We start from the raw sequence: 57,671 nt of genomic DNA on the forward strand, positions 1-57,671 counted from the left end.
CCTTGTGGGTGATCGCCGAGAACGCGTCCACCTTGTCGCCGTGCAGCAGGATGTCGACCTTGACGAGGCTGCTCGACTGCTCGCCCGTGGGCTCGTAGTCCAGCGAGGCGTACCCGCGCGTCTTGGACTTCAGCTGGTCGAAGAAGTCGAAGACGATCTCCGCGAGCGGGAGCGTGTAGCGGATCTCGACCCGGTCCTCGGAGAGGTAGTCCATGCCAAGCAGCGTGCCGCGCCTGGTCTGGCACAGCTCCATGATCGCACCGATGAACTCGGTGGGCGCCAGGATCGTCGCCCGCACGACCGGCTCGTACACCTCGGCGATCTTCCCCTCGGGGAACTCGCTCGGGTTGGTGACGGTGGCCTCGGTGCCGTCCTCCATGATCACGCGGTAGACCACGTTGGGGGCGGTGGCGATCAGGTCGAGGCCGAACTCCCGCTCCAGCCGCTCCCGGATCACGTCCAGGTGCAGCAGGCCGAGGAAGCCGACGCGGAAACCGAAGCCGAGGGCGGCGGAGGTCTCCGGCTCGTAGACCAGCGCCGCGTCGTTGAGCTGGAGCTTGTCCAGCGCCTCGCGCAGCTCCGGGTAGTCGGAGCCGTCCAGCGGATACAGACCCGAGAAGACCATCGGCTTCGGGTCCTTGTAACCGCCGAGCGCCTCCGTCGCACCCTTGTGCTGGCTGGTGACGGTGTCACCGACCTTGGACTGCCGGACGTCCTTCACGCCGGTGATGAGGTAACCCACCTCACCCACGCCCAGGCCGTCCGCCGGCAGCATCTCCGGCGAGTTGACGCCGATCTCCAGCAGCTCGTGCGTGGCGCCGGTCGACATCATCCTGATGCGCTCGCGCTTGTTGAGCTGGCCGTCGATGACACGGACGTACGTCACGACACCCCGGTAGGAGTCGTAGACCGAGTCGAAGATCATCGCGCGGGCGGGCGCGTCGGCGACCCCGACCGGCGCCGGGATCTCCTTGACGACCTTGTTCAGCAGCGCGTCCACGCCGAGCCCGGTCTTCGCGGAGACCTTGAGCACGTCCTCCGGGTCACAGCCGACCAGGTTCGCCAGCTCCTCGGCGAACTTCTCCGGCTGGGCGGCCGGCAGGTCGATCTTGTTCAGCACCGGGATGATCGTGAGGTCGTTCTCCATCGCCAGGTACAGGTTGGCGAGGGTCTGCGCCTCGATGCCCTGGGCGGCGTCGACGAGGAGGATGGTCCCCTCGCAGGCGGCGAGCGACCGCGAGACCTCGTAGGTGAAGTCGACGTGCCCCGGGGTGTCGATCATGTTGAGGATGTGGGTCGTTCCCTGGTCGGGGCCCTCGGTCGGGGCCCAGGGCAGACGCACCGCCTGGGACTTGATCGTGATGCCGCGCTCGCGCTCGATGTCCATCCGGTCGAGGTACTGAGCACGCATCTGCCGCTGCTCGACCACACCGGTCAGCTGGAGCATCCGGTCGGCGAGAGTGGACTTGCCGTGGTCGATGTGCGCGATGATGCAGAAATTGCGGATCAGAGCCGGGGCGGTACGGCTCGGCTCGGGCACATGGTTAGGGGTCGCGGGCACGCAGGGTCCTGTCTCTTGAGGCGCCTTATGCCTCGGGTCGGATCGTTACGTAGTCTCCATGGTCCCACGCGGAGGGACCGGGGGCCGTTTTGGGCCGTCCGGAGGGCCACTGGTACTGTAGATGGCTGTGCCTCATGCCCTCTCAGCGCGAGGCACGACAGGTAATTTTGGATCACCGGCACGGGACCCCCGCGGCCCCGCGCCTGAACCTGAAAAGGCTCCTTCGTGGCGAACATCAAGTCCCAGATCAAGCGGATCAAGACCAACGAGAAGGCTCGGCTGCGCAACAAGGCCGTCAAGTCCTCCCTGAAGACCGCGATCCGCAAGGCCCGTGAGGCCGCTGCCGCGGGTGACACCGAGAAGGCCACCGAGCTGCAGCGCGCTGCCGCGCGTGCGCTCGACAAGGCCGTCTCGAAGGGCGTCATCCACAAGAACCAGGCCGCCAACAAGAAGTCGGCGCTTGCTTCCAAGGTCGCGTCCATCAAGGGCTGAACCCCTTTCTGATCTGACCGCCGGAGGGACCCAGAGCGGGCCCTCTCTCATCCGCTCCCGTCCGGCACCCCGAGCCTGTTCGCGGCCTGCGTTCGCCACGCGGGAACGGGCTCACCAGCTTGTACCGAGGACCCCGGTCCCCTCGCCCTTCCCCAGGGCTGGGGCCGGGGTTCTCGCTTGCCTGGGAGTTGGCTTCTTGTCGCGGGGGGCGAGTCGACCCTGGGCGTTCGGGTCGTTCGGGTGTTCAGGGCGTTCGGCGCCCGGGGCGTTCAGGGGGCAGCCCAAGGGCTGGCTGCCCCTCCCCGCGCCCCTCTTCTCTTCCCGGGCTCGGTCCCGGCGGTGTCTATCCGCGTCCGCGGGAGCGGGCTGCGCGGGCGATCGTCACGACCGCCTTCTCCAACGCGTACTCGGGATCGTCCCCGCCTCCCTTCACGCCGGCGTCCGCCTCGGCGACCGCCCTGAGCGCCACCGCGACCCCGTCCGGCGTCCAGCCCCGCATCTGCTGCCGTACCCGGTCGATCTTCCACGGCGGCATGCCCAGCTCGCGCGCCAGATCGGCCGGCCGGCCGCCCCGGGCCGAGGACAGCTTCCCGATCGCCCGCACGCCCTGCGCCAGCGCACTGGTGATCACCACCGGCGCCACGCCCGTCGCCAGCGACCATCTGAGCGCCTCCAGCGCCTCCGCCGTCCGGCCCTCCACGGCCCGGTCGGCGACCGTGAAGCTGGACGCCTCGGCACGCCCGGTGTAGTACCGCCTGACGACCGCCTCGTCGATCGTCCCTTCCACGTCGGCGACCAACTGCGAGACCGCCGAGGCCAGCTCCCGCAGATCGCTCCCGATGGCGTCGCAGAGCGTCTGGCACGCCTCGGGCGTGGCCGACCGTCCGGACGAACGGAACTCCCCCCGCACGAAGGTCAGCCGGTCCGCAGGCTTGGTCATCTTCGGGCAGGCCACCTCCCGCGCCCCCGCCTTGCGCGCGGCGTCCAGCAGCCCTTTGCCCTTGGCGCCGCCGGCGTGCAGCAGCACCAGTGTGATCTCCTCGGCGGGCGAACCGAGGTACGCCTTCACGTCCTTGACCGTGTCGGCGGACAGGTCCTGCGCGTTGCGTACGACCACGACCTTGCGCTCGGCGAAGAGCGACGGGCTGGTCAGCTCGGCGAGTGTGCCGGGCTGCAGCTGGTCCGGGGTCAGGTCACGTACGTCCGTGTCGGCGTCGGCGGCCTTGGCGGCGGCCACCACCTCCTGCACGGCACGGTCGAGCAGGAGGTCCTCCTGGCCCACGGCGAGGGTCACCGGGGCGAGAGGGTCGTCATTCGCAGTCTTCCTGGCCATCGCTTACAGCATCCCACGCGGCACTGACACCGAAGCGCTCCCGGCACCCTGACCGGTCCCGGAGCCGACCCTGAGTGCGGCTCGGGGACCGGCCCCGACGCGAGCGCCGCGCCGGGCTCGGGGTCACGGCTCCTCGCGCCAGCCGTCCCACTCCCCCGCGAACGCGTCCAGCTCGGCGGGGTCGAGCCGCTCGCTCTCGTCCCGCAGCACCACCAGCCACTGGGCGTCCTCGGCGTCGTCCTCGCCGGCCAGGGCGTCCCGGACCAGCCGGGGCTCCTCGTCGATCCCGAACCGCTCCCCGAGCGCCTCGGCCGCCTCCTCGGCGGCGTCGCGATCGGGCAGCACCAGCACATGTCTCACATCACTCACGGGGCCATTCTCCGGCACCGGGGGTGAGGCGAAGGAGCAGGTCAGTCCCGGGGAGCGAGACGTACGACGAGGCTTCGGCAGCACGTTCCACGCCTCGGCCCCTCGGCACGTTCCGAACGCCAGCCCTTCGGGCCGCTCCGCATGTCAGCCCTTCGGCACGTTCCGAACGCCAGTCCTTCGGCCCGCTCCATAGGTCAGCCCTTCGGACCGCCCCGCACCTCGGCTCCTCGGCCCGCCGCACCTCGGCTCCTCGGCCCGGTCCGCATGTCAGCCACACGGCCAGCTCCGCACCTCAGCCCTTCGGGACGATCTGCACGTCGAGGTCGACCCGGATGCTCGGTCCGACCACCGCGATGCCCCTGGCCAGCATGGACTGCCAGCTGACCGTGAAGTCGTCCCGGTGCAGCTCGGTGGTGGCCCGGCAGGCGGCCCGCACCTCGCCCTCCATGCCGTTGCCGAGCCCGAGGTACGCGGTGTCGAGCGTGACCGTGCGGGTCACACCGTGCAGCGACAGCGCCCCCGTGACCGCCCACCGGCTGCCGCCCTTGTGCACGAACCGGTCACCGTAGAACTCCAGCGTGGGGAACCGCCGCACGTCCAGGAAGTCCCCCGATCGCAGATGGTCGTCGCGCATCCGGACCCCCGTGTCGATGGACGCCGCGTCGATCACGACGTGCATCGCCGACCGCTCCACCCGCTCGGCGATCCGCACCACCCCGGCGAACGAGTTGAACCGCCCGTGGATCCGGGCCAGCCCGATATGCCGGGCGGTGAAGCCGATCGAGGAGTGCACGGGCTCGATCTCCCAGTCACCCGGCGCCGGCGGCTCCGGCGGATGGGCCACCTGCAAGGTCACATCGCCCAGCGAGGCGAGGGAGTTCTCGCCGACCAGCGCGATGGCCCGGTACGGCGCGTAGCCCTCCGCCGACACCGCCAGCCGGTACTCCCCCGCCGGCACCGTGGCCAGGAACGAACCGTAGGGGTCCGTACCACCGGTCACCACCCTGCGGCCCATGGGATCGCTGACCGCCAACTCGGCCCCTCCGACCGGCTCGTTGACCGGGTCGACCACCCGGCAGCTGAGCACTCCGGCGTCCGGCGGTGTCCGGACCGCCGCCAGGGGACTCGTCCGTTGCATCCGGTTCGTCCGGTTACCCAGCCAGCGGCCGAACATCTACGACACCCCTGTACGCCTCGACATCATCTGTTGCCGAAGATCCATTCGATCACTGATGCGGCTTTCGAGGCAACACGGCCCACATCACGGGAATGCAGCATATGCGCCGGAACTGAGCGGAATCAGCCCTTCAGGCCGAAGTCGCGCGCCGTCGGCACACAGCTCAACTCGATGCCGAAGCGCTCCCGGTAGACCGTCAGCACCTCCTCGTCCGTCTCCAGCTCCCGCGTCTCCTGCGTGCCGTCCACGGTGGTCGTCCTCAGCCTGCGCCCGCTGAGCGTGATCCTCCCTCCGTCCTCCGTGAGCCGGGAACAGACCAGCGACCGGGTGAAGTGCGACCGCGGCGACGTGCTGTGCCACCAGGCGCCGGCCACGAAGTCCCCGAGCGCCCTGGGGCGGGTCTCCAGCCGGTACTGCGGCTTGCCGTCCCGCACGACGTCCAGGTCTCCGGTGCCCGGCGCGGCCCCACCACGCACCCCGGCCGGGTCCGGCCCCGCCTCCACCACCCGGAACCCGCCACCGGGGTCGTCCTGCTCCCCGCGTTCCGCGTAGGCGAGCGGACCGTGGCTGTGCGCCCCGAACCCGACGTCGGCGAGCCAGGTGTCCCCGTCCGCCGTCCGCACCCGCAGCGCCAGGTGGTCGTACGGGATCCCGAGCCGCCCCTCGTCGCCGTACACGCGTCCCGCGAGCAGTTCGACCTCGTAACCGAGGGAGGTGAGCAACGTCCCGAACGCGCCGTTCAGTTCGTAGCAGAAGCCGCCCCGCCGGGCCTCCGTCACCTTGTCCAGCAGCCGCTTCTCCTCCAGGGTGATCTCCTGTCCGAGGTGGACCGACAGGTTCTCGAAGGGAACGGTCCGCAGATGGCGCAGGTGCAACTCGCGCAGCGCCTCGCTGGTGGGCCGCGGTGGGCGCGCGAGGCCGAGCCGGCGGAGATAGGCGTCGATCTGTACCGAGGTCATGGGCCCAGTCTGCTCCAGCCTTCCCCGCCCTCACCGGGCCGGCCACCTCCCCCTTCTCCCCCTTCTGTCTCTTCTCCCGGGGCCAGCCCCTTCTCGTGCTCGCCGGCCGTCCCCGGTCGTCTCCGTTCTCTCCCGGCGTCTCTCTTCCTCGTCAGTCCTCTCTCGCCACCCCCATCCGTCCGCCCCTCCCTCCGGTCCCGGTGACGGCGAGCGCCCCGTCCCGGTCGGTGCGCAGGACCACCGCGCCGCCGGCCCGCAGCGCGGCCGTGGTCGCCGGGGCCGGGTGACCATAGGGGTTGCCGGCACCGGCGGATACCAGCGCCACCCGGGGTGCCGCGAGGCGCAACAGCTCCGGCTCCTGATAGGCCGAGCCGTGATGGGCCACCTTCAGGACGTCCACTCCGGCCAGGTCCGCCGCCGCCGGGGACCGCACCAGCGCCTGCTGTGCCGGGGGTTCGAGATCCCCGAGCAACAGCAGCCGCAGCCCGCCCGTGCGCACGAGCAGTGCGACGCTGGCGTCGTTCGGACCCTCCGGCTCCCACCCGGCACCCGCGCCCTGCCCTACCGGGGGCACGCGCGGACTCCGTGACGGCGATGGCGGCGGTTGCGGTGGCGGTGGCCACAGCACCCGCCAGGTGAGCGGTCCGGTGCGCCGTTCCTCTCCCGCGACGGCGGTCGTGACCGGGATGTGCCGCTCGGCCGCCTCTCTTCGGACGAACTCCGCCTGATCCGCGGGTTCCGCGAACGCCGTGGTCTCGATCGCGGCCACCGCGCGGCCCCGCAGGACGCCGGGCAGGCCCGCCACATGGTCGGCGTGGAAGTGGGTGAGGACGAGGAGGGGAACACGAGTGACGCCCAGCCGTCGCAGGCAGTCGTCGACCAGCGCCGGATCGGGTCCGGCGTCCACCACCACGCCGGCACCCTCGCCCGCCGCCAGCACGGTCGCGTCGCCCTGCCCGACATCGCACATCGCGAACCGCCAGCCCGGTGGCGGCCAGCCCGTGATCACCCGGGTCAGCGGCGCCGGCCGCGTGACCAGCAGCACGAGCAGCACCGCGAGCAGCCCGCACCACGCCGGGTGCCGCAGCAGTCTCCGGCCGGCCAGGACGACGGCCACGGTGACCACCGCCAGCGCCAGTGCGCCCCGCCAGCTCCCGGGCCAGTCCACTCCCGCGCCCGGCAGCGCCGCCCCGGTCCGGGCGACGCCGGCGATCCACCGCGCCGGCCAACTCGCGCACCAGGCCGACAGCTTGGCCACCGGCATCGCCACCGGCGCCGCCGCGAGGGCCGCGAACCCCAGGACGGTCGCCGGTGCCACCGCCACCTCGGCCAGCAGGTTGCACGGCACCGCCACCAGGCTCACCCGGGCCGACAGCACCGCCACGACGGGCGCGCACACGGCCTGCGCTGCGGCGGCGGCCGCCAGTGCCTCGGCGAGCCGCGGGGGCACGCCGCGCCGCCGCAACGCCTCGCTCCAGCCCGGCGCCAGCACCAGCAGCGCACCGGTGGCCAGCACGGACAGCAGGAAGCCGTAACTGCGGGCCAGCCACGGGTCGTACAGCACCAGCAGCAGGACGGCCGTGGCCAATGCCGGCACCAGTGATCTACGGCGGCCGGTGGCCAGGGCGAGCAGCGCGACCGCGCCGCAGGCGGCGGCTCGCAGCACGCTGGGGTCGGGCCGGCACACGACCACGAAGCCCAGTGTCAGCGCCCCCGCGAGCAGGGCCGTCGCCCGCAGGGAGAGCCCCAGGCGTGGCGCCAGGCCGCGACGCTCGGCCCGCTGGGCCAGGCCGGGCGGGCCGATGAGCAACGCGAGCAGGACGGTGAGGTTGCTGCCGGAGACGGCGAGCGTGTGCGCCAGGTCCGTCTCCTCGAAGGCGTGGTCCAGCTCGGGCGTGATCCGCGAGGTGTCCCCGACGACCAGTCCCGGCAGCAGCGCCCGCGCGTCTCCCGGCAGGTCTTCTGTGGCGTCCCGCAGGCCGGCTCGGAGCCGACCCGCCCAACGCTGCGCCCTGCTCGGCCCGGCCACGGTCCGCGGCTCCGGACGGCCGCGCACCCGCAGCACGGCCGCGATCCGGTCACCGTCCATCAGTGCAGGCGCCAGCCGCCCGGCCACCCGCAGCCGCGTGGACGGCAGCAGCCCGAGCCAGGCGGCCCGCCCGGCCGGCACACTCCGTCCGGCGCGGTCCGGTGGCGGCCCGGAACTCCGGCCTCCCGCGGCACTCTCCTCCGGTGCCGGGACATCCGGGTCGACGATCAACAGCACGGGCGTCCGCGTCCGCGCACGTCTTCCGTCGGCCTCCTCGACGCCGCGCACCTCGGCCCGTGCCAGCACCGCCGCGGGTGCGGCGTGATCACCGCGCACGTGTGGCCTGCTCAGCCAGGGATCGCCGCTCACCTCGACCTCGGCGGTCACGGTCGCGTACCGCCGGGCCAGCTCCGGCACCGGCCCACGACGCACGTCGGCCCCGTGCAGCCCGGCGGAGGCGGCTGCCGCGGCGACACAGAGCAACACCGCGGCGACGGCGGCACGCGCCCATCCGAACCGAGCACGCACCCACCGGACCCGCTCCGCCCATCGGACCCGGTCCGCCCAGCGAGCCCTAGCCCTTTCCGCCCAACGGCCCTGCCCCGTCACCGTCGTCCCCGTCACCGCCGTCCCCGTCGACACCGTCCGCCGAGCAGCGACCGCGTCATCGGCCGGCGGATCCGTCTCAGCCCGTCCGGCCCCGCCCGCCCCTCCCGGCCGCCGCACCGACAGCAGGAGCGCCCCGCCGACCATGCCGACGGCGGCGGTCACCGCGGCCCAGGCCCCCGGCGCGTCCACGGTCAGGGCCGCCGTGGCCCAGGCCGCGAGTGCGGGCGGTACCAGGCGCAGGTCCATGGGACCGCTCCGGTCGGTACGCGCGGCGCCATCCCGCTCGGGCTCGGAGCGCGGGCCGGTCCCGTCGAGCACGCGGCTCATGGCCGTACCAGATCGCGCAGATCGGTGAATCGGCGGTCGCCGATGCCGTTGACCTCGCGCAGTTCGTCCACCGAGCGGAAACCGCCGTGCTGGGTGCGGTAGTCGACGATGTGCCGGGCCAGTACCGGGCCGACCCCGGGCAGGGTGTCGAGCTGGTCCACCGTGGCCGTGTTCAGGGAGACCGGCGCCGGCGGGCCCGTGCCGGTGGAGCCGGTGAGCGACCCTCCTGCCGGGGCGGGCGGAGCGGCGGCACCGGCGGGGGTGCCGACGACGACCTGTTCGCCGTCGACCAGGAAACGGGCGCGGTTCAGTCCTTCCGTGCTCACGCCCGGCCGGACCCCGCCCGCCGCCCGCAGCGCGTCGGCCACCCGGGCGCCGGCCGGCAACCGCCGGATCCCGGGCTTCCGGACCTTGCCGCTGACGTCCACGACGATCTCCGGGCCCGGTGTCGCCGACGTGCCCGCGGCCGGTCCGGCGGTCGCTCCCCCACCCTTCTTGGTGAAGGGCGCCTGGGCACGCACCACCTGAGGGGCGCTCACCTGCTGGGGCCGGCCTGCCCAGAAGTGCTGCACGGCGAACACAGCGGCGGCCACGAGCACCACGGCGAGCGCCACGGCTCCCCGCCGCTCCACTCCGTACCGGGTCTGGAGCCACACCGGCATCCGCTCGCGCAGCGCCAGCCCGGCACGCTCCCGCCGACCCGGCGCGGCCCCGGACTCCTCCGACACCGGCTCCGATTCCGACACCGGCTCTGATTCCGGCTCCGATTCCGGCTCCGGCTCCGGCTCCGGCAACCGCACCCCACCGCCCGGTTCACGCGCGGCGACAGTCGCCGCCCGCGTCCGCATGCCGCCCGACACCGACGTGGTCGCGGTCACCGTCCGCCTGGAGCCCGGACGCGGACTCAGGGCGGGTGCCAGGCCCGTCACCGTTGCCGTCGGTGTGTCCCCGGAGCTGTCCCGGACCGGCGGCGCGTTCCCCGACTCCCGCCACTGCGCGGCCCGTTGCCCGAAGAGGAGTTCCGCTCGGCGGCGCAGTTCCTCCGCCGGTGCGGACGGGCGACGGCGGGCATGGCGGCGGCCGGTGGAGCGGCGCTGCCGGACGCGGCCGTCGGAGGCGGGGGCACGGCCGGGGCCGCTGGTCGCGGTAGCTGTGCGTGAGCGAGATCGAAGTGCCATGCGACGAGGATGGGGCATTCCGCCCGACCGCGACGATCTTGGTGAATTCCCGTGGACGACCGCCCGGTTGTGGACAACTCCGCCACTCACACGGGTGAAGCCGGACGGCCCTCGGCCTCACCGGGAACAGGCCGTACCCGGGACCACCGTTGTCAGCGGGGCGAGACGACCGCGCCCAGCAGTCCGGGCCCGGTGTGCGCTCCGATCACCGCTCCGACCTCGCTGACATGCAGGTCGGCCAGGCCCGGGAGGCGCGCGCGCAACCGGTCGGCGAGGGCGGCGGCGCGGTCGGGGGCGGCGAGATGGTGGACGGCGATGTCGACCTCGGCGCTGCCCGCCCGCTCGGCGGCCAGTTCCTCCAAGCGCGCGATCGCCCTGGACGCCGTACGGACCTTTTCGAGCAGGTCGATGCGGCCGGCGTCCAGCTGGAGCAGGGGTTTGACCGCGAGCGCGGAGCCCAGCAATGCCTGCGCGGCACCGATACGGCCGCCGCGGCGCAGATAGTCGAGGGTGTCGACGTAGAAGAAGGCGGAGGTGCCGTCGGCGCGCTTCTCGGCGGCCGTGACGGCTTCGTCCACCGTGCCGCCCGCTTCCGCGGTCCGGGCCGCGGCGAGCGCGCAGAAGCCGAGCGCCATCGCGACCATTCCGGTGTCCACCACCCGCACGGGCACCGGTGCCTCGCGCGCCGCGAGGACCGCCGCGTCGTAGGTGCCGGACAGTTCGGCGGACAGGTGCAGGGAGACGATGCCGCACGCGCCGGACTCGGCGACCTTGCGGTAGGTCTCCGCGAACACCTGGGGGCTGGGGCGGGAGGTGGTGACGGGGCGTCGCTTCTGAAGTGCCTGGGCCAGGGAGCGGGTCGAGATCTCGGTGCCCTCTTCCAGGGCCTGGTCGCCGAGGACCACGGTCAGCGGGACCGCGGTGATGCCGTGACGCTCCATCGTCCGGGGCGGCAGGTAGGCCGTGGAATCGGTGACGATCGCGACATGGCGGGACATGAGCTGGAGGTTACCTGGCGTAGTGCTCCCTCGGCAGCCCGACCCCTGTCCAGCGGTCCGGGTGCGGCTCGCTCAGGTGGTGCTCTCGGGGCGGGGCTTCTTCTGCCATGGTGCGGTGGGGCGCCATGACGGCGGGGCGATCGCCTCGGGGGCGGGCTCCTCGGCGGCGGGGGCCCCGGCCGCCTTCGGCCAGGTCTGTTCGGTGGCCGGGCCGTCGGCGGTGGCGGGTGCGTCGGGCCACGGCGGGGGCGCCTGGCCGGGCTCGGCCCGCGTCCAGTGGCGCAGGGCGTCCGCTTCGATGTCGATCTGTGCGCTGAGGGTGCCCAGGTCGTCGTCGGCGAAGCGGCGGGCCCGGTCGCGGACGGCCCAGCGCAGGGAGTCCGCGGACTTGGTGATCCGCTCGGTGCGGCTGCGCAGTTCGGGCAGGCGCGCGGTGAGCGTGGCCCGGTCCGGCTCGGACTCCAGACGCTTGAGGTCGGCGTCCAGCTCGTGTCCGTGTGCGCTGAGCCGTTCGAAGAGGCCGAGGGACTCCTTCAGCGACTCGTCCTCCGCCACGCCCGCGTGCAGCGCGTCCTGGGTGGCGCGCATGGACGTGCGCAGCGCGAGCCGCAGCTGGGCGATCTCGCCGGCGGGTCCGATCTGCGCGAAGGACTTCGCGCGCAGGGTGTGGTCCTCGACGGTGCGGCGGGCCTGCGCGATGGTCCGGTCCACGCCGCGCTTGGCGGCGCCGACCGCCTTGACCGTGGCGTACGCGCCCAGGGCGACGAACAGCAGGAAGAGCAGGGCGAACACGGTCAGCACGACTTCCATGACGCTCCTCCTCCGGCCGGCACGGCACAAGCCGCTGTGCTCTCCACGGTAAACGCAACGGGCAGGCCCGGAGTTCCGCGAGAACCCCGAACCTGCCCGTAGGGGACTACCCCGAGCCGGTGAGAATCCTCCGGTTGTTACGCGGGGACGATGTTGACCAGCTTCGGCGCCCGCACGATCACCTTGCGGATGCCCGCGCCGTCCAGCGCCGCGACGACCTTCTCGTCGGCCAGCGCCACCTTCTCCAGCTCCTCCTCGGAGATGGTGGGCGGCACCTCCAGCCGGGCCTTGACCTTGCCCTTGATCTGCACCACACAGGTCACGGTCTCGTCCACGACGTAGGCCGGGTCGGCGACCGGGAAGTCCTGGTGGACGACCGAGTCGGTGTGGCCCAGCTTGCGCCACAGCTCCTCGGCGATGTGCGGGGCCAGCGGGGCGACCATCAGCACCAGCGGCTCGGCCACGGACCGCGGCACGGCGGCGCCGGCCTTGGTCAGGTGGTTGTTCAGCTCGGTGACCTTGGCGATGGCGGTGTTGAAGCGCAGGCCCTCCAGGTCCTGGCGCACACCGTCGATCGCCTTGTGCAGGGCGCGCAGGGTCTCCTCGTCGGCCTCGGCGTCGGTGACGGTGACCTCGCCGGTGTTCTCGTCGACGATGTTGCGCCACAGCCGCTGCAACAGCCGGAACTGGCCGACCACCGCGCGCGTGTCCCACGGGCGGGAGACGTCCAGCGGGCCCATGGCCATCTCGTACAGGCGCAGCGTGTCGGCGCCGTACTCGGCGGCGATCTCGTCCGGAGTCACCGCGTTCTTCAGGGACTTGCCCATCTTGCCCAGCAGCCGGCTGACCTTCTGGCCCTGGTAGTAGTAGGCGCCGTCGCGCTCCTCCACCTCGGCGGCCGGCACCGCGATGCCACGGCTGTCGCGGTAGACGTAGGCCTGGATCATGCCCTGGTTGAACAGCTTGTGGAACGGCTCCGCGGAGGAGACGTGCCCCAGGTCGTACAGCACCTTGGACCAGAAGCGCGCGTACAGCAGGTGCAGCACGGCGTGCTCGGCACCGCCGACGTACAGGTCGACGCCGCCGTGCGGCCGGCCCTCGCGCGGACCCATCCAGTACCGCTCGATCTCCGGGTCGACCAGCTTCTGGTCGTTGTGCGGGTCCAGGTAGCGGAATTCGTACCAGCAGGAACCGGCCCAGTTGGGCATGGTGTTGGTCTCGCGGCGGTACTTCTTGGGGCCGTCGCCCAGGTCCAGCGTGACGTTGACCCATTCCTCGTTGCGCGACAGCGGCGTCTCGGGCTTGGTGTCGGCGTCGTCCGGGTCGAAGGTGCGCGGGCTGTAGTCCTCGATCTCGGGCAGCTCCAGCGGCAGCATCGACTCGGGCAGCGCGTGGGCGATGCCGTCCTCGTCGTAGACGATCGGGAAGGGCTCGCCCCAGTAGCGCTGGCGGCTGAACAGCCAGTCGCGCAGCCGGAAGTTGACGGTGCCCTCGCCGATGCCCTCGCCCTCCAGCCATTCGGTGATGCGCGCCTTGGCCTCGACCACGCCCAGGCCGTTCAGCCGTACGTCGTCGCTGTCGGAGTTGACGATCTTCGCGTCGTAGGAGACGAAGGCGTCGTCCCAGGTGGCCGGGTCGGTGCCGCGGCCGTCGGTCGGCTCGACCACGCAGCGGATCGGCAGCTCGAAGGCGCGCGCGAAGGCGAAGTCGCGGCTGTCGTGCGCGGGGACGGCCATGATCGCGCCGGTGCCGTAGCCCATCAGGACGTAGTCGGCGATGAAGACCGGGACCTGCTCGCCGTTGACCGGGTTGGTCGCGAACGCGCCGGTGAAGACGCCGGTCTTGTCCTTGGCCTCGGCCTGCCGCTCGACGTCGGACTTCGAGGCGGCCTGCGCGCGGTAGGCGGCGACGGCCTCGGCCGGGGTGGCGTGGCCGCCGGTCCACACCTCGTGCGTGCCCTCGGGCCACGCCTCGGGGGTGAACTTCTCGACCAGCGGGTGCTCGGGGGCCAGCACCATGTAGGTCGCGCCGAACAGGGTGTCCGGTCGGGTGGTGAAGACCGTGATGCGCTCGCCGTCGATCGGGAAGTCGACGCGGGCGCCCTCGCTGCGGCCGATCCAGTTGCGCTGTTGCAGCTTGATGGCCTCGGGCCAGTCCAGCTCCTCCAGGTCCTCCAGCAGCCGGTCGGCGTAGGCGGTGATGCGCATGTTCCACTGGCGCAGCTTGGCCTTGAAGACCGGGAAGTTGCCGCGCTCGGAGCGGCCGTCGGCGGTGACCTCCTCGTTGGCCAGCACGGTGCCCAGGCCCGGGCACCAGTTCACCGGCGCGTCGGAGGCGTAGGCCAGGCGGTACTCGCCCAGGATGTCGGCGCGCTCGGTGGCGGTCAGCTCGTTCCACGCGCGCGTGGAGCCCGGAACCGCCCGCTCACCGGACTCGAACTGGGCGATCAGCTCGGAGATCGGGCGGGCCTTGCGCGCCTTCTCGTCGTACCAGGAGTTGAAGATCCGCAGGAAGATCCACTGGGTCCACTTGTAGTAGTCCGGGTCGATCGTGGCGAACGACCGGCGCTTGTCGTGGCCCAGGCCCAGCCGGCGCAGCTGGGACTTCATGTTGTTGATGGCGGCCTCGGTGGTGATCCGCGGGTGCTCGCCCGTCGCGACGGCGTGCTGCTCGGCGGGCAGGCCGAAGGCGTCGAAGCCCAGGGTGTGCAGGACGTTGTGACCGGTCATGCGCTGGAACCGGGCGTAGACGTCGGTGGCGATGTAGCCCAGCGGGTGGCCGACGTGCAGGCCCGCACCGGAGGGGTAGGGGAACATGTCCATGATGAACTTCTTGGGCTTGGCGACCAGCTCCGGGTCGCCCGCCAGGTCACCCGTGGGGTTCGCCGCCGCGTAGGTGCCGTCGGCGTCCCAGAAGTCCTGCCAGCGTGCCTCGATCTCGGCAGCCATGGCGGCCGTGTAGCGGTGCGGCGCGGCCTCCGCCGACGCGGCGGTGGCAGCGGGGTTCGTCTCGCTCATGATCCTCAAAGCTCCATCGATCGTCTCTGCCTGCGGCTGTGACATCCAAAGAAACGAAAAAGCCCCTCGCACAGGAGGGGACGCCGCGCCGATGCCGACCTCACGGGTGACCGGGGTCGGTACTGATCAGCGCGGCCCGCTAAGCAGAAGGCGTACGGCACGCATGGCGTTAGGGTACCGCAGCCCTTGAGCAAGCTGCGAGGCGCTTCCGTATCCATGGTGGACATGTCACGAAGCCCGCCGGAACCCGAACGAAGCTCAATGATTACTTCGCGTCACGTCCCCTACGGGACACCTTCCCCAGTCGCATGGTCCTTTGATAACAGCGCAATAACTCAAACCCCGTACTGATCGGTATGGCGCCACTTAGAGTGCGGCAGCGGGACCGCTTTCCCGAAACTGCTCGGAGTTGCCCCCATGAACCCTCGTCGTAGTACCAGCTCGCTCCCCAAACCGGGCCGCTCGGCCTATGGGGTGGCGTCCGCTGTCGTCCTGCTGCTCATACCCGTGGTCGTGCTGGTCGGAGGCAGCCAGTTCCGCGAGTTCCTGGACTTCGGCGCGGGCGTGCTGTCCCTCGTCTCGCTGAGCTGCTCGGTGATCTGGGGCCTGTTCGCCCAGGACCGGATCTTCCTCAACACGCGGCAGCGGATCATCGGCCAGGCGGTGCACCGGACGACCGCGGTCGCCTCGATCGCGTTCCTGTTGCTGCACATCACCACGAAGATCGCGCTCGGCCACACGAAGCTGATCGCCGCGATCATTCCGTTCTCGCTCGGCGTCACCGGAATCGCCGGCCTGATCGGACTGGGCTCGCTCGCGGGCCTGCTGATGATCTTCGTGGGCATCACCGGCGCCCTGCGCAGCAATTTCGCCACCCCGGCCCCGGTCGCCGCCCGCTGGCGGGCCATGCACATGCTGGCCTACCCGGCCTGGTGCGCGGCGCTGGTCCACGGCCTCTACGCGGGTCGCTCGGCCAAGCCGGTCTTCGTGATCCTCTACAGCCTGTCCCTGCTCGGTGTCATGGGCGCCCTCGCGCTGCGCGCCGCGCCGCGCCCGGTCAAGCGGAAGGTCGCCGACCGGCTGGTGGCCCTGTTCGGCAGCTCGGAGCGGCCCGGACTCGACGAGCTGGACGCGAGCCGCTCGCGGGTGGCCGAGTCGGTGCTGCCCGGCTTCGACAGCCGGCGCGATCCGCGCACGGCGACCGCCGAGACGGTGGCATCCCCGCTCTACCAGACCCCGGCCGCCCGCGCCGCCGAGCCCGACGCCGGCTTCGCGGCGGCCTACCGCGCGGTCTCCACGCCGGGCCGCCCCCCGCAGCCCTACATGGCCGACCGGACCGCCCGCATGGACGTGCCGATGGATCTGCGGCCCACGGAGGCCGTCCCGCGCGTGGACGGCCCCTCCAGCACCTCGGGCAGCTGGCCGATCCCGTCCCCGCCACCGGTCGGCGAGGCTCCGCCGTCCGCGTACGACCCGCTCCAGGACACCGGATACACCATCCCGGTCCACGGCAATCCGGGCGCACCCGGATACGGCGGAAGTGACGTGTACGACACCGGTGAGACAAACGGCCTCTACGGCACGTACAACCCGACTGACACGTTCAACAGCGGTCCCGCCACCGAAACGCTGCCCGGCTCCTCCTACGAGACACCGGGCTCGGGCGAACCTTGGAACATGCCTTCCGGAGGCTTTAAGTGAACGAGGCCCTGCCCGACGTCCCCGAAGTCCGCGTGGTCGGGCTTCCCCAGCTCACGTCGGGTTTCGACCTTGTGGAGCGGCTCGATCTGCCCATGCACCTGAAGGTGCACGGGCCGCTCGACCCGCTGGGCGGCGAGCAGCTCGCCCAGCTCGCCGAAAGCATCAACCTCAAGGGCCGCGGCGGCGCCGGCTTCCCCTTCCACAGGAAGCTGCGCTCGGTCGCCGAGTCGGCGATCAAGCGCGGGGTGCGGCCGGTCGTCGTGGTCAACGGCAGCGAGGACGAACCGGCCTGCCGCAAGGACACGGTGCTGATCAACCGCGCCCCGCACCTCATCCTCGACGGCGCGCTGCTGTGCGCCGAGGCGCTCGGCGCCCGCACGCTCGTCATCGGCGTCACCCGGGAGTCCACGCAGCGCTCCATGGAGGCCGCGCTCGCCGAACGCGGGCTGAGCAACAGCCGTAGATCGGCGCTGCGCGCGTGGGTGCAGCGCAATCCGGTGCGCATGGTCACCGGCGCCGCCGCCGCGCTGATCCGCTCCGTCGACGGCGGCCCGGCGATCCCGCCCGGCCGCAAGATCAGCGCCTCGCAGAGCGGCGTGGGCGGCGCGCCCACGCTGCTGTCGAACGCGGAGACGTTCGCGCAGCTGGCCATCGCCGCCCGCATCGGCCCGGAGCGCTACGGCAACACCGGTCTGTACGACGAACCGGGCACCGTGATGCTGACGGTGTCCGGCGCGGTCGCCCGTCCCATGGTGATCGAGGTCCCCACGGGCGTGCCGCTGCGCTACGTGCTGCAACTGGCCGGCGCCCCGCCGGTGCCGCAGGGCGTGCTGACCGGCGGCTACCACGGCAAGTGGATCGACGCGGCGACCGTCGACGAGGCGATCGTCTCCCGCAACTCGCTGGACGCCGTGGGCGGTTCGCTGGGCGCGGGCGCGATCCTGCCGATCAGCCAGGAGACGTGCCCGCTGGGCGAGTCGCTGCGGGTCGCGCAGTGGCTGGCCGAGGAGAGCGCGGGCCAGTGCGGGCCCTGCTACCTGGGGCTGCCCGCCGCCGCGCGCGGGATGGAGGACATCCTGAACGGCGGCGGACCGGCCGCCCTGGAGGCGCTGAAGCAGGTCGCGAAGAACGTGAAGCGGCGCGGGGCGTGTTCGCACCCGGACGGCTCGGCGATGTTCCTGGAGTCGACCATCAAGGCGTTCACCGACGACCTGGCCGCGCACGTCCTCGGGAACGGCTGCGGGCGGCCCGTGGAGGGCGTCCTGCCGCTCTTCGAGGGGGGCAGGGCCCCCACGGGCGTGCCGGGCGGCGCAGAGCCCGCGGAGAACGGCGCCAGCCGCCAGAAGATCTACGTCGACTGGACGCTCTGCCGGGGTCACGGGCTGTGCGCGGACATCCTCCCGGAGGTGTTCGAGCTCGGCGCCGACGGCTTCCCGACGGTGGCCCAGGCGCAGGTGCCGCGCTACGCGGAGGCCAAGGCGCTGCGCGCGGTGCGCCGCTGCCCGGCGCTGGCCCTGCGCATCGAGGAGGACACGCGCGGGCAGGCGCCGTCGCGCAACCTGCCGGTCCTCTCCCAGGGTCGCGGCCGGCGCGCGCTCGGCCGCTGAGCACACGCGAGGGGGGCGGGTCGCCCGCACCAGGCGGCCCGCCCCCCTCGCTCGGCCACACCCTGCCGCAACACGCCGAAGGCGGACCACCCGTCGGGATGGTCCGCCTTCGACTTCTGTGGAGCTAAGGAGAATTGAACTCCTGACCTCCTGCATGCCATGCAGGCGCTCTACCAACTGAGCTATAGCCCCTTGTTCTGTTGTTTCGCCCGGTTCCCCCGGCGACGACGTAAACATTACAGGGCGGAGGGCGCAGCACAAAATCGGTTTCGGCCCCGCACCGATACGCCCGCTAATGTCGGTTTTCATGGCCATGATCGCGTCGCCTTCAGCCCACCGCAGGGTCCCGGTCGCGCTGGGCGTGTGCCTGGTGTCCTTCGCGGCCTTCTGGGCAGCTCAGCGGGCCGCGCACGTGTCCATGATCGATCTGATGGTCTACCGCGCCGAGGGCGCCACCGTGCGCGCCGGCGGCGATCTGTACGCGCTGCGCGCGACGGCCGCGCGCCTGCCCACCACCTACCCGCCGTTCGCGGCCCTGCTGTTCACCCCGCTGCCCCTGCTGGACACCGCGCTCCTGCGGGCGCTGGCGACGGCCGGGAACCTCGTGCTGCTGGTGGTGTTCGTCCGGCTGTCGCTGAAACTCGTCGGCCACGCGCGCGTGGAGACCGTGTGGTGGGTGGCGGCGCCGGCCGTGTGGTGCGAGCCGGTGTGGACGACCGTGCGCTACGGCCAGATCAACCTGCTGCTGGCCGTCCTGGTGCTGTGGGACCTGACCCGCCGCCCCGCGGGCGGGTCCGACCGCTGGACGGGGGTGGGCCTCGGGCTGGCCGCGGCCGTCAAGCTGACGCCCGCGCTGTTCCCGGTGTTCCTGCTGGCCACGGGCCTGGTGGCCCGCCTGAGGGGCGGTCACGGGGAGCCGTGGCTGCGGCACGCGCGCGGGGCGGCCGTCGCGTTCGCCGGGGCGACGCTGCTGGCGGCGGCCGTCCTGCCGTACGACTCCTGGCGGTTCTGGACGCAGACGCTGTTCCGCGCGAGCCGGGTCGGGCGTGCCGAGGACACCGCCAATCAAGCCCTGCGCGGCGTCCTGGCCCGCCTTCTGCACACACCCGAGCCGGGAGCGCCCTGGACGGCCTGCGTGGCCGTGATGGCCGTCCTGGGCCTCGCTGTGGCCGTCCGGGCGGAGTTGCGGGGGCAGCGGGCCTGGGCGGTGTGCGTCTGCGCGGTCACCGCCCTGCTGATCAGCCCGGTCTCCTGGACCCACCACTGGGTGTGGTGCGTGCCGCTGGTGCTGCTGCTGTGGACACGCGGGCGCCGGGCGGCGGCCCTGGGCACCCTGCTGGTGTTCTGCTCATACGCCCCGTGGTGGGTGCCGCACGGGACCGGGCGGCCGGAACTGCACCAGTCGGCCACGGAGTCGGCGCTGTCGGCCCTCTACGGAGGCGTCGGCGCGGTCTTCCTCGCGCTGGCCCGGACATCGTTGCCGAAGGCCGGGCCGGGCGGGGTCCGCGTCAAGCCGTGACGAACTGGTAGAACCTCTTGAGCGTGCAGTGCTCCTCCAGGAGGCGGCCGTAGATCGGCTCGCCCTCCAGTTCCCGGTATGTCTCGATCGGGTCGCCTTTTATGATCAGCGCCCGCGCGCATTCCTCGCACCAGTACTGGTAATCGGGATTGATCGGCTCCATGTCACGCACGATCGGGGTACCGCTCCCGCACCAGTCGCACTTCCGCCTGTGTGCACCCATCGATCAGCTCCAGATGTGGCCGCAGGCCGTGCACACGTAGGAGATTCCGCCGTTGTCGCCGAGGACCTGCGCCACATGCGCGGAACCGCAGGAAGGGCAGCTCAGCCGGGTGGTCGTATCCCGTATCAACGCCGCACCGAGGAGGTGGCCGACCTCCTCAAGGATGCTCGAAGGCATCGCTACTCCCTCCCGTCGGGCCGCGCCCCCTTCCGGCCGTTTGATTCTGCCACGACCGGACCGATACGGTCAGCGACGCCTCAGTACCAGTCCGGACACGGCTCCCGCCGCGGCCGGCCCGGCCGGCGCCCGGGAGCGCGCCGGGAACGCCCCCGCAGAGGGATACGGGCGCGGCGCCCCGAACGACTCAAGCCGGTTCAGGAACAGTGTGCCGAAATCCGCGACGCCGATCAGCCGACCGTCCGCGGTCGGCGAACGCCCTGTGGACGCGCGGCCGGACACAGAAAATCCCGCCCCCTGCGGGGACGGGATCCTCATCACCGATCTTTGACAACTCGACGGAGTGTCGATCAGTGGAGCTAAGGAGAATTGAACTCCTGACCTCCTGCATGCCATGCAGGCGCTCTACCAACTGAGCTATAGCCCCTTGCGTTCTTCCCGCTCGGCGGGGCGAACAAGAAGAACTCTAGCCTGTGACCTGCCAGAAAGTGAAATCCGGGGCCGGGGGGCGGTCAGACGTCGTCGCCGAGGACGGGCTCCGGGAGGGTGCCCGCGTTGTGCTCCAGCAGGCGCCAGCCGCGGGCGCCCTCGCCGAGCACGGACCAGCAGCAGTTGGAGAGCCCGCCGAGGCTCTCCCAGTGCCGGGCCTCCAGGCCGAGGAGCCGGCCGATGGTGGTGCGGATGGTGCCGCCGTGGCTGACGACGACGAGCGTGCCGTCCTCGGGCAGCTTCTCGGCGTGCCGCAGCACGACGGGGGCGGCGCGGTCGGCGACCTCGGTCTCCAGTTCGCCGCCGCCGCGGCGGACCGCCTCGCCGCGCTTCCAGGCGGCGTACTCCTCGCCGTGGCGGGTGATGATCTCCTCGTGCGTCAGCCCCTGCCAGACGCCCGCGTAGGTCTCGCGCAGCCCCTCGTCGCGGGTGACGTCGAGGCCGGTGAGGGCGGCCAGCTCGGCGGCCGTGTACGCGGCCCGGCGCAGGTCCGAGGAGACGATCGCGTCGGGCCGCAGGGAGGCGAGCAGCCGGGCGGCGCGGCGGGCCTGGCCGACGCCCGTCTCGGTCAGCTCGACGTCCGTGGTGCCCTGGAAGCGGCGCTCCACGTTCCAGGAGGTCTGGCCGTGCCGCCACAGGATGATGCGGCGGCCCCGGCCCCTGCGGTCGGTCACCTCTCCGGTGGCGCTCATCACCACGCCCCGCCCGGTTCCTGGTCGGCCTCGGCGGCCTGCGCCCTGGCGTGCTCCTCCGCCTTGCCGCGGGTGGCCTTGGCGTCGGCGGGCAGCTCCAGCTCGGGGCAGTCCTTCCACAGCCGCTCCAGGGCGTAGAAGACCCGCTCCTCGCTGTGCTGGACGTGGACGACGATGTCGACGTAGTCGAGCAGGATCCAGCGGGACTCCCGGTCGCCCTCGCGGCGGACCGGCTTGGCCCCGAGGTCCTTCAGGAGGCGCTCCTCGATCTCGTCGACGATGGCCTTGACCTGGCGGTCGTTCGGCGCGGATGCCAGCAGGAAGGCGTCCGTGATCGACAGCACGTCGCTCACGTCGTAGGCGATGACGTCGTGGGCGAGCTTGTCGGCCGCAGCCTGGGCGGCGGTGTTGATGAGCTCAAGGGAACGGTCGGTGGCGGTCACTACATGGCTTTCCGTCGGCGGTCTTTTGTCATCAAGGGTCTCACGGACCGCCCGGCGCACCCCACGTGATTACGGCATCACGTGGGGTGCCCCCGGCCGCGCGCCGGTGCGCGGGCGGCTCGGGGTCAGGAGGAGGACGGCTGGTAGTCGCTGCCGAGGATCACCGAGACGTCGGCGCCGGAGGAGACGCTGCCCTTGGTCACGGAGCCGGCTGGCAGCCCGAGGGTCTTGGCGACCTCGGTGGCGTCCGCCTTGTCGGCGGCGTCCGCGTAGAGCACCTTCGAGGCGGCCTGGGTGCCGGAGGCGGTGCCGCCCTCCAGGAAGGTGAAGCCGCCGTTGAGGAGTACCACGCGGGCCTTCTCCGTGTCGTCCTTCACGCCGGTGGCGTTCTGGACGGAGACCCGGACCGAGGAGCCGGCGTCGGGGCTCTTGGCGGTGCCGCCGAGGATGTCCTTCACCACGCTGTCGCTGGTCTGCGCGGTGAGGGTGCCGTCGGACTGCACGGGCAGCAGGGCGGTCCTGTAGTCGCCGCTCTTGGCGAGGTCGGCGAGGTCGGCGAGGAAGCCGCCGAGGTCCTTGTCGGTGAGCGGCGGGTCCAGGATCTGCGCGAGGGTCTGCACGGTGGTGGTGGCGGACGAGGGGTCGGAGGACATCTTGCGCAGCACGCCCTGCATGACCTGGCCGAACCGCTCAAGCTGGGCGTTCTGGGACTCGCCGGCGGCGCGGTAGGTGGCGTAGGCGACGGCCATCTTGCCGCTGAGGGTCTGGCCCTGGCCCTTGTGGACGAGCGGGGCGGTGCCCTTCTTCTTGGTGTCCGGGTCGGGCACGTCGGTGTTGGTGTCGATCTCGATGTTGCCGACGAGTTCGACGAGGTTCTGCAGGTAGGGGGTGTCGAGGCGCCAGGTGCCCTGGATGCTGGTGCCGAGGACCGTGTCGAGCTGGCCGCGGGTGCCGGAGGCGCCGTCGTCGTCCACGGACTTGGCGAGGGTCGTGGTGGAGCCGTCGTCGTCGGTCAGCGCGAGGGAGTTGGGCAGCAGGACCGTGGTGCCCTGCTTGGTGGTGGTGTTGTCGACCAGCAGCGCCGTGGAGGTGCCGCCCTTGCCCGTGTTGTGCAGGTGGACGACGATCACGTCGCGTTTCTGGGCGGTGACCGGCGTGGCGGTGCCGGTCCTGCCGTCGGACGAGGACAGGCCGGGCAGTTTCCCGGCGAACCAGAGGTAGCCGACACCGCCGACCACGACGAGGGCCAGGACGACGAGGAGGGCGATGATCCGGCCGCGGGCGCGGCGGCGGGCCTCCTCGCGGCGCTCGGTGCGGTTCTCGGTGAACTTCAGCCAGTCGATGACGTCCTCGGAGTCGCCGTCGGGCTCCTCGACGAAGGCGAACTGCTCGGTGTGGGAGTGCTCTTCCGCCGTGGGGGGCTCGGTGTCCCCCGGCGTGAGGGTGTCCTGCGGGATCCGGGTGTCGTCCGGGACGCGGGTGTTCTCCGCGGGGCCGGCCTGGTGCGGGATGTAGGCGGTCTGCTCGGTGGTCCGGGGCTGCTGTCCGCTGTTCGCCGCCTGCCCGTAGGGGTCGTAGCCCGTGGCCTCCTGGGTGCCGGTGGCGTACGGGTCGTACGGGGCCTGGGTGCCGTAGGGGTCGTAGGCGTGCGGCTGTTGGACCTGGCCGTAGGAGGGCGCCTGCTGCTGCGGGCCGGTGGTGTAGGGGTCGTAGCCGTAGCCCTGCTGCTGGGCGTACGGGTCGTAGGGCGCCTGCTGGGACTGCGGAGCCTGCTGTGCCGGGACCTGCCCGTACACGGGCCGGCCGTACTCGTCGTAGCCGACGACTTCGTACGGGCCGCCGCCGTAGCCTGCGTCACCCGTGTCGTATCGGTCGTTCACCGGTGCCCCTCTCGGCTCACTCGCCGCGGTACAGCTCGCGCTTGTCGATATAGCGCACGACTCCGTCCGGCACCATGTACCAGATGGGGTCCCCCTTGGCGACTCTCGCACGGCAGTCTGTGGACGAGATGGCGAGCGCGGGCACCTCGACGAGCGAGACTCCGCCTTCCGGCAGGCCCGGGTCGGTGAGGTTGTGGCCGGGGCGGGTGACGCCGATGAAGTGCGCGAGGGAGAACAGTTCCTCCGAGTCGCGCCAGGTCAGCAGTTGGGCGAGGGCGTCGGCGCCGGTGATGAAGAAGAGGTCGGTGTCAGGGTTGAGGGCGCGCAGGTCGCGCAGGGTGTCCACGGTGTAGGTGGGGCCGCCGCGGTCGATGTCGATGCGGCTGACGGAGAACTGGGGGTTCTCGGCGGTCGCGATGACCGTCATCAGGTAGCGGTCCTCGGCCGGGGAGACGTTGCGGTGGGACTTCTGCCACGGCTGGCCGGTGGGGACGAACACCACCTCGTCCAGGTGGAACTGCGCGGCGACCTCGCTGGCCGCCACGAGGTGCCCGTGGTGGATCGGGTCGAACGTTCCGCCCATGACGCCGAGGCGCCGTTTGCCCGTGTGGGCGGGGCCGTTGCCCGGTCCGCGCTGCGGGTGCTTCACCGTGTCGTCGGCGCTCTCGTGCGCCGGACCGGTAGGCATGTCCTGCTGTCCCATGCGTGCAGACCCTACCGGCCCGGCCTCGGACGTCCGGCCGGGGACGGGTTCCCCGCTCAGCGGTCGCGGTTGAAGCGCGTGGTGATCCACAGCAGGAGGAGCAGGATGAACAGGGCGCCGCCGCCGGTGAGGGCCGGGTTCAGGCTGTTGTGGTTTCCGCCGTGCTGCTCGCCCTCGGCGGCAAGGGTGACCAACTGGGCTGCTGCGCTGTGGAAGCTCATCTTCGGCAGGACCTATCGCGTGTGGGCGGAATAAAGATGTCGGCTCATCGTAAGCGGGCGGGCGTGCGGCGATCACGCCGACTCCGCCGTTGGGACCGGAGGACGACGGCGGCCCACGCGCGGCGGGAGCGGTCGATGCCCGGCGGCGGGGAACTTTCGCCGCTCGTCAGTCGTCCTTCCGCTTGTAGCCGCGCAGCAGGAACCAGGCGGTCAGTACACAGCCGAGGACCATCACGATCAGCACGACGCGGAGCAGGTTTCCTGACCCGTGCTGCTGGACGGCGCTCGCGGCGGCCTCGGTCAGCCAGGCGGCTGCGGGGTGGTGCTCCATGACGTGGACTCCTTCAGGGGTGTACTGCCCGTCCAAGGTATCTCCGCCTAGGCTGGGCCCCGCCTCGGGGGCACAGTGGGCACTCACACGCACATGGGGGAAGACATGTCCGACGACGGCCACCAGCACACGGGGCACGAGCGGGTGCCGAGCAGGCAGCGCAGGCGCTTCCCGGAGATCTCCACGCGCGCGTACGAGCACCCGGCCGACCGCTCGGCCCTGGTCGCGCTGCGCAAGCTGAGCGGGTTCGACACCGTCTTCAAGGCGCTCAGCGGGCTGCTGCCGGAGCGGAGCCTCAGGCTGCTGTTCCTGTCCGACTCGGTGCGGGTCTCCGAGCGGCAGTTCTCGCACCTGCACGACATGCTGCTGGACGCCTGCTACATCCTGGACCTGAACAAGGTCCCGCCGATGTACGTCACGCAGGACCCGCAGCCGAACGCGATGTGCATCGGCCTGGACGAGCCGATCATCGTGGTCAGCACGGGCCTGGTGGAGCTGCTCGACGAGGAGGAGATGCGGGCGGTCGTCGGGCACGAGGTGGGGCACGCGCTGTCCGGGCACTCGGTGTACCGCACCATCCTGCTGTTCCTGACGAGCCTCGCGCTGAAGGTCGCCTGGATCCCGCTGGGCAACCTGGCGATCATGGCGATCGTCACGGCGCTGCGGGAGTGGTTCCGCAAGTCGGAGCTGTCCGCCGACCGGGCGGGTCTGCTGGTGGGCCAGGACGTCCGGGCCTCGATGCGGGGGCTGATGAAGATCGCGGGCGGCAACCACCTGCACGAGATGAACGTGGACGCGTTCCTGGAGCAGGCCGAGGAGTACGACTCCGGGGGCGATCTGCGCGACTCGGTGCTGAAGATCCTGAACGTGCTGCCCCGCTCGCACCCGTTCACCACCGTGCGGGCCGCCGAGCTGAAGAAGTGGGCCGAGTCCCGGGACTACCAGCGGATCATGGACGGGCACTACCCACGGCGCGGCGAGGACGGGGACGCCTCCGTCAGCGACTCCTTCCGCGAGTCGGCGGCCAGCTACGCGAGCGATGTGAAGACCTCCAAGGACCCGCTGATGAAGCTGGTCACGGACCTCGCGGGCGGCGCGGGCGATCTGGGCGGCCGGGTCCGGCGGGGCTTCGACGGCTTCCGCAGCCCGCCGCCGGCCAAGGGGGACGCCCCGGGTGGCGGCGAGGAGTAGGCGCCGGGCCCGGCAGGGGGAGCCACCGCCTCCGGCGCCGTCCCCCCGCGCACCGTCCCCCCTCCGCGCCGCGTCCCTCCGCGCCCCTCACACCTTCGGCTGGGCCGCCGTGGCCAGCGTCCCGCACAGGGCCGTGGCGCTGTCCGTCTCGTAGGGGTTGGTGCCCGCGGGGCCGCCCGACCGGGCCGTCTGGCCGGCCAGGAGGGGACGGAGGTAGGCCGAGGCGTCCTCGGCGCAGGCGAGGGGGCCCGCCTGGACGTAGGACGTGACCAGCTGGACCTGGTGGGTGCGCAGGTCGTCGCGGTCGAAGCGGAAGGTCACCTCGCGGCGGACGGTGAAGAGGGAGGCGGGGGCGCCGGCGGCGGCGCCGGTGGGGCGCAGGGCGTAGACGAAGGTGTGGTCGGCGCTGACCTCCAGGTTCGCCGAGTCGGCTTCGGCGGCGTGCAGGCTGCCGAACACGCGGATCCTGCCGTCGGCCAGCTGGGCGCGGGCGGGGTCGATGCGGACCACCCAGCCCGTGGCCGCGTGCCGGCCGTCCGCCGCCGGGTGGTCGAAGCTCTGGTCGAACTGGCCGAGCTGATCGGAGTCGATCAACGCTCGGGCGGGGCTGACCTCACGGCCGCTGAGCACCTCGGGGTAGAGCGAGGAGCGGACGATGTAGTCCTTGGCGGTGGTGAGGGCGGTCACCACCTGGCTGTCGGAGAAGTGGGCGGTGCCGCGTGAGGCCGGCAGGGGTATGCCCTCGGCGCCGGCCTCGTACGGGGCGGCGGGGCTGCGCGCGTAGAGCCTCTCGGGGTCCGTGGTGCCGGGCACCTTGCCCTGGGGGGCGAGCGGGATGACGGTCATCCGGAGGGATTCCACGGGCCGCCGGGTCTGCGGGGAGCCGTAGGGGTGGCGGACGCCCATGTAGATCGCGGTGGCGAAGGCGACGGCGATCAGCAGGACGAGGACGAGGACCTGCCGGGTGAGGCCCCGGTGCAGGGGCGGGCGGCGGCGGACGGCGGGGGCGTGGTCGGCCAGCCGCTCCTCGGCGGAGAACTCCTGGAGGCGGGCAGCGCGGACGAACGATTCGTCGAAGACGACGGATCGGTATTCGTCCTCCGCACCGCCGGGGCCGCCCTCGGGTGTCCCCTCCGGTGGGTCTCCAGGCCCGCCCATACTTTCAGAGTAGGTCTCGTGAGCCCCGGGTAAACGCCTCGCTCCGCGACAACTTCTGACAGGTTCTCACCAAGCGCGGGCGGGGTGCTCAGGGGGAGGGCGGGATGGCCGAGACGGCCGGCCGGGAGCGGTCGGCGGCGGGACCGGGGACGGACGCGCCGCCCTGTTCGAGGCCGGTGGAGGCGGGGGCGGGAACGCGGTCGCGGGTGCCCGAGGAGCCTCCCCGGTAGACGGCGGCGAAGGCCAGGGCGACCATGCCGATGCCCATCACGACGGCGAGGACCCAGGCCACGGGCCGGTGCCAGCGGACCTGCTTGCCGTAGGCACCGAAGGGACCCTGGTGATCGCCGAGGACGTAGGTGTCGTCCAGCTCGTCATCGTCGTGGTCTCGGCCGAATACGCCGCCCTCGGGGCCGTAGCCCTCGTCGTAGCGCTCGCCCCGGGCGCGGGCGCGGCGGGCTTCGGCCTCGGATGCCTCGGCTCTGGCCTGGGCCGCGGCCAGCAGGCGCTCCACGGCGGTCGGCTCGTGGAAGGTGGCCGCCTGTACGAAGGCCTCGTCGAAGACCACGGAGGCGAACTCTTCGTCCGACACCCCGTGGTCGTGGTCGTCGTCGGGATCCCAGCCGTCAGGGAACGGCGTGCCCCCCACGTCCTCCGGCACGTGTCCAGAGTAGACCTGGGGGGTCAATTTGGGCAGACGGTACGGACATTCGTCTGCCTGGTGAGACGCCTTGGGGGGCCGGGCCGCAGGACGGGGCCCGGGACAGCGGGCCCGCGGCCGGACGGGTGAACCTCAGCGGCGGACGTGTCCGTCGCCGGTGACGATGTACTTGGTGCTGGTCAGCTCCGGCAGGCCCATCGGGCCGCGGGCGTGCAGCTTCTGGGTGGAGATGCCGATCTCGGCACCGAAGCCGAACTGGCCGCCGTCGGTGAAGCGGGTGGATGCGTTCACGGCGACGGTGGTGGAGTCGACCAGCTGGGTGAAGCGGCGGGCGGCCTGCTGGGAGGTGGTGACGATGGCCTCGGTGTGGCCGGAGGTCCACAGCCGGATGTGCTCGACGGCCTTGTCCAGCGAATCCACCACCGCGGCGGCGATGTCGTACGACAGGTACTCCGTCTCCCAGTCCTCGGTGGTCGCCTCGACCACGGTGGCCTTGGAGTCCTTGGCGTAGGCCATGACCCGCTCGTCGGCGTGGACGGTGACGCCGGCCTCGGCGAGGGCGTCCAGGGCGCGCGGCAGGAACTCGGCGGCGATGTCCTGGTGGACCAGGAGGGTCTCGGCGGCGTTGCAGACGCTGACCCGCTGGGCCTTGGAGTTGATCAGGATCTCGACGGCCATGTCGATGTCGGCCCGGGCGTCGACGTAGACGTGGCAGTTGCCGGTGCCGGTCTCGATCACGGGGACCGTGGACTCGTTGACCACGGTCCGGATCAGGGAGGCGCCGCCGCGCGGGATGAGGACGTCGACCAGACCGCGGGCGCGCATCAGCTCGCGGACGGAGTCGCGGCTCTCCCCGGGCACGAGCTGGACGGCGTCGGCGGGCAGTCCGGCGCCGCCGACGGCGTCGCGGAGCACCCGGACGAGGGCGGAGTTGGACTCGTAGGCGGAGGCCGAGCCACGCAGCAGGACGGCGTTGCCGGACTTGAGGCAGAGGGCGGCGGCGTCCACGGTGACGTTCGGGCGGGCCTCGTAGACGATGCCGACGACGCCGAGCGGGACGCGGACCTGGCGCAGGTCGATGCCGTTGGGGAGGGTGGAGCCCCGGACGACCTCGCCGACCGGGTCGGGCAGCTTCGCGACGTCACGGACGTCGGAGGCGATGGCGCGGACCCGCTCCGGGGTGAGGGTGAGCCGGTCGACGATGGCCTCGCTGGTGCCGTTCTCCCGGGCCTTGGCCACGTCCTTGGCGTTGGCCTCGACGATCTCGGCGGTCCGGACCTCCAGGGCGTCGGCGATGGCGAGCAGCGCGTCGTCCTTCACGGCGCGCGGGAGCGGCGCGAGGTCGGCGGCGGCGGCCTTGGCCCGGTAGGCGGCCTGGGTGACCGGGGACATCGAGTCGTACGGCGAGAGCGTGGTCATGAGGGCAGGGTAGTGCGCGGGGCGCGGCGGTTCAGCGGTCGTCCCACACCCCGAGACACCGCAAAAGGGGTGAACCTTCCTGGGCCGGGGAACGGCCGGCCCGCTCGCTCCGGCCCGGCGCACCCGCTCGGCACCCGCTCACCCGACCCCGGCTCGCCGCCCCCGGCCCGCCCCGTCCTCGCTCAGAACGGGTGCACCCCCACCGGTGTGGCCGGGGCGGGGCCGTAGCCCTCGGCGATGCGGTGGTGGTAGGTCTCCCGGTCGATGACCTCCAGGCCGACGATCTCCCAGGGCGGCAGGCCCGCGCTCTGCCGGTGCTCGCCCCACAGGCGCAGCGCCACGGCGGCGGCGTCGTGCAGGTCGCGGGCCTCTTCCCAGTACCGGATCTCGGCGTGGTCGGTCGCGTATCTGCTGGTCAGCAAGAAGGGGTGGTCGTGGGCGAGCTGTTCCAGGGCCCGTCGCAGTTCGGGCAGGGGGACCTTCTGGCCGGAGACGCTGAGGGTGACGTGCCACAGCCTGGGCAGGTCCTTGGGCTCCTCATAGGTGTCCCCGGCCGCGACGCTCGTCAGAGCACCGCGGGACGCCGCCCCCGGGCGCACTCGTCTCACGACGGCCTCCTTCACGCATGGCACGCACGGCTCGCACGGCTCATATGGCTCGCACGGCTCGCATGCTCGTATGGCTCGCTCGGCCCCTTGACGGAACCCGTCCCTTCAACATGTCCCCCAGACAAAGTTGAGCAGGCCGCGGGGCTCCGCGTGGTGGTTTTACGGAACGTCCCCCACCGGGGTCGTTCCGTACGCCCCGTCCCACGAGCGGTTCCGCGAGCTTCAGGTGTGCAGGAGGACCAGGTCGTCCCTGTGTACGACCTCGCGTTCGTACGCGGGGCCCAGCTCGCGTGCCAGCTCGCGGGTCGAACGCCCGATCAGCCGGGGGATCTCCTTGGCGTCGAAGTTGACGAGTCCCCGGGCCACCGCGTGGCCCGTGGTGTCCCGCAGCTCGACGGGGTCACCCGCGCTGAACTCGCCCTCGACGGCGGCGATCCCGGCGGGCAGCAGCGACGTGCGCCGCTTGACGACCGCGTCCACCGCGCCGTCGTCCAGGATCAGGGCGCCCTGCGGGGTGGAGGCGTGCTGGAGCCAGAGGAGCCGCTCGGCGGAGCGCTTGCCGGTGGCGTGGAAGTAGGTGCCGGTGTCGCCGCCGGCCAGGGCCTCGGCCGCGTGGACGGCGCTGGTCAGCACCACCGGGATGCCGGCGGCGGCGGCGATCCGGGCGGCCTCCACCTTGGTGACCATCCCGCCGGTGCCGACGCCGGCCTTGCCCGCGCTGCCGATCTCGACGCCGGCGAGGTCCTGCGGGCCCTTCACCTCGGCGATCCGGGAGGTGCCGGGCCTGCTGGGGTCGCCGTCGTAGACGCCGTCGACATCGGAGAGGAGGACCAGCAGGTCGGCGTGGACGAGGTGGGCGACGAGGGCGGCGAGGCGGTCGTTGTCGCCGAAGCGGATCTCGTCGGTGGCGACGGTGTCGTTCTCGTTGACGATCGGGAAGGCACCCATCGCGATCAGCTGGTCGAGGGTGCGGGAGGCGTTGCGGTGGTGGGCGCGGCGGCTCATGTCGTCGCTGGTGAGCAGGACTTGGCCGACGCGGACGCCGTAGCGGGCGAAGGAGGCGGTGTAGCGGGCGACGAGCAGGCCCTGGCCGACGCTGGCGGCGGCCTGCTGGCGCGCGAGGTCCTTGGGGCGGCGGCGCAGACCGAGCGGGGCGAGGCCGGCGGCGATGGCGCCGGAGGAGACCAGCACGATCTCCTTCTCGCCACCGCTGCGGATCTTGGCGAGCACGTCGACCAGCGCGTCGACGCGGTCGGCGTCCAGGCCGCCCGCGGCGGTGGTCAGCGAGGAGGAGCCCACCTTGACGACGATCCTGCGGGCCTCGCCCACGGCCTGCCTTGCCCTTGCCACCTGCGGTCCGTCTCCTTCACGTGCGCGTTCCGGCACCGTGCTTCCCGGCGTCCTCAATCTACGGGAAGCCGGGCGCGGCGCGCCCGCGCCGCTCAGCCGCCGGACAGTCCCGGGCCCGGCCCGCCGGCGTCATCCCGGCGACAGGTCCCCCTGGACGGCCGCCGGGCCGGGGGCGCCCTCGTCCTCTCCTCGGAGACGTCAGGTCCGGCCGGCCCGCCGATGCCGTCGAGGCCCTCGCGGGTGCCGTCGAGGCGCAGGGGACCGCTCTCGCCGATGCCGCCCATCTCCAGCCGGACGGCACCGCCTTCGTCCGGGCCCCCGGGGCCCCGCCCCCAACTGGTGGGCCCGCGCACTGGTTTCGGCCGGCGCCGGACGGGGCGGTACGGCCGCGTTCGCGGCGGTCTGCGACCATGGACCCCATGCGGAGAAGAGGTTCGGCACGGGCAGGGTTGGGCGGGGTCCTCGGTGGGCTGCTGGTGATGTCGCTCGCGGCGTGCGGCAGTTCGGACCACGGGAGTGCGGCCTCACGGGACCGGTCCGACGACACGCAGCCGCACAAGACGGTCCTCAAGCGCGTACCCGGCGTCGGGGACCGGCTGTGGCGGCAGGTACCGGCCGACTCCCGGCAGGTGGTCGCGGTGTACGGCGCGGGGAAGGACTCCCCCGACTCCACCGTCGCCCTGTTCACCAAGCACGGCGCCGTCTGGAAGCAGGAACGCTCCTGGTCGGCGCACAACGGGCGGAAGGGCTGGACGGCGGACCATCACGAGGGTGATCTGCGCAGCCCCGTGGGGGTGTTCACGCTCAGCGACGCGGGCGGCGTCCTCGCCGCCCCGGGGGCCAAGCTGCCGTACACCCGGTCCTCGGCCTTCCAGGCGCCCCACTACTGGAAGAAGGCGTACTGGCACGACTTCGACTACGTCATAGCCATCGACTACAACCGCGTGAAGGGCACCGCGCCCAATGACCCGACGAGGCCGCAGGGCCAGTCGAAGGGCGGCAGCATCTGGCTGCACATGGACCACGGCAGCGGCACTTCGGCGTGCGTGAGCCAGTCCGAGTCGGCGATGCGGTACCTGCTGCGCACCCTCGACCCCCGGCTGCACCCCGTCGTGGTGATGGGCGACAAGGCGGAGCTGAAGGCCTGACGGGACCTCAGGGCGCGGCCGGTCCGCGCCCTGGGCGAGTCGGGGGGAAGTCGGCGAGAGCCGGGGGGAATCAGCGAGAGCCGGGCCGCGGCCTGCGCCCGGCTCCGCGGCCGGCCGCTCAGGCGTGCCGGTGACGCCATCCCAGCCACGCGGACTCGATCATGTCGTCCAGGCCGAGACGGGCCGTCCAGCCCAGTTCCGCGTGGATGCGCTCCGCCGAGGCGACCACCCTCGCCGGGTCTCCGGGGCGGCGGTCGGTCACCTCGGGCGTCAGCCGCTCGTTGCCGGTCACCTTCAGGATGCGGTCCACCATCTCCCGGACCGAGCTGCCCTCGCCCCGGCCGATGTTGAGGACGAGCGAGGTCCCCTCCGGGGCGTCCCGCAGACGTGCCGCGGCGGCCTGGTGGGCGGAGGCGATGTCCTGGACGTGAATGTAGTCACGCACGCAGGTGCCGTCCGGCGTGTCGTAGTCGTCGCCGAAGATCCGCGGTGCCTCGCCGGCCTCCAGCCGCTCGAACACCATGGGGATGAGGTTGAAGACACCCGCGTCGGACAGCTCGGGGGCGGCGGCGCCGGCCACGTTGAAGTACCGCAGGGACACGGCCCGGATCCCGTGGGCCCTGGCCGCGGCGGCGATCAGCCACTCGCCGACCAGCTTGGTCTCGCCGTAGGGGCTCATGGGGAGGCAGGGGGTGTCCTCGGTCACGAGGTCGACGTCCGGCATGCCGTAGACGGCGGCGGACGAGGAGAAGACGATCCGGCCGACACCGGTGGCCGCCATCGCCTCCAGCAGGGTCTGGAGACCGGTGACGTTCTCGCGGTAGTAGTGGAGGGGCCGCTCCACCGACTCCCCCACCTGCTTCTTGGCGGCGATGTGCACCACACCCGTCACGGCGTGGTCACGCATCGTCCGCTCCAGGAGGGCCTGGTCCAGCACGCTGCCCACGACCAGCGGGACATCGCCGGGCACCCGGTCGGCACTGCCGGTCGACAGGTCGTCGTAGACGACCACGTGCTCGCCGTTCTCCGTCATGGCGCGCACCACATGCGCACCGATGTACCCGGCGCCGCCCGTGACCAGCCAGCTCATTCCCGTGCCTCCTCGGTCTGTGTCGGTAGGAGAGCAGACTCGTTCATGGCCTACGGAAAATCGAGTCGGGTAATTTCGGACAACTGCGGCAAAAACCCGGCGTGGTGAGGCAGGGTGAAGTTCCCCGCCGATCCGGGTGGGACAATGTTCCGAGCAAGTAAAGGTCCGGCCTCCGCGGCTGTTCCGCGCCGCGACCGCCCCGCTACCTTGCTCACGGAAACATCAAGTGAATCCTTTACTCTGATGCGACGGCGCGCTGCGCCGCCGGCGGGCGGAGCGTGCTCTGGCCTCGGCCCCACGCTCTCGTGATCAGTCTCGGAACAGGTTGTAAGGATGCCCAGACTCTCTCTCGTCATCCCTGTCTACAAGGTGCAGGGCTACCTCGCCGAGTGCCTGGACTCGGTGCTCGGGCAGGACTACACGGACTTCGAGGTCATCGCGGTCGACGACTGCTCACCGGACGGTTCGGGCGCCATTCTCGATGAATACGCGGAGCGGGACGCGCGCATTCACGTGATTCACCTCACGGAGAACGTGGGACTGGGGCGTGCGCGCAATGCGGGCATGGAGAAGGTTCAGGGCGATTACGTACTCTTCCTGGACAGCGACGACACTTTGACCGGCGGCGCGCTGCGGGCGATAGCCGAGCGGCTGGAAGCCGCCGGGGACCCCGAGATCCTCGTCTACGACTACGCCCGCAGCTACTGGGACGGCCGGGTCCGCCCCAACCAGCGTGCCGAGCTGCTCCAGCCCGACGGGCCGGAGGCCTTCCCGCTCTCCGAGCGGCCGAAGCTGCTGGACCTGCTCCAGATCGTCTGGAACAAGGCCTACCGCCGGGACTTCGTCCTCCGTCACGAGCTGACCTTCCCGCCCGGCTACTACGAGGACGCCCCCTGGACGTTCTGCTCCATGATCAGCGCCGAGCGCATCGCGGTGCTGAACCGGGTCTGCGTGATGTACCGCCAGCGCCGCGAGGGCGGCAACATCCTGAAGACGGTCAGCCGCAAGCACTTCGACGTCTTCGACCAGTACCGCCGCGTCTTCGACTACCTGGACGCCCATCCCGAGTTCGCGCAGTGGCGCGGACCGCTGTTCCGCAAGATGGTCGACCACTTCCTCACCATCCTGGACCGGCCCGACCGGCTGCCGGCCGACGCGCGCGCCGAGTTCTTCCACCGCGCCTCCGCCGACTACCGCGCCCGGCTCCCCGAGGGCTTCCAGCGGCCGGGCGGCGGCCGTGGCCACAAGTACGCGCTGCTGGAGAAGGACGCGTACGCGGCGATGGCCGGTGCCACCGCCGCCGTGAAGCTCCGCAAGGCGGTCAGGACCCGCACCCGTACGGCCGTCAACCGGTCCAAGCGCAGCGCGATGGGCGTCTACTACCAGTCGCAGCTCCGGCTGCCCCTGGACGAGAACCTGGCGCTCTTCTCCGCCTACTGGAGCCGCAGCGTCTCCTGCAACCCGGCCGCCATCGACGCCGAACTGGCCCGGCTCGCCCCGCACGTGCGCCGGGTCTGGGCGGTCCGGCCGGACGCGGTGGACCGGGTGCCCGAGGGCGTGCGGTACGTCCGGGTCGGCTCCAAGGAGTACTGGGCCGCGCTCGCACGCGCCAAGTACCTGGTCAACAACGTGAACTTCGCCGACAGCGTGGTCAAGCGCGAGGGCCAGATCCATCTCCAGACCCACCACGGCACCCCGCTGAAGACCATGGGCCTGGACCAGCGCAAGTACCCCGCCTCGACGGACATGGACTTCGACAAGCTCCTGGAGCGCTGCGACCGCTGGGACTTCAGCGTCAGCTCCAACCGCTTCTCCACGGCCGTCTGGGAGCGGGTCTACCCGTGCTCCTACGTCTCGCTGGAGACCGGCTACCCCCGCAACGACGTCCTCGTCAACGGCACCTCGGACGACGTCCGCCGGGCCCGCGCGGCCCTCGGGCTCGCCGACGGCACCCGGGCGTTCCTGTACATGCCCACGCACCGCGAGTACCAGCCCGGCTTCGTGCCGAGCCTCGACCTCGCCCGCCTCGCCGACGAGCTGGGGCCGGACGTGACCCTGCTGGTGCGCGGCCACTACTTCTACGGCGGCTCGGCCCACGTGGCCGAGCTGCGCCGCAGCGGGCGGATCGTCGACGTGTCGGGGCACCCCCGGGTGGAGGAGCTGTACCTCGCGGCCGACGCGCTGATCACGGACTACTCCTCCGCGATGTTCGACTACGCCGTCCTGGACCGGCCGGTCATCATCTACGCACCCGACTGGGACATCTACTCCGCCGTGCGCGGCACCTACTTCAACCTGCTTCAGGAGGCGCCGGGCGCGGTGGCCACCTCGCAGGCCGAGCTGATCCACCTGCTCGGCTCGGACGAGTACCGCGGGCCGGACGCGACCGCGCGCCGCGACGCCTTCCGCCGCCGGTTCTGCGAGTTCGACGACGGACGTGCCGCCGAGCGCGTGGTGCGCCGCGTCTTCCTCGGCGAGACGGAGCCGCTGCCCTTCGTGCCGTTCGCAGAGCGTTCCCACGCACCGGCCCCCGCCCAGGCGCTCGCAGCCGTCGAGCGGGCCTGACCCCCGAGAAGGAGATCGACAAGCATGGCCCCTCGGCTCAGTGTCATCGTCCCCATGTACGACGTCGAGCACTATCTGCCGGCCTGTCTCGACTCGCTGGCGGCGCAGACGTTCGAGGACTTCGAGGTCCTCATGGTGGACGACGGCTCACCCGACAGCTCGGCGGCGATAGCCGAGTCCTACGCGGAGCGTGACCCGCGGTTCCGGCTGATACGCAAGGAGAACGGAGGGCTGGGGGCCGCCCGCAACACCGGTATCGCCCACCTGTCCCCCGAGTCGGAGTTCCTGACGTTCGTCGACAGCGACGACCTCGTCCCGCCGGACGCCTACCGCCTGATGATGGGCAGCCTCGACGAGACCGGCTCCGACTTCGCCACCGGCAACGTCTTCCACCTCAAGGGCGAGAAGACCTGGCAGGTCCCGCTGATGCGGATGCTCGCGGGTGAAGCACGCCAGCGCACCCACATCTCCGAGTACGCCAAGCTCGTCGCCGACCGCATCGCCTGCAACAAGGTGTTCCGCCGGACGTTCTGGGAGAAGCACGGCTTCGCCTTCCCCGAGGGCCGCCTGTACGAGGACACGCCCGTCACCATGCGGGCGCACTACCTCGCCGAGGCCGTCGACGTCATCTCCGAGCCCTGCTACTACTGGCGGCTGCGCGAGGGCGAGTCCGCCCCCTCCATCACGCAGCGCCGTACCGACCCGGCCGGTGTGCGCGACCGGGTCACCTCCGTCCTGGAGATCAGCGACTTCCTGGGCAGCCAGTCCGGCGAGACCTTCGCCCGCCTCAAGCAGGAGTACGACACCCGCGTCCTCGTGGACGACCTGCGGCTGTTCCTCAACGTGGTGCCCGACGGCGACGAGGAGTACCGCGCCGAGTTCCTGCGCTCGGCCAACCGCTTCCTGGACCACATCGACTCCAAGGTCGTCATGGCCCTGCCGACGCACCTGCGGGTGCAGTGGCTGCTGGTCCGCAAGCACCAGCTCGACGAGCTGATCACCCTGCTGGCCTCGCAGCGGCGCAAGGAGGCCATCGAGGTCACCGGCCTGGTCCGCAAGTACGCCTCCTTCCCGGCCCTGGCCGACGCCGACCTGGACGTCCCGCGCAAGGCGCTGCGCATCGACCGGGACCTGCGCATGCGCGCGCCGCTCCAGGACGTCCGCTGGTCCGAGGGCAAGCTGGTGCTGGGCGGGCACGCCTGGATCGACAAGATCGACCTGCCCTCGAAGCGCTCCTCCGTCAAGGTCCTGCAACTGCGCAAGGACAAGTCCCGCCGCCGCATCGTGCTGCCCACCCGGAACGCGGAGTCCCCCGAGCGCACCACCGACTCCGGCCAGGACCGGTACAACTACGACTGGGCCGGCTGGGAGGTCACCATCGACCCGGCGAAGCTGCGCAAGGGCGGTGAGTGGCAGGAGGGCCTGTGGCACGCGGGCCTCGGCCTGTACGCCTCCGGCCTGGTGCGCCGGGCCGCCGTGCAGTCCAGCGGTGGTGCCGCCTGCAACTTCCCGCCGTACCGCTGGCTGGACACCGACTTCCGGATGCTGCCGTCGGTCGAGCGCGGTGCGCTCAAGCTGCGCATCGAGAAGGTCCGCGCGCTGGTCACCGGCTGGACCATGGAGGGCGACCGGCTGCGGGTGACCGGCGACATCCGGGTCCCCCTGCACGCCGGCGAGCGGGTGGCGCTGCGGGTGAAGAACCAGAAGGGCGCCGAGGTCCACGAGTACCCGGTCGACGTGACCGAGGAAGGCGGCGCGCACCGGTTCTCGGTGGAGATCCCGGTGGCCGACGTGGCGCTGGTCTTCCACGAGGGTGTCGACGCCCTGACCCGGCCCGAGAAGCGCATCTGGTCCACCGTGCTGGTGGCCACGGACCCCAAGGGCACCCAGCGCCAGTTCAGCACGGTCCTGAAGGAGGGTCTGGCCGACGGGCGGTACGACCTGCCCGCCTCGCTGGGTGAACACGCCGACCAGGGCGAACTGGCCGTGATCGGCGGTCACAACGGGTACCTCAAGCTGGCCGGCCGCACCCGGCGGGCCGTGATCGACCGGGTCGGTCTGGAGGACGGCCGGATCACCATCTCCGCGCGCACCGACGCCCGGCTCACCGGCTCCCGGCTGCTGCTCAAGCCCCGGGCGCGGTTCGAGGAGCGCTTCGTGGAGCCGCGCTGGCTGGAGGACGGCCGTTTCGAGGTCGCCTTCGACCCGTCCACGCTCGGCGGCAACGGCGATGTGCCGCTGCGCGCGGGCCGCTGGAACCTCTTCCTGCGCCCGGCCGACGGTGAGGGTCCCGACGTACCGTTCGTCACCGACCGGCTCGCGGCGGCGCAGTTCCCGCTCCGTGCCGAACTGGGTGGCCGCCGCTACTGGCTGGAGAACCGCTGGGCCGACTTCCCCCAGCTGAACTGCCGTTCGGAGCTGGACGACCTGGAGCGCGGTCCGTACCGCCAGCGGCAGCTCCGCGAGGAGGTGTACGCGCCCCTGCGGCAGCAGCCCCTGAAGGACCAGGTCTTCTACCTCAGCTACAACGGCAAGCAGTTCTCCGACAGCCCGAAGGCGATGTACGAGGAGCTGGTCGCCCGTGGCTCGCAGCTGAAGCACCTGTGGGCCGTGCGCGACGGCCAGGTCCTCCTGCCGGAGGGCGTGGAGCGCGTCCGCATGTGGGGCCGCGAGTGGTACGAGGCGCTGGCCTCCAGCCGCTACATCGTCACCAACGGCCACCTGCCGGACTGGATCGAGCGGCGCCCCGGCCAGGTCATCGTCCAGACCTGGCACGGCACGATGCTGAAGAAGATCGGCCACGACATCGACACGCTGCACTTCGACCGCCGCTACCAGGAGAAGCTGGCGCTGGAGGCGAAGCAGTGGAGCCTGGTGGTGTCCTCCAACCGGTTCAGCACGCCGATCCTGAAGCGCGCCTTCTCCTACGACGGGGAGATCCTGGAGGCGGGCTACCCGCGCAACGACTACCTGTACTCGCCGGAGAAGGACGCCATCGCGGAGCGGGTGAAGAAGCAACTCGGCCTGCCGAAGGGCAAGAAGGTCGTGCTGTACGCGCCGACCTGGCGGGACGACCAGGCGCACAGCCAGGGCCAGTACCTGTTCGACCTGCGGATCGACATCGAGGACGCGCAGCGACGGCTGGGTGACGACCACGTCCTGCTCATCCGCCGCCACTCCAACGTGGTGGACGCGGTGCCGGGTGCCGGCAACGGCTTCGTGTGGGACGTGTCGGAGTACCCGGACATCGCCGAGCTGTACCTGGCGGCCGACATCATGATCACGGACTACTCGTCGGTCATGTTCGACTACGCCCACCTGAAGCGGCCGATGCTCTTCTTCACCTACGACCTGGAGCACTACCGGGACACCCTGCGCGGCTTCTACTTCGACTTCGAGCAGGACTCGCCCGGTCCGCTGGTCTTCACCTCGAAGGAGCTGATCGACGCGCTCCTGGACATCGACGAGGTGTCCGCCGAGTACCAGGACCGCTTCGACCGCTTCCACCACCTGTTCTGCGACCTGGACGACGGCCACGCCTCGGCGCGGGTCGTGGACCGGATGCTGGAGCAGGCCAAGGAGCTCTGAGCGGGCACGGGAGAAGGGGCGGGGCCCGGAGGTTCGACCTCCGGGCCCCGCCCTGTGCCGTCCGGGAGGACGGCGGCCGGTCAACGCCCCCGGCGCAGACGCCGCTTGAGCGCCCTGAGCACACGGGCGGGGGCGTACCGGCTGCTTCCCCCGCTCCGTGCGGGCGCCGGCCCGGCGGCGGTCGCGGGCCGCTGCTGCGGCTTCGGCTTCGGCTCCGGCTTCGGCTTCGGCCTGGGGACCAGCGTGGTGAGGGCGGTGAGTTCCTCGACGAGCCCCTGGGAGATCAGCAGGCAGCGCAGCCGGGAGAGCGGCGGAAGCTGGTCCACGAGCGTCTGCGGCATGTACGCGCGCACCAGGTCCCCCGCCAGCTTCACGTGCAGGGCGCGGACTTCCTCGGGCAGGTCGGCGAAGCGCCCGTCGAAGCGGCCGAGGATCTCCAGGGTGAGCCAGCGGTACAGCAGCTTGTCGCGCCGGGCGCCGGGCGGGACGTGTGCCGCCACGATGGCCAGCACCTCACGCACGTTCGCGTAGAAGGGGGCGGGGTCCGGGACCTCCTGCGTCAGGTGCGGGAAGTCGTCCCGGCGGACCAGGTAGTAGCAGTCGTAGTCGGACACGACGGAGATCGACCGCGCGTGCAGGTAGGCGGGCACGACGAAGACCTGTTCCTCGGCCAGCCGCAGGCCCTCCGCGAACCGCAGTCCGTGCTCCTCGACCAGCGAGCGGCGGAACAGCTTGTGCGCGGTGAGGGACCAGACGCCCTTGGAGGTGAAGATGTCACCCCCGTCGACGTTCTCCCGGAACGGGGTGACCGGGGCCTTGCGCCCCACACCCTTGATCTTCCCCAGCACCACGTCGGAGTCGTTGCGCTCGGCGGCGGCGACCAGGCGTTCCAGCGCCTCGGTGCCCAGGTAGTCGTCGGGGTCGGCGAAGAACAGGAACTCGCCCCGGGCCATCCCGATGGCCCGGTTGCGGGGGCCGCCCGGTGCGCCGGAGTTCTCCTGGTGCACCACCCGGACCCGGCCGGGGTGGCGTTCGGCCCAGGTGTCGAGCAGATCACCGCTGCCGTCGGTGGAGCCGTCGTCCACCGCGACGATCTCGATCCGCTCGAACCCGATCGACTGACCGGCGATGGACTGCAAGCACTCCGGCAGGTGGCCGACAGCGTTGTAGACAGGAATGATCACGGACACGACAGGACGCTCGGCGGGCGCGGAGCCCATATGTCTTCCCCCCACGGGACACGACGTTCTTCAAGCGGTGGGGAGCGCCGGTCAAACGCTCCCCCTCCGCAACGGTCATGTCACCGTAGCGCCCACCACACGTCGGCTCGATGTCACCCGTACGACGATCGGCGCGAAGTTGTGTAAAGGTGCTGTAACAGCCGAAGCACCCCTCCCGCGCGCCCGGGACGGCCCGCCTAGAAGGGCTCGAAGTCGTTGAACTCCTGCTCGGAGTCGTCCCGTTCGGCCTGCCGGTCCCTGCGGCGCTGTGCCGCGGGCCGGGGGGCGTCGAAGCGGTGGTCCTCGCCGCGGCGGCCGAGCATCTCCGCGCCGGCCATGGCCGTCGGCTCCCAGTCGAAGACGACCGCGTTCTCCTCCGGACCGATGGCGACGCCGTCACCCGCGCGGGCGCCCGCCTTCATCAACTGCTCTTCCACACCGAGGCGGTTGAGCCGGTCGGCGAGGTAGCCGACGGCCTCGTCGTTGTTGAAGTCGGTCTGGCGGACCCAGCGTTCGGGCTTCTCGCCACGCACCCGGAACAGCGGCTCGCCGCCGACCTCCTCGCGGGTGACGGTGAAGCCCGCGTCGTCCACGGCCTTGGGCCGGATGACGATCCGGGTCGCCTCCTCCTTCGGCTTGGCGGCGCGCGCGCCCGCGACCAGCTCACCGAGGGCGAAGGTCAGCTCGCGCAGCCCGATGTGCGCCACCGCCGACACCTCGAAGACGCGGTAGCCGCGTGCCTCCAGGTCGGGGCGGACCATCTCGGCGAGGTCCTTGCCGTCCGGCACGTCCACCTTGTTCAGGACGACGATGCGGGGCCGGTCGCCCAGGCCGCCGTACTGCCGCAGTTCCTCCTCGATGACGTCGAGGTCGGAGGCGGGGTCGCGGTCGGACTCCAGGGTCGCGGTGTCCAGCACGTGCACCAGCACGCTGCACCGCTCCACGTGCCGCAGGAACTCCAGGCCCAGGCCGCGGCCCTGGCTGGCGCCGGGGATGAGACCGGGCACGTCCGCGATGGTGTAGACGGTGGAACCGGCGGTCACCACGCCCAGGTTCGGGACCAGCGTGGTGAACGGATAGTCGGCGATCTTCGGCTTGGCCGCGCTCAGCACGGAGATCAGCGAGGACTTGCCGGCGCTCGGATAGCCGACGAGGGCCACGTCCGCGACGGTCTTCAGCTCCAGGACGATGTCCTGGAGGTCGCCGGGCTCGCCGAGCAGCGCGAAGCCGGGCGCCTTGCGGCGGGCGGAGGCCAGCGCCGCGTTGCCGAGGCCGCCCCGGCCGCCCTGGGCGGCGATGTACGAGGTGCCGTGGCCGACCAGGTCGGCGAGCACGTTGCCCGCCTTGTCCAGGACGACCGTGCCGTCAGGCACCGGCAGGACCAGGTCCTGGCCGTCCTTGCCGGAGCGGTTGCCGCCCTCGCCGGGCTTGCCGTTGGTGGCCTTGCGGTGCGGGGAGTGGTGGTAGTCGAGCAGCGTCGTGACCGACTGGTCGACCGTCAGGATGACGTCACCGCCCCGGCCGCCGTTGCCGCCGTCGGGGCCGCCGAGCGGCTTGAACTTCTCACGGTGGACGGAGGCACAGCCGTGGCCCCCGTTACCCGCGGCGACGTGCAGTTCGACGCGGTCCACGAAGGTGGTCATGGTTCAGTGCCTCCAGAAGGAACGTCCGGGTGTGTCTTTGGGGTAACACGCGAAAGGCGGACCCGCCTTCCCGACCGGGAAGTGAGGTCCGCCTCGCGAAAAGCTTCCGATCAGCCGTCTCAGGCGACCGGAACGATGTTCACGACCTTGCGGCCACGGTGGGTGCCGAACTGCACCGAACCGGCCTGGAGGGCGAACAGCGTGTCGTCGCCGCCGCGGCCGACACCGGCGCCCGGGTGGAAGTGGGTGCCACGCTGGCGGACCAGGATCTCACCCGCGTTGACGACCTGACCGCCGAAGCGCTTCACGCCGAGCCGCTGGGCATTGGAGTCGCGACCGTTCCGGGTGGACGATGCGCCCTTCTTGTGTGCCATTTCTCCTCAGTCCCTTACTTCGCAGCCGCGGGGATCTCAGTGACCTTGATCGCCGTGTACTGCTGGCGGTGGCCCTGACGACGGCGGTAGCCGGTCTTGTTCTTGTAGCGCAGAATGTCGATCTTCTGGCCCTTGTGGTGGTCCACGACCTCGGCCTGGACCTTGATGCCGGCCAGCACCCACGGGTCGCTGGTCACGGAGTCGCCGTCGACAACGAGCAGGGTCGAGAGCTCGACCGTGTCGCCAACCTTGGCAGTGGAAATCTTGTCAACCTCAACGATGTCGCCGACAGCAACCTTGTGCTGGCGACCACCGCTGCGCACGATGGCGTACACGCGGATCTCACTTTCGCTCGAAGAAACGGCACCCCCGCAGGCCAGCCGCCCGGGAAACCCACGGGCAACCTCTCCCGGCCAACCGTGTGCCCGGGAGGAAGAGGTTTACGGGGATGTGGCGTGTTCAGTGGACACGCCGACGGTCAAGGTTACGGGCCCGGACCGCAGGGGTCAAACCGGGCCCGGGCTCAGCCGGCGACCGCGGCCACGTAGCCGGCGTACGCCTGCCTGATGCCCTCCGGGGACAGCTCCAGGTGCTCCAGGATCGTGTAACGGCCGGGCCGGGTCCGCGGCGCGTACTCCACGGCGCGGACGAACTCGTCGTCGCCGAACCCGATCTCCTCCGCCACCACCGGCAGCCCGTGCCGGCGCAGCACCTCGGCCATCAGCAGGGCGTGCTCGGTGTCGCCGCGCAGGTGCATGGCGAAGGCGGCGCCCAGTCCCACCTGCTCGCCGTGGCTCGCCGCCCGCTTGGGGTAGAGCAGGTCGAGCGCGTGGCTGATCTCGTGGCAGGCGCCGGAGGACGGGCGGGTGTGCCCGGCGATCGACATGGCGATGCCCGACAGCACCAGCCCCTCGGACAGCACGGTCAGGAACTCGTCCTCGCCGCATCCGCCCGGGTGCCGCAGCACGGCCTCGCCCGCCTGGCGGGCCATGGCGGCGGCCAGGCCGTCGATCTTCTCCCCGTTGACGCGGTTGGCCAGCTCCCAGTCCGCGACCGCGGAGATGTTGGACAGGGCGTCGCCGATGCCGGAGCGCACGAACCGCATCGGCGCCTCACGGATCACGTCCAGATCGATGAGGAGGGCGATGGGGGTCGGTACCCCGTAGGAGCCACGGCCGGCGTCGTTGTCCAGGATGGAGACGGGCGAGCAGATCCCGTCGTGGGAGAGGTTGGTGGCGACGGCGACCATGGGCAGGCCGACGCGCGCCGCGGAGTACTTCGCGCAGTCGATGACCTTGCCGCCGCCGAGACCGACCACCGCGTCGTAGTGACCCGACTTCATCTCGTCGGCCAGCCGGACCGCGTCGTCCAGGGTGCCGCCGCCCACCTCGTACCAGACCGCCCCGGGCAGCGAGGGCGCGAGACGCTCGCGCAGCCGCGCCCCGGAGCCGCCGCTGACGGCGACGGCGAGCCGCCCGGAGTGCGAGATCCGCTGATCGGCGAGAACACTCGCCAGGTCGTCGAGGGCACCCGCGCGGATGTCCACCACGACCGGCGAGGGAATCAGCCGGGTCAGTACTGGCACGCGATCACCCGTCCGCGGGCGAGGTCGTCGTGGTTGTCGATCTCGACCCAGCTGACGTCGCCGATCGGCGCCACGTCGACCTTGAAGCCGCGGTCGACCAGCTCCTGGTACCCGTCCTCGTAGTACAGCTGCGGGTCCCGCTCGAACGTCGCCCGCAGCGCGTCGGCCAGCTCCTCGGCCGCGTCGCCCTCGATGAGGGTGACGCCGATGTACTCGCCGGTCGCCTCGGCCGGGTCCATCAGCTTGGTGATCCTCCGGACGCCCTTCTCGGGGTCCACGACGACCTTCATCTCCTCGTCGGCCAGGCTCTTCACCGTGTCCAGGGCGAGGATGATCCTCTTGCCGTCACCGCGCGCGGCGAGCAGGGTCTTCTCGACGGAGACCGGGTGCACGGTGTCGCCGTTGGCGAGGATCACGCCGTCCTTCAGGGCATCACGGCCGCACCACAGGGAGTAGGCGTTGTTCCACTCCTCGGCCTTGTCGTTGTCGATGAGGGTGAGCTTCAGGCCGTACTTCCGCTCCAGGGCCGCCTTGCGCTCGTACACGGCCTCCTTGCGGTAGCCGACGATGATCGCGACCTCGGTCAGCCCCACCTCGGCGAAGTTGCCCAGCGTCAGGTCCAGGACCGTCAGCGACTCCTCCGCGCCCTCGGGTCCCACCGGCACCAGAGCCTTGGGCAGGGTGTCGGTGTAGGGGCGCAGACGGCGCCCGGCGCCGGCCGCCAGAACGAGGCCTATCATCGCGGTTTCTCTCCTTTGTTTCAGCTGTGCCGAGGCACTGTACGTCTTGACTCGGCTCCGGCGCCCCGAGGAGAACTCGCTCCAAGGCCCCGACAAGGGGTGTGGTCCTGCCCGAAGGGGCAGGACCACACCCGGTGGGACGAGACTCAGTCCTCGTCCGCGGCGGTGGAGACCGTGGTGGTCTTCTTCGCCGTCGACTTCGCGGCGGCCGTCTTGGCGGTCTTCGCCGCCTTCTTGGCCGTCGTCTTCTTCGCGGCCGTCTTCTTGGCCGCGGTCTTCTTGGCGGCCGTCTTCTTCGCCGTGGCCTTCTTGGCCGCCGTCTTACGAGCGGTCTTCTTGGCCGGCGCGGCCTCCTCGGCCGCCGGCTCCGCGGCAGCCGTCTCCTCGGTCACCGGAGCCTCGGCGACCGGGGCTTCCGCCGCCGGGGCCTCCTCCGCCGCGGCCGACGGGACGACCACGACGGCCGCCTCCTCGGGCGCGGTCGGCGCGGTGGCCTTGCGCACAGCACGGCGGCGCGGGCGGGCCGGGGCGGGGGCGCTCACGGCCTCCGCCGGCTCCTCGACCGGGGTCGCGTCGACCGGAGCGGGCTGCTCCGCCGGTGCCTTGGCCGCGGGCGCCGTCTCCGGCACCGTCACGACGGCCGCCTCGGCACCCTCGGGCGAGCCGGCCGGGGCCGACACCTTCCGGGTCGCCCGACGGCGCGTACGGCCCTTGGGCGCGGCCTCCTCGGCGGCCGGGGCCTCGGCCTGCGGCGCCGGGACCACCTGGTCCTCGACGGCCATCGGCTCGGCCAGCGCCTCGGCGGCCGGCTCCGGCCGCACCGGGCGTGCCGCCGCCTGCTCGGCGGTGACCTCCTGGGCGGTCGGAACCGCGGCCTCCGCAGCCTCCGCGGCGGCCTTCCCGGCCTTGGACGCCCGCTCGGCCCTGGGCGCCTTCTCCGCCTTCGGCGCACCCGCCGGAGCCGACACCCGGCGGCTCGCCCGGCGCCGCGTACGGCCACGGGTGGCCGCCGCCTCCGCCTCGGCGACGCTGCTGTACAGCTCCTCGTCCGGCGCGAACTCGGGCGCCGGCAGGGCCACCGGCTCGGCGACCTCGGCGGCCACCTCCACGGCGGTCTCCACCTCGGGCTCGACGGCCTCGCCGGTCTCCACGGCCACGGCGGCGGTCTCGTGCACATGCTCGTGCACGGGCTCCGGCGCCTCGGCGCCCCGGCCGCGCTTCTTGCGCTTGCCGCCGCCACCGTTCGCGGTCGCCTGGTCCAGGTGGACGATGACACCGCGCCCGTTGCAGTGGACACAGGTCTCGGAGAACGACTCCAGCAGGCCCTGGCCCACCCGCTTCCGGGTCATCTGGACGAGGCCCAGCGAGGTCACTTCCGCGACCTGGTGCTTCGTACGGTCGCGGCCCAGGCACTCCAGCAGGCGGCGCAGCACCAGGTCCCGGTTGGACTCCAGGACCATGTCGATGAAGTCGATCACGATGATGCCGCCGAGGTCGCGCAGCCGCAGCTGGCGCACGATCTCCTCGGCCGCCTCCAGGTTGTTCCTGGTGACCGTCTCCTCCAGGTTGCCGCCCTGGCCGGTGAACTTGCCGGTGTTGACGTCGATGACGACCATCGCCTCGGTCCGGTCGATCACCAGCGAACCGCCGCTGGGCAGCCAGACCTTGCGGTCCAGCGCCTTGGCGAGCTGCTCGTCGATCCGGTAGGTGGCGAAGACGTCGACCTCGGAGGTCCACTTCGACAGCCGGCCGGCCAGGTCCGGGGCGACGTACGAGACGTACCCGTGGATCGTCTGCCAGGCCTCGTCACCGCTGACGATGACCTTGGAGAAGTCCTCGTTGAAGATGTCGCGCACGACCCGGACGGTCATGTCCGGCTCGCCGTACAGCAGCGTCGGAGCGTTGCCGCCGTTCTTGGCCTTCTTCTGGATCTCCTCCCACTGCGCCTGGAGCCGCTCGACGTCCCGGCGCAGCTCGTCCTCGCTCGCGCCCTCGGCGGCGGTGCGCACGATGACGCCCGCGTCCTCGGGGACGATCTTCTTGAGGATGGTCTTCAGCCGGGCCCGCTCGGTGTCGGGCAGCTTGCGGCTGATGCCGGTCATCGAGCCCTCGGGGACGTACACGAGGTAGCGCCCGGGCAGGGAGACCTGGCTGGTGAGCCGCGCGCCCTTGTGCCCGATCGGGTCCTTCGTGACCTGCACGAGGACGGACTGGCCGGACTTGAGCGCGGACTCGATCCGGCGCGGCCCGCCCGACATGCCGAGCGCCTCGAAGTTGACCTCACCGGCGTACAGGACCGCGTTGCGGCCCTTGCCGATGTCGATGAAGGCGGCCTCCATCGACGGCAGCACGTTCTGGACCTTGCCCAGGTAGACGTTGCCGACGTACGAGGTCGACTGCTCCTTGTTGACGTAGTGCTCGACGAGCACGCCGTCCTCCAGGACGCCGATCTGCGTACGGTCGCCGTGCTGGCGGACGACCATCACGCGCTCGACGGCCTCGCGGCGGGCCAGGAACTCGGCCTCGGTGATGATCGGAACGCGTCGGCGCCCCTGCTCACGGCCTTCCCGGCGGCGCTGCTTCTTGGCCTCCAGACGGGTCGAGCCCTTGATGGACTGCACCTCGTCGGACGGCTCGCTGGGCTTGCGCGGCTCGCGGACCTTGACGACCGTGCGCTCCGGGTCGTCCTCGGACGGCTCGGCGTCCATGGAGGTGTCACCGGCCCGGCGGCGCCGGCGACGGCGACGGCGGCTGCTGGAGCTGGAGCCGCCGGACTCCTCGTCCCGCGCCTCCTCGGCGTCCTCTTCCTCCTGCTCGGCAGTGTCCTCGGCGTCCTGCGCGGCCTGCTCGGCGGCCAGTTCCTCGGCGTCGCCGTCCACGCCCTCGCCGGACTCGCCCTCGGCCGCGTCACCGCGCCGGCGGCGGCGTCCGCCACGGCGGCGGCGACGGCGCGAGCCGGACTCCTCGAAGCCCTCGGCGCCCTCGGTCTCGTCGCCCTCCTCGCCCTCCTCGCCCTCAGCGAGGTCCTCGGCGGCCTCCGGGGTCTCCTCGGCCTCCTCGGCCTCCTCCGGCTCCTCGTCCTCGACGGCGGTCTCGGCCGGCTTGCTCTCCTCGGCGGCACCGCGGCGGCGCCGGCGCCGGCGGCCACCGGTCTCGGCGCGCTCCTCCGCGTACTCCTCGGCCTCCTCCGCCTCGACGGCCTCGTCGACCTCGGCGGCCTCGGCAGCCGCCTCGGCCGCGGCCCGCTGCGGCGTCTGGAACTGGGGCTCGGTGAACACCGGCGCCTGGAAGACGGCGACGGCGGGGCGGGCGGGCCGGCGCGGGGCCTCGGCCTCCTCCGGCTCGGCGGCCCGCGGAGCGGCGGCCCGTCCGGGCTCGGCGAACCCGGACGCGGCGCGGACGACCCTGCGCCGGGCCCGGCGCGGCGCCCCGGCCTCGGCCTCGGCGGCCGGTGCGGGAGCCTGCGGTGCCTGGACGGGCTGGGTGGCCGCGGCCGGCTCGGTGGTGTGCGTGGTCGCGGGGACCTCCGGGGTGTGGGCGGTCACCGCGGCCTCGGCCTGAGCGGCTTCCTCGGTGGCGGGGGCGGTGTCGGGCGTGGACACCCGGCGGGTGGCACGACGACGCGTACGGCGCGGAGCGGCTTCCTCGACGGGGGCAGCGGCCTCCGGCGCCTCCTCGGCGGCTTCGGCGGCCTCGGCGGTCTCGACAGCCTCGGCGGCCGGAGCGGCCTCCACGGCTTCCTCAGTGTCAGGCGTGGACACCCGGCGGGTGGCACGACGACGCGTACGGCGCGGAGCGGCTTCCTCGACGGGGGCGACGGCCTCCGGCGCCTCCTCGGCGGCCTCGGTGGCCGGAGCGGCCTCCACCTGCGACACGGCCTCCGGCTGCGCCACCGGGGCGGCGGCCACGGTCTCCTCGGCGCCCTTCGGAGCACCGGCGGGCGCGGACGCCCGACGGGTGGCCCGGCGACGCGGACGCGCGGGAGCGGCTTCCTCGGCGGCGGGCTCCTGCGGGGTCTCGGCCTCGGCGGCAGCCGCCGTGGCGGACGTGGCGGCGGCCGGGACGACGGTCTCGGCGGCCTCGGCGGTCGACGGCGAACCGGCGGGCGCGGACGCCCTGCGGGCCACACGCCGACGCGGACGCGCGGGAGCGGCCTCCTCGGCGGGCGCGGCCTCGGCGGCAGCGACCTCCGTCACCTCGGCCTCGGCGGCCACGGCGGACTCGGCGGCATCGGCGACCGGCGTCGACACGCTGCGCGTGGCCCGGCGCCGGGTGCGGCGCGGGGCGGCCTCCTCACCGACGACGACCGCGCCGGCCTCGGGGACGGCGGCGGTCTTCTCCGGCTCGGCCGGTACGACGGTCTCGGCGGCCTCGGCGGACGACGGCGAACCGGCGGGCGCGGACGCCCTGCGGGCCACACGCCGACGCGGACGCGCGGGAGCGGCCTCCTCGGCGGGCGCGGCCTCGGCGGCAGCGGCCTCTTCGGTCCCCTCGGCCTCGGCGATCTCGCCGACGTCCTCGGTCACCTCGGTGACCTCGTCGGCCTCCGCGGCCGGTATGGCCGGCACGGTGACCTCCGCGGGCGCCTCCGCCGCCGCGGCGGGCGGGCCCGCCGGGCGAGAGGCGGCACGGCGACGCCTGCGCGGCGGCAGGGTGTCGCTGGGAGTGTTCAGTTCGGAACCCTCGTTGGGTTCGGTCGGTTCGAGCATGCGGGCGTTTCTCCCGTCAGGCTCCCGGGCGCCGCACCTGGTCCGGCACCGGCCTCAATGGACCGTCCGCCGTTGACGTCCGCGGCCCGCGCGATGCGCGATGGCCGCCGTCCGGGGCGCGGGCGCCGCACGGGAGCACTCTGTGTCCTGTCTCGCCGGTTCCGTACGCCTTGTCGGTACGGCCTGGCGAAAGTCTTCTGGTCGGTGCGCTGCCCGACCCAGGTGGCTCCCGAGTACGAGGGCGGCGCTACGACGTCCGTCCCTACGCGGGACCTTCCGGCGCCGTCGCGGCGGCGGCCGGCTGGGCCGTCAGGGCCCCGGCAGCCTCGCGGTCGGGCGCGAGCGGGTCGGTCACCGTGCCGGTCTCTTCATCGAACAGCCCCTGCGCCAGCCTGGTCACCGCTGCGGGGACCGGCGGCGCCAGGTCGGCCACGGCGCGGAGACCGGACAGGACGTCGTCGGGTCGTACGGCAGGCGTCACGTGCCGAACAACCAGCCGCAGTATCGCACAGGGCTGGTCGGTCGGCCTATCAGCCGGCGCACCGTGCGTCTCCAGGCTCACCACGGCCGGGCGGGCGTCGAAGGTGCGGACGCCGTTCTTGGTCAACCGTTGCACCTCGACGGTGCCGGCCTTGGTGAAGGCCTCGACCGCGCGCTCGGCGTCGGCCGGGTCGACGCCGTCCAGCCGCAGCTCCCACACGGAGGCCGTCAGCCGGTCGGCGAGACCCGAGGTCCGCGCCTCGACCGCCTCGACGACGTCGAGCCCGGCGGGCAGCGACTCGTCGAGGAGGACGCGCAGGGTCTCGGGATCGCGCGCTTCGGTGAGCGCGATCTCCAGGTACTCCGCCTCGCTGCCCGTGCCGGTGGGTGCGGCATTGGCGTACGACACCTTCGGGTGCGGCGTGAACCCGGCCGAGTACGCCATGGGCACCCCGGCGCGGCGCAGCGCACGCTCGAAGGCGCGCTGGAAGTCTCGGTGGCTGGTGAACCTCAGGCGGCCGCGCTTGGTGTAGCGCAGGCGAATGCGCTGCACCGCGGGTGCGGGCGGCGGGCCTTCGGGCTGTCGCTTGCCCAGTGTCCTAGTCCTTCGTGAGAGCGGTCGTACTCCTACCAAGAGTACGTGTGTCGCGGGCGGTGGGTTCCCGCCGGTCCACCGCCTGCCGCTGCCGGGGCTCTCCGAACAGCATCCGGCTGACGTCCGCGCGGGCCTGCCGCACGGTGTCCCGGGCCGTGGCCAGCGCCTCCCGCGAGACCCGGCCCACCGCGCGCAGGCCCTGCGCGAGGGGCCGCAGGACGGCGTCCCGCACGACGTGGCCGACCGGGGTGAGGACGGTCCGGTACACCCAGCGCACCGGCTCCACGAAGATCCACCGGAAGAGGGTCCCCAGCGCGCGCCCGACGGCCAGGGAGATCCGCCCGGCGACCCGCCAGGTGTGCCCGAGTGCCTCCCCCACCTCGCGCGCGACGACCGCGAGGAACCGGCCGACGGGGGCGAGCACCCAGCGCCACAGCGCGAGCGCGGGCAGCACGAACAGGACGCGGCCGGTCCAGTACAGGGCCAGGCCGGCACCGGTGACGACCAGTCCCAGCAGCCACGCCACTCCCCGCGCGCACCAGGCGACGGCCCGGCCGACGGGGGCGAGCACCCAGGAGTACAGCCACCGCGCGGGTACGACGAGCAGGTACCGCAGCAGCCAGGCGACGGCCGTGTACACCCCGGCGCCGAGGACGGCCAGTACCGCGCCGATTCCCTTCAGCAGCCAGGTCAGTGCGTGCCCGACCGGGGTGAGCACGCGCGCGTACACCCACGCGAGCCCGGCTCCGGCCCCGCGCGCCAGCCAGGCGAGGGCGTGGCCGACGGGCGTGAGGAGGTACCGGTGGCACCACACGGCCGGCACCACCAGCAGGACGGTGCCGAGCCAGGCGAGCGCCCTGCCGACGGGCACCAGGACGTACCGCCACAGGCCCACGAACGGCCACACGAACACGGCCCGGCCGGCCCACAGCAGGGCCCGCCCGAGCGGCCGGAGCACGGTGTCCCGCAGGAACCGCCCGGTGACGACGAGCGCGTCCCACACCATCCGCACCGGCACGACCAGCACCAGGGCGACGATCCGCACCGGGAGGCGGACGGCGACGACGAGGCACCCTTCGGGCTGGTGGGAGTCGGGCGACGGCTTCTGGAGGTCCATACAGGGGTAGACGCACGGACCGCCCGTTCGGATCCGGTCAGTCACGGGCGCTGTGCGGGACTCCGGCTCGGCGGGCTCCCTGAACGCCGACGAGCCCCCTCTCCGTCGGAAGAGGGGGCTCTCGGGGCCGCGCAGGCGGCGCCGCGCTCAGGTCAGTGCGTGTGACCGCTCGCGGCCGGCGTCGGACCCGCGTTCTTCACCGTCAGGGGGAGCAGCTTCTTGCCGGTCGGGCCGATCTGGATGTGGGTGTCCATCTGCGGGCAGACGCCGCAGTCGAAGCACGGGGTCCAGCGGCAGTCCTCGACCTCCGTCTCGTCGAGGGCGTCCTGCCAGTCCTCCCAGAGCCAGTCCTTGTCCAGGCCGGAGTCGAGGTGGTCCCAGGGCAGGACCTCCTCGTAGCCGCGCTCACGGGTGGTGTACCAGTCGACGTCCACGCCGTAGGTGGCGAGGGCCTTGTCGGCGCACCGCATCCAGCGGTCGTAGGAGAAGTGCTCGCGCCAGCCGTCGAAGCGCCCGCCGTCGTCGTACACCGCGCGGATGACGGCGCCGATGCGGCGGTCGCCGCGGGAGAGCAGGCCCTCCACGATGCCGGGCTTGCCGTCGTGGTAGCGGAAGCCGATGGAGCGGCCGTACTTCTTGTCTCCGCGGATCTTGTCGCGGAGCTTCGCGAGACGCTCGTCCGTCTCCTCGGCGGAGAGCTGCGGGGCCCACTGGAAGGGGGTGTGCGGCTTGGGGACGAAACCGCCGATCGAGACCGTGCAGCGGATGTCGTTCGAGCCCGAGACCTCGCGGCCCTTCTGGATGACGCGGGTCGCCATGTCGGCGATCTGGAGGACGTCGTCGTCGGTCTCCGTCGGCAGGCCGCACATGAAGTACAGCTTCACCTGGCGCCAGCCGTTGCCGTAGGCGGTGGCGACCGTGCGGATCAGGTCCTCCTCCGAGACCATCTTGTTGATGACCTTGCGGATGCGCTCCGAGCCGCCCTCCGGGGCGAAGGTCAGACCCGAGCGGCGGCCGTTGCGGGTCAGCTCGTTCGCCAGGTCGATGTTGAAGGCGTCGACGCGGGTGGAGGGCAGGGACAGGCCGATCTTGTCGTCCTCGTAGCGGTCGGCGAGGCCCTTGGCGACGTCGCCGATCTCCGAGTGGTCGGCCGACGACAACGACAGCAGGCCGACCTCCTCGAAGCCGGTCGCCTTCAGGCCCTTGTCCACCATCTCGCCGATGCCCGTGATGGAGCGCTCGCGCACCGGACGGGTGATCATGCCCGCCTGGCAGAAGCGGCAGCCGCGCGTGCAGCCGCGGAAGATCTCGACCGACATGCGCTCGTGGACCGTCTCGGCCAGGGGGACCAGCGGCTGCTTGGGGTACGGCCACTCGTCCAGGTCCATGACCGTGTGCTTGGACACACGCCACGGGACCCCCGACTTGTTGGGGACCACACGGGCGATACGGCCGTCGGGGAGGTACTCGACGTCGTAGAACGCCGGTACGTAGACCCCGCCGGTCCTCGCGAGACGGAAGAGGACCTCCTCGCGGCCACCGGGGCGGCCCTCGGCCTTCCACTCGCGGATGATCCGGGTCATGTCCAGCACGGCCTGCTCGCCGTCGCCGATGACCGCCGCGTCGATGAAGTCGGCGATCGGCTCCGGGTTGAAGGCGGCGTGGCCGCCGGCCAGGACGATCGGGTCGTCGATCGTGCGGTCCCTGGACTCCAGCGGGATGCCGGCCAGGTCCAGCGCGGCGAGCATGTTCGTGTAGCCCAGCTCCGTGGAGAAGCTGAGGCCGAACACGTCGAAGGCCTTCACCGGGCGGTGGCTGTCCACCGTGAACTGCGGGACGCCGTGCTCCCGCATCAGCTCCTCCAGGTCCGGCCACACGCTGTAGGTGCGCTCGGCGAGGACCCCCTCCTGTTCGTTGAGCACCTCGTAGAGGATCATGACGCCCTGGTTGGGCAGGCCGACCTCGTACGCGTCCGGGTACATGAGCGCCCAGCGGACGTCGCACTCGTCCCACGGCTTGACCGTGGAGTTGAGCTCTCCGCCGACGTACTGGATCGGCTTCTGCACGTGCGGGAGCAGAGCTTCGAGCTGCGGGAAAACCGACTCGACAGGCATCTCGCGAACCTTCATGAGCTGACAGGGGGGACCATCAAGCCTAACCCGCCCGGCGGCCTCCCCCGAACGCTCAGCGAGCCGCCCCGGAGCTGCTCTCCTGCCAGAGCCGGGGCAGCTCCGCCTCCGTCGCCGCCGCCCGTGCCTCCTCCCTGCCGTACAGCACCCCGTAGGTGAACGCGCTCTCCCCCGCCGCGTGCGCCACCGCCGCGAGCTCGCGGAGGGTGCGGCGGGCCATGACGCTGTCCTGGTGGTCGCCCAGGAGGGTGGTCAGGGATTTCATGGCCTTGGTCAGGGTGCGGGCGGGGGCGCCCAGCGCCTCGGTGGCGGCCTCGGCGGCGTAGCGGGTGCGCTTGGCCTTCTTGCGGGCCTCGTGCAGGGCGAGGTCGCGGTCCTGCCCCGGCGGCAGCGCCAGCGCGTGCTCCAGGACGTCCGCCAGCTTCTTCTCGTCCTTGTGCACGGCCTTGGCGAGGGCCTTCCCCGGCTTCTTGCCGGCCGCCTCGCGCAGCGGCGGGTCCGCGAGGAGGGCGTCCAGGGCGTCCAGCAGGGCCAGATAGCGCCGGGAGTCCAGCACGCCGGTGAGGTGGGCGTGGGCGCCGCCGTGCCGGGCACGGGACCACGCGGTGAGCCGCTCGGGGACGGGCCCGGTGACCAGGGTGGCCGGGAGCGCGTCGAGGGCGGTGGTCAGGCGGTCGGCCAGCACCTCCTGGTCGCGGTCGACGCCCAGCTCGCCGGCGAGCCACTTCAGCTCGGCGCCGACGGGGTCGGTGACGGTGCGGTCCAGGAGGGCGCCGAAGGTGCGCAGGGCGCTGCGGGCGCGGCGGGTGGCGACCCGCATGCGGTGCACGGCGTCGGGCAGGTCGCGGCGGACGGCGGGGTCCAGCTCGACCAGCGCGTCCCGCTGGGCGCGGAGGTAGGCGAGGACGTGGTCACCGGCGGTCACCGGCGGCGGGGGCCCGGCCTTCTTCCGGCGCCGGCCGGCGGCCGTCTCCGCCAGGGCACGCGCCAGCTTCGACGGCGACCGGGACGGCCGTACGCCCGCCTTGCCCAGCCGCTTCTCCAACTGGTCGAGGAGGGCCGGGTCGCCGCCGTCGGCCAGTTCCACCTCGATCTCGGTCCACTGGGCGACTCCGCCCCCGCCGCTCAACCGCTCGGCGGTCACGGCGTCGACGCTGGCCTCGGCCAGCAGCACGCCCTCGGCGTCGACCAGGTGCCGGACGTCGCGGGCGGAGCGCAGCCGGACCAGCGGGACGAGCGCCGCGTCCCGGACGCGGGAGCGCACGAGGGCCGCGATCTCCTCGGGGACGGTGTCGGAGAGCGGGGCCTGGATCTCGTCGCGGACTCCGGGGGCGACCGGGAACTTCAGGTGCCAGCCGGCGTCCGCACCACCGGTGCGGTGGCGCAGGGTGAGGGCGGCGGCGGCCAGACGTTCGTCGACGGTGTCGTAGTACGTGGCGTCGAGTTCCATCAGGCCCTTGTCCAGGACGGCCGCCACCGCGCCGACACCGGTCAGGTCCGGCAGCCCGCTGTCGTCGGACTCGTACTTGCGCTCGATCTCGCGTTTCGCATCCGCCATGCACCGAATCTAGTGTCCGGGGCGCCGGTACGGCAGGGGGCGCCGGGCCTACGCCGACATGGGCCGTTGCACCTTGATCGACTGCAAAAGTCCCACCGCGACCCAGACCGCGAACATGGACGAGCCGCCGTACGACACGAACGGCAGGGGCAGACCGGTGACCGGCATGATGCCGAGGGTCATGCCGATGTTCTCGAAGGACTGGAAGGCGAACCAGGCGACGATCCCGGCGGCGACGATCGTCCCGTACAGCTCGGTCGAGTCACGCGCTATCCGGCAGGCGCGCCACAGGAGGACACCGAGCAGGAAGATGATGAAGCCGGCGCCGAGGAAGCCCAGTTCCTCCCCCGCGACCGTGAAGACGAAGTCGGTCTGCTGCTCGGGCACGAACTGGCCGGTGGTCTGCGAGCCGTGGAACAGCCCGGCCCCGGTGAGTCCGCCGGAGCCGATGGCGATGCGGGCCTGGTTGGTGTTGTAGCCGACACCGGCCGGGTCCAGGTCCGGGTTGGCGAAGGCCGCGAACCGGTTGATCTGGTACTCGTCCAGGATGTGCAGCTGCCAGATCGCGATGCAGCCGATGACACCGGCGGTGAGCAGACCGAAGACCCAGCGGTTGGAGGCGCCGGAGGCGAGCAGCACACCGAGGATGATCGCCACCATGGCCAGCACCGAACCGAGGTCGGGCATGAGCAGCAGGATCAGGATCGGGACGGTGGCCAGGCACAGGGACTGGAAGACGGTCCGGTGGTCGGGGTACGGCTTGTCGCCCGCGTCCACCCGCGCGGCCAGCAGCATGGCCATGCCCAGGATGATCGACACCTTGAGGAACTCGGCGGGCTGGAGCGAGAAGCCGCCGATCACCAGCCAGTTGCGCTGGCCGTTGATCGTGGCGCCGAGCGGGGTGAGGACCACCAGGGCGAGGAGCACCGACAGGCCGTAGAGGATCGGCACGGCGTTGCGCAGGGCGCGGTGGCCGAGCCAGACGGTGCCGATCATCAGGGCGATCCCGATGCCGAGGTTCATCAGGTGCCGGAGCAGGAAGAAGTACGGGTCGCCCTGGTTCAGCTCGGTGCGGTTGCGGGTCGCCGAGTACACCAGCAGGGAGCCCAGCAGGGACAGGGCGGTGGCCGCGAGCAGTATCGGCCAGTCCAGCCGGCGGGTGAGCGAGTCGCGGGCGAAGATCCTGGTCCAGCCGGCCCGCTCGGGGCCGTACCCGGAGACGGAGAAGCTGTTCGCGCCGGTCATGAGGGCATCCTCCGGCTTCCCCTCCTGCGAGGCCGTCTGCGGGTGTCACGGTTGCCCGTGCCGGGCGAGGCCGTGGTGCCCGCGGGCTGCTGGCCGTCGCCGTTGGTCGGGTTGTTCTTCTGGGCGGCCTCGGCGTCCTTCGCCGGGTCGCCGGTGACCTTCGGGGCGGCGATGGTGCCGTCCGTGCGGACCTTGGGCAGGCCCTTCTGCGGCTCGGGCAGCAGCGCCTTCTTGCTGTCGATGGAGCCGTCGCCCTGGACGCCGTAGAGCGCGCTGTAGATGTTGCGCACGGCCTCACCGGAGGCGCCGGAACCCGTACCGGCCTGGGCGATCGTCATGATCACCGTGTAGTCCTTGGAGTAGGTGGCCAGCCAGGACGTGGTCTGCTTGCCGTAGACCTCGGCCGTACCGGTCTTGGCGTGCAGCGGGATCTTGTCCTGCGGCCAGCCGCCGAACTTCCAGGCCGCCGTACCGCGGGTGATGACGCCCGCGAAGGCGTCGTCCATGCCCTTGAGGGTGGCCTGGCTGACGGGCAGCCTGCCGCGCTTCGTCGGCTTGATCTCCCGCACCGTCTTGCCGTCGGCGCTGATGATCGCCTTGCCGATGGTCGGCTGGTACATCGTGCCGCCGTTGGCGACGGCGCCGTAGATCAC

At 72.0% G+C, this 57,671-nt stretch carries 45 protein-coding genes and 2 tRNA genes (2 of these 47 only partly in view); 8 read left to right on the top strand and 39 right to left on the bottom strand.

What is annotated here, in order from left to right:
* Positions 1-1,561, bottom strand: the 5' portion of a protein-coding gene (lepA, locus tag IE273_RS01565; protein WP_189813294.1) for a translation elongation factor 4. 314 nt of this gene lie to the left of the window's left edge; the window shows 1,561 of its 1,875 coding nt (coding positions 1-1,561); the start codon lies at positions 1,559-1,561; its stop codon lies off the left edge, out of view.
* Positions 1,562-1,786: 225 nt separating this feature from the next.
* On the opposite strand from lepA, the gene rpsT reads away from it, so the two are divergent.
* Entirely contained in the window at positions 1,787-2,053 is a 267-nt protein-coding gene (gene rpsT, locus IE273_RS01570) for a 30S ribosomal protein S20 (RefSeq protein ID WP_189813295.1), read from the top strand.
* A 343-nt stretch (positions 2,054-2,396) separates the two neighbouring features.
* Here rpsT and holA read toward each other — a convergent pair whose 3' ends face one another.
* The 9 genes from holA to leuS form a co-directional block, all read right to left on the bottom strand.
* Positions 2,397-3,386 (bottom strand): DNA polymerase III subunit delta, encoded by a 990-nt coding sequence (gene holA, locus IE273_RS01575; protein ID WP_189813296.1) that lies wholly within the window; start codon positions 3,384-3,386, stop codon positions 2,397-2,399.
* Positions 3,387-3,509: 123 nt separating this feature from the next.
* The gene (locus tag IE273_RS01580; RefSeq protein ID WP_189813297.1) at positions 3,510-3,755 is read right to left on the bottom strand and encodes a hypothetical protein; all 246 of its coding nucleotides are present in this window, start codon (positions 3,753-3,755) and stop codon (positions 3,510-3,512) included.
* 292 nt (positions 3,756-4,047) lie between these two features.
* Complete coding sequence (locus IE273_RS01585) at positions 4,048-4,929, bottom strand: YceI family protein (protein WP_189813298.1); 882 nt, start codon at positions 4,927-4,929, stop codon at positions 4,048-4,050.
* Between the two features lie 125 nt (positions 4,930-5,054).
* Positions 5,055-5,891, bottom strand: coding sequence for an arylamine N-acetyltransferase family protein (locus IE273_RS01590; RefSeq protein ID WP_189813299.1), 837 nt, complete (start codon positions 5,889-5,891; stop codon positions 5,055-5,057).
* Between the two features lie 151 nt (positions 5,892-6,042).
* Complete coding sequence (locus IE273_RS01595) at positions 6,043-8,856, bottom strand: ComEC/Rec2 family competence protein (protein WP_229887036.1); 2,814 nt, start codon at positions 8,854-8,856, stop codon at positions 6,043-6,045.
* Complete coding sequence (locus IE273_RS01600; RefSeq protein WP_189813300.1) at positions 8,853-10,034, bottom strand: ComEA family DNA-binding protein; 1,182 nt, start codon at positions 10,032-10,034, stop codon at positions 8,853-8,855. The genes IE273_RS01595 and IE273_RS01600 overlap by 4 nt, the downstream gene beginning before the upstream one ends.
* A gap of 152 nt (positions 10,035-10,186) precedes the next feature.
* Positions 10,187-11,032, bottom strand: a complete 846-nt coding sequence (locus IE273_RS01605) for a DegV family protein (protein WP_189813301.1) — start codon at positions 11,030-11,032, stop codon at positions 10,187-10,189.
* Positions 11,033-11,104: 72 nt separating this feature from the next.
* Positions 11,105-11,842: a hypothetical protein gene (locus IE273_RS01610; protein WP_189813302.1), complete on the bottom strand. Its 738-nt coding sequence runs from the start codon at positions 11,840-11,842 to the stop codon at positions 11,105-11,107.
* A gap of 137 nt (positions 11,843-11,979) precedes the next feature.
* Positions 11,980-14,859 (bottom strand): leucine--tRNA ligase, encoded by a 2,880-nt coding sequence (gene leuS / locus IE273_RS01615; protein WP_189813303.1) that lies wholly within the window; start codon positions 14,857-14,859, stop codon positions 11,980-11,982.
* Positions 14,860-15,276: 417 nt separating this feature from the next.
* Between leuS and IE273_RS01620 the strand changes: the two genes are divergently transcribed.
* Together IE273_RS01620 and IE273_RS01625 are read left to right on the top strand one after the other, a co-directional pair.
* Positions 15,277-16,560 (top strand): ferric reductase-like transmembrane domain-containing protein, encoded by a 1,284-nt coding sequence (locus IE273_RS01620; protein ID WP_189813304.1) that lies wholly within the window; start codon positions 15,277-15,279, stop codon positions 16,558-16,560.
* The gene (locus IE273_RS01625) at positions 16,557-18,167 is read left to right on the top strand and encodes an NADH-quinone oxidoreductase subunit NuoF family protein (protein ID WP_189813305.1); all 1,611 of its coding nucleotides are present in this window, start codon (positions 16,557-16,559) and stop codon (positions 18,165-18,167) included. Before IE273_RS01620 ends, IE273_RS01625 begins: the two co-directional genes overlap by 4 nt.
* Positions 18,168-18,286: 119 nt before the next feature.
* Here the strand turns inward: IE273_RS01625 and IE273_RS01630 are convergent.
* Positions 18,287-18,359 (bottom strand) — tRNA-Ala (locus IE273_RS01630).
* Positions 18,360-18,474: 115 nt separating this feature from the next.
* Between IE273_RS01630 and IE273_RS01635 the strand changes: the two genes are divergently transcribed.
* On the top strand, positions 18,475-19,686 hold the full coding sequence (locus IE273_RS01635; RefSeq protein ID WP_189813306.1) for a glycosyltransferase 87 family protein: 1,212 nt from the start codon (positions 18,475-18,477) through the stop codon (positions 19,684-19,686).
* On the opposite strand, the gene IE273_RS01640 is transcribed toward IE273_RS01635, so the two are convergent.
* From IE273_RS01640 to IE273_RS01680, 9 genes are all read right to left on the bottom strand, one after another.
* Positions 19,676-19,909, bottom strand: coding sequence for a hypothetical protein (locus IE273_RS01640; protein WP_030653820.1), 234 nt, complete (start codon positions 19,907-19,909; stop codon positions 19,676-19,678). The genes IE273_RS01635 and IE273_RS01640 overlap by 11 nt on opposite strands.
* Positions 19,910-19,912: 3 nt before the next feature.
* Positions 19,913-20,086, bottom strand: coding sequence for a hypothetical protein (locus IE273_RS01645; RefSeq protein WP_189813307.1), 174 nt, complete (start codon positions 20,084-20,086; stop codon positions 19,913-19,915).
* A 354-nt stretch (positions 20,087-20,440) separates the two neighbouring features.
* Positions 20,441-20,513: transfer RNA gene (locus tag IE273_RS01650), tRNA-Ala, on the bottom strand.
* A gap of 85 nt (positions 20,514-20,598) precedes the next feature.
* Positions 20,599-21,267 (bottom strand): histidine phosphatase family protein, encoded by a 669-nt coding sequence (locus tag IE273_RS01655; RefSeq protein ID WP_189813308.1) that lies wholly within the window; start codon positions 21,265-21,267, stop codon positions 20,599-20,601.
* Positions 21,267-21,710, bottom strand: a complete 444-nt coding sequence (gene rsfS, locus IE273_RS01660; protein ID WP_014672675.1) for a ribosome silencing factor — start codon at positions 21,708-21,710, stop codon at positions 21,267-21,269. Before rsfS ends, IE273_RS01655 begins: the two co-directional genes overlap by 1 nt.
* Positions 21,711-21,835: 125 nt before the next feature.
* A complete protein-coding gene (locus IE273_RS01665) occupies positions 21,836-23,590 on the bottom strand; it encodes an LCP family protein (RefSeq protein ID WP_189813309.1) in 1,755 nt (584 codons plus the stop codon).
* Between the two features lie 16 nt (positions 23,591-23,606).
* Complete coding sequence (gene nadD / locus IE273_RS01670) at positions 23,607-24,293, bottom strand: nicotinate-nucleotide adenylyltransferase (protein WP_189813310.1); 687 nt, start codon at positions 24,291-24,293, stop codon at positions 23,607-23,609.
* Positions 24,294-24,349: 56 nt separating this feature from the next.
* Positions 24,350-24,514, bottom strand: coding sequence for a hypothetical protein (locus IE273_RS01675; RefSeq protein ID WP_014672678.1), 165 nt, complete (start codon positions 24,512-24,514; stop codon positions 24,350-24,352).
* A 166-nt stretch (positions 24,515-24,680) separates the two neighbouring features.
* Positions 24,681-24,845: a hypothetical protein gene (locus IE273_RS01680; protein ID WP_189813311.1), complete on the bottom strand. Its 165-nt coding sequence runs from the start codon at positions 24,843-24,845 to the stop codon at positions 24,681-24,683.
* A gap of 105 nt (positions 24,846-24,950) precedes the next feature.
* Between IE273_RS01680 and IE273_RS01685 the strand changes: the two genes are divergently transcribed.
* Positions 24,951-26,036 (top strand): M48 family metallopeptidase, encoded by a 1,086-nt coding sequence (locus IE273_RS01685; protein ID WP_189813312.1) that lies wholly within the window; start codon positions 24,951-24,953, stop codon positions 26,034-26,036.
* Between the two features lie 87 nt (positions 26,037-26,123).
* Here IE273_RS01685 and IE273_RS01690 read toward each other — a convergent pair whose 3' ends face one another.
* The 5 genes from IE273_RS01690 to proB form a co-directional block, all read right to left on the bottom strand.
* Positions 26,124-27,194: an SCO2583 family membrane protein gene (locus IE273_RS01690; RefSeq protein ID WP_189813313.1), complete on the bottom strand. Its 1,071-nt coding sequence runs from the start codon at positions 27,192-27,194 to the stop codon at positions 26,124-26,126.
* 88 nt (positions 27,195-27,282) lie between these two features.
* Positions 27,283-27,855, bottom strand: coding sequence for an SCO2584 family spore wall biosynthesis protein (locus tag IE273_RS01695; protein WP_373309277.1), 573 nt, complete (start codon positions 27,853-27,855; stop codon positions 27,283-27,285).
* A gap of 132 nt (positions 27,856-27,987) precedes the next feature.
* Positions 27,988-29,274 (bottom strand): glutamate-5-semialdehyde dehydrogenase, encoded by a 1,287-nt coding sequence (locus IE273_RS01700; RefSeq protein WP_189813315.1) that lies wholly within the window; start codon positions 29,272-29,274, stop codon positions 27,988-27,990.
* A 182-nt stretch (positions 29,275-29,456) separates the two neighbouring features.
* Positions 29,457-29,882, bottom strand: coding sequence for a DUF8830 family protein (locus IE273_RS01705; protein WP_189813316.1), 426 nt, complete (start codon positions 29,880-29,882; stop codon positions 29,457-29,459).
* A gap of 222 nt (positions 29,883-30,104) precedes the next feature.
* The gene (proB, locus tag IE273_RS01710; protein ID WP_189813698.1) at positions 30,105-31,211 is read right to left on the bottom strand and encodes a glutamate 5-kinase; all 1,107 of its coding nucleotides are present in this window, start codon (positions 31,209-31,211) and stop codon (positions 30,105-30,107) included.
* 440 nt (positions 31,212-31,651) lie between these two features.
* Here proB and IE273_RS01715 point away from each other — a divergent pair, with 440 nt between their 5' ends.
* Positions 31,652-32,380 carry a hypothetical protein gene (locus tag IE273_RS01715; protein WP_189813317.1) on the top strand — a complete coding sequence of 243 codons (729 nt, stop codon included), beginning with the start codon at positions 31,652-31,654 and terminating at the stop codon, positions 32,378-32,380.
* 118 nt (positions 32,381-32,498) lie between these two features.
* On the opposite strand, the gene galE is transcribed toward IE273_RS01715, so the two are convergent.
* The gene (gene galE, locus IE273_RS01720) at positions 32,499-33,470 is read right to left on the bottom strand and encodes a UDP-glucose 4-epimerase GalE (protein ID WP_189813318.1); all 972 of its coding nucleotides are present in this window, start codon (positions 33,468-33,470) and stop codon (positions 32,499-32,501) included.
* Positions 33,471-33,803: 333 nt separating this feature from the next.
* Between galE and IE273_RS01725 the strand changes: the two genes are divergently transcribed.
* Entirely contained in the window at positions 33,804-36,035 is a 2,232-nt protein-coding gene (locus tag IE273_RS01725) for a bifunctional glycosyltransferase/CDP-glycerol:glycerophosphate glycerophosphotransferase (RefSeq protein WP_189813319.1), read from the top strand.
* Between the two features lie 24 nt (positions 36,036-36,059).
* Complete coding sequence (locus tag IE273_RS01730) at positions 36,060-39,623, top strand: bifunctional glycosyltransferase/CDP-glycerol:glycerophosphate glycerophosphotransferase (RefSeq protein ID WP_189813320.1); 3,564 nt, start codon at positions 36,060-36,062, stop codon at positions 39,621-39,623.
* Between the two features lie 80 nt (positions 39,624-39,703).
* On the opposite strand, the gene IE273_RS01735 is transcribed toward IE273_RS01730, so the two are convergent.
* From IE273_RS01735 to mrdA, 13 genes are all read right to left on the bottom strand, one after another.
* Positions 39,704-40,807, bottom strand: a complete 1,104-nt coding sequence (locus IE273_RS01735) for a glycosyltransferase family 2 protein (RefSeq protein ID WP_229887037.1) — start codon at positions 40,805-40,807, stop codon at positions 39,704-39,706.
* A gap of 233 nt (positions 40,808-41,040) precedes the next feature.
* A complete protein-coding gene (obgE, locus tag IE273_RS01740; RefSeq protein ID WP_189813322.1) occupies positions 41,041-42,486 on the bottom strand; it encodes a GTPase ObgE in 1,446 nt (481 codons plus the stop codon).
* A 119-nt stretch (positions 42,487-42,605) separates the two neighbouring features.
* Positions 42,606-42,860, bottom strand: a complete 255-nt coding sequence (gene rpmA, locus IE273_RS01745) for a 50S ribosomal protein L27 (protein ID WP_010041940.1) — start codon at positions 42,858-42,860, stop codon at positions 42,606-42,608.
* Between the two features lie 14 nt (positions 42,861-42,874).
* Positions 42,875-43,195: a 50S ribosomal protein L21 gene (gene rplU / locus IE273_RS01750; RefSeq protein ID WP_006132815.1), complete on the bottom strand. Its 321-nt coding sequence runs from the start codon at positions 43,193-43,195 to the stop codon at positions 42,875-42,877.
* 188 nt (positions 43,196-43,383) lie between these two features.
* The gene (locus IE273_RS01755) at positions 43,384-44,445 is read right to left on the bottom strand and encodes an iron-containing alcohol dehydrogenase family protein (protein WP_189813323.1); all 1,062 of its coding nucleotides are present in this window, start codon (positions 44,443-44,445) and stop codon (positions 43,384-43,386) included.
* On the bottom strand, positions 44,433-45,185 hold the full coding sequence (locus tag IE273_RS01760) for a phosphocholine cytidylyltransferase family protein (protein WP_189813324.1): 753 nt from the start codon (positions 45,183-45,185) through the stop codon (positions 44,433-44,435). The genes IE273_RS01755 and IE273_RS01760 overlap by 13 nt, the downstream gene beginning before the upstream one ends.
* A 146-nt stretch (positions 45,186-45,331) precedes the next feature.
* Positions 45,332-49,894 (bottom strand): Rne/Rng family ribonuclease, encoded by a 4,563-nt coding sequence (locus IE273_RS01765; protein WP_189813325.1) that lies wholly within the window; start codon positions 49,892-49,894, stop codon positions 45,332-45,334.
* 262 nt (positions 49,895-50,156) lie between these two features.
* Entirely contained in the window at positions 50,157-50,927 is a 771-nt protein-coding gene (locus IE273_RS01770) for a TIGR03936 family radical SAM-associated protein (protein ID WP_189813326.1), read from the bottom strand.
* Between the two features lie 46 nt (positions 50,928-50,973).
* Positions 50,974-52,086 carry a hypothetical protein gene (locus IE273_RS01775; protein ID WP_189813327.1) on the bottom strand — a complete coding sequence of 371 codons (1,113 nt, stop codon included), beginning with the start codon at positions 52,084-52,086 and terminating at the stop codon, positions 50,974-50,976.
* Between the two features lie 152 nt (positions 52,087-52,238).
* Complete coding sequence (locus IE273_RS01780; protein WP_189813328.1) at positions 52,239-54,200, bottom strand: TIGR03960 family B12-binding radical SAM protein; 1,962 nt, start codon at positions 54,198-54,200, stop codon at positions 52,239-52,241.
* A gap of 70 nt (positions 54,201-54,270) precedes the next feature.
* Positions 54,271-55,773 (bottom strand): CYTH and CHAD domain-containing protein, encoded by a 1,503-nt coding sequence (locus tag IE273_RS01785; RefSeq protein WP_189813329.1) that lies wholly within the window; start codon positions 55,771-55,773, stop codon positions 54,271-54,273.
* Between the two features lie 48 nt (positions 55,774-55,821).
* Positions 55,822-57,018 carry a rod shape-determining protein RodA gene (rodA, locus tag IE273_RS01790; RefSeq protein WP_189813330.1) on the bottom strand — a complete coding sequence of 399 codons (1,197 nt, stop codon included), beginning with the start codon at positions 57,016-57,018 and terminating at the stop codon, positions 55,822-55,824.
* Positions 57,015-57,671, bottom strand: the 3' portion of a protein-coding gene (mrdA, locus tag IE273_RS01795) for a penicillin-binding protein 2 (protein ID WP_189813331.1). The gene runs 1,596 nt beyond the window's last position; the window shows 657 of its 2,253 coding nt (coding positions 1,597-2,253); its start codon lies beyond the right edge, outside the window — the gene reads right to left on this strand; its stop codon occupies positions 57,015-57,017. Before mrdA ends, rodA begins: the two co-directional genes overlap by 4 nt.

It is taken from the genome of Streptomyces olivaceoviridis, assembly GCF_014650115.1.
In the GTDB taxonomy this organism is placed as follows: Bacteria; Actinomycetota; Actinomycetes; order Streptomycetales; family Streptomycetaceae; genus Streptomyces; species Streptomyces olivaceoviridis.

Coding starts and splice junctions, on each gene's coding strand:
- holA (WP_189813296.1), bottom strand. CDS start 3,386: ATGGCCAGGAAGACTGCGAATGACGACCCTCTCGCCCCGGTGACCCTC.
- IE273_RS01585 (WP_189813298.1), bottom strand. CDS start 4,929: ATGTTCGGCCGCTGGCTGGGTAACCGGACGAACCGGATGCAACGGACG.
- IE273_RS01590 (WP_189813299.1), bottom strand. CDS start 5,891: ATGACCTCGGTACAGATCGACGCCTATCTCCGCCGGCTCGGCCTCGCG.
- IE273_RS01595 (WP_229887036.1), bottom strand. CDS start 8,856: ATGAGCCGCGTGCTCGACGGGACCGGCCCGCGCTCCGAGCCCGAGCGG.
- IE273_RS01600 (WP_189813300.1), bottom strand. CDS start 10,034: ATGGCACTTCGATCTCGCTCACGCACAGCTACCGCGACCAGCGGCCCC.
- IE273_RS01605 (WP_189813301.1), bottom strand. CDS start 11,032: ATGTCCCGCCATGTCGCGATCGTCACCGATTCCACGGCCTACCTGCCG.
- IE273_RS01610 (WP_189813302.1), bottom strand. CDS start 11,842: ATGGAAGTCGTGCTGACCGTGTTCGCCCTGCTCTTCCTGCTGTTCGTC.
- leuS (WP_189813303.1), bottom strand. CDS start 14,859: ATGAGCGAGACGAACCCCGCTGCCACCGCCGCGTCGGCGGAGGCCGCG.
- IE273_RS01620 (WP_189813304.1), top strand. CDS start 15,277: ATGAACCCTCGTCGTAGTACCAGCTCGCTCCCCAAACCGGGCCGCTCG.
- IE273_RS01635 (WP_189813306.1), top strand. CDS start 18,475: ATGGCCATGATCGCGTCGCCTTCAGCCCACCGCAGGGTCCCGGTCGCG.
- IE273_RS01640 (WP_030653820.1), bottom strand. CDS start 19,909: ATGGGTGCACACAGGCGGAAGTGCGACTGGTGCGGGAGCGGTACCCCG.
- IE273_RS01645 (WP_189813307.1), bottom strand. CDS start 20,086: ATGCCTTCGAGCATCCTTGAGGAGGTCGGCCACCTCCTCGGTGCGGCG.
- IE273_RS01655 (WP_189813308.1), bottom strand. CDS start 21,267: ATGAGCGCCACCGGAGAGGTGACCGACCGCAGGGGCCGGGGCCGCCGC.
- nadD (WP_189813310.1), bottom strand. CDS start 24,293: ATGGGACAGCAGGACATGCCTACCGGTCCGGCGCACGAGAGCGCCGAC.
- IE273_RS01675 (WP_014672678.1), bottom strand. CDS start 24,514: ATGAGCTTCCACAGCGCAGCAGCCCAGTTGGTCACCCTTGCCGCCGAG.
- IE273_RS01680 (WP_189813311.1), bottom strand. CDS start 24,845: ATGGAGCACCACCCCGCAGCCGCCTGGCTGACCGAGGCCGCCGCGAGC.
- IE273_RS01685 (WP_189813312.1), top strand. CDS start 24,951: ATGTCCGACGACGGCCACCAGCACACGGGGCACGAGCGGGTGCCGAGC.
- IE273_RS01690 (WP_189813313.1), bottom strand. CDS start 27,194: ATGGGCGGGCCTGGAGACCCACCGGAGGGGACACCCGAGGGCGGCCCC.
- IE273_RS01700 (WP_189813315.1), bottom strand. CDS start 29,274: ATGACCACGCTCTCGCCGTACGACTCGATGTCCCCGGTCACCCAGGCC.
- IE273_RS01715 (WP_189813317.1), top strand. CDS start 31,652: ATGCGGAGAAGAGGTTCGGCACGGGCAGGGTTGGGCGGGGTCCTCGGT.
- galE (WP_189813318.1), bottom strand. CDS start 33,470: ATGAGCTGGCTGGTCACGGGCGGCGCCGGGTACATCGGTGCGCATGTG.
- IE273_RS01725 (WP_189813319.1), top strand. CDS start 33,804: ATGCCCAGACTCTCTCTCGTCATCCCTGTCTACAAGGTGCAGGGCTAC.
- IE273_RS01730 (WP_189813320.1), top strand. CDS start 36,060: ATGGCCCCTCGGCTCAGTGTCATCGTCCCCATGTACGACGTCGAGCAC.
- obgE (WP_189813322.1), bottom strand. CDS start 42,486: ATGACCACCTTCGTGGACCGCGTCGAACTGCACGTCGCCGCGGGTAAC.
- rpmA (WP_010041940.1), bottom strand. CDS start 42,860: ATGGCACACAAGAAGGGCGCATCGTCCACCCGGAACGGTCGCGACTCC.
- IE273_RS01760 (WP_189813324.1), bottom strand. CDS start 45,185: ATGATAGGCCTCGTTCTGGCGGCCGGCGCCGGGCGCCGTCTGCGCCCC.
- IE273_RS01765 (WP_189813325.1), bottom strand. CDS start 49,894: ATGCTCGAACCGACCGAACCCAACGAGGGTTCCGAACTGAACACTCCC.
- IE273_RS01775 (WP_189813327.1), bottom strand. CDS start 52,086: ATGGACCTCCAGAAGCCGTCGCCCGACTCCCACCAGCCCGAAGGGTGC.
- IE273_RS01780 (WP_189813328.1), bottom strand. CDS start 54,200: ATGCCTGTCGAGTCGGTTTTCCCGCAGCTCGAAGCTCTGCTCCCGCAC.
- IE273_RS01785 (WP_189813329.1), bottom strand. CDS start 55,773: ATGGCGGATGCGAAACGCGAGATCGAGCGCAAGTACGAGTCCGACGAC.
- rodA (WP_189813330.1), bottom strand. CDS start 57,018: ATGACCGGCGCGAACAGCTTCTCCGTCTCCGGGTACGGCCCCGAGCGG.